This window comes from Sinorhizobium americanum (assembly GCF_001651855.1).
Lineage (GTDB): Bacteria > Pseudomonadota > Alphaproteobacteria > Rhizobiales > Rhizobiaceae > Sinorhizobium > Sinorhizobium americanum.
In genome coordinates this window covers 1-57671 of sequence record NZ_LNQC01000044.1, presented here as the reverse complement: position 1 = coordinate 57671, position 57671 = coordinate 1, and the positions used below count along the sequence as shown (strand labels likewise).

General features: G+C 60.1%; 47 protein-coding genes, 1 tRNA gene and 1 pseudogene (1 of these 49 running past the window's edge). 14 read left to right on the top strand and 35 right to left on the bottom strand.

Going from position 1 to position 57671, the window contains the following annotated elements:
• A protein-coding gene (locus tag ATC00_RS07475) for a methyl-accepting chemotaxis protein (RefSeq protein ID WP_037387192.1) crosses the window boundary here: on the bottom strand, nt 1–283 show its start. Its footprint begins 1511 nt before the window's first position; only the first 283 of its 1794 coding nucleotides appear in the window; its start codon is at nt 281–283; its stop codon lies beyond the left edge, outside the window.
• 472 nt (nt 284–755) lie between these two features.
• On the opposite strand from ATC00_RS07475, the gene ATC00_RS07470 reads away from it, so the two are divergent.
• Nucleotides 756–1478 carry a LuxR family transcriptional regulator gene (locus ATC00_RS07470; RefSeq protein ID WP_037387194.1) on the top strand — a complete coding sequence of 241 codons (723 nt, stop codon included), beginning with the start codon at nt 756–758 and terminating at the stop codon, nt 1476–1478.
• A 70-nt stretch (nt 1479–1548) separates the two neighbouring features.
• Here the strand turns inward: ATC00_RS07470 and ATC00_RS07465 are convergent, their stop codons facing one another.
• The 9 genes from ATC00_RS07465 to ATC00_RS07425 form a co-directional block, all read right to left on the bottom strand.
• Nucleotides 1549–2982: an NADH-quinone oxidoreductase subunit N gene (locus ATC00_RS07465; protein ID WP_064252421.1), complete on the bottom strand. Its 1434-nt coding sequence runs from the start codon at nt 2980–2982 to the stop codon at nt 1549–1551.
• A complete protein-coding gene (locus ATC00_RS07460; RefSeq protein ID WP_064252420.1) occupies nt 2979–4454 on the bottom strand; it encodes an NADH-quinone oxidoreductase subunit M in 1476 nt (491 codons plus the stop codon). The genes ATC00_RS07465 and ATC00_RS07460 overlap by 4 nt, the downstream gene beginning before the upstream one ends.
• Before the next feature lie 8 nt (nt 4455–4462).
• Nucleotides 4463–6223 (bottom strand): Na(+)/H(+) antiporter subunit D, encoded by a 1761-nt coding sequence (locus tag ATC00_RS07455; protein WP_064252419.1) that lies wholly within the window; start codon nt 6221–6223, stop codon nt 4463–4465.
• A complete protein-coding gene (locus ATC00_RS07450) occupies nt 6216–6470 on the bottom strand; it encodes a hypothetical protein (RefSeq protein WP_064252418.1) in 255 nt (84 codons plus the stop codon). Before ATC00_RS07450 ends, ATC00_RS07455 begins: the two co-directional genes overlap by 8 nt.
• Complete coding sequence (locus ATC00_RS07445) at nt 6467–7930, bottom strand: monovalent cation/H+ antiporter subunit D family protein (protein ID WP_064252417.1); 1464 nt, start codon at nt 7928–7930, stop codon at nt 6467–6469. Before ATC00_RS07445 ends, ATC00_RS07450 begins: the two co-directional genes overlap by 4 nt.
• A 4-nt stretch (nt 7931–7934) precedes the next feature.
• Nucleotides 7935–8237, bottom strand: coding sequence for an NADH-quinone oxidoreductase subunit NuoK (gene nuoK, locus ATC00_RS07440; RefSeq protein WP_037387207.1), 303 nt, complete (start codon nt 8235–8237; stop codon nt 7935–7937).
• Nucleotides 8237–8737 carry an NADH-quinone oxidoreductase subunit J gene (locus tag ATC00_RS07435; protein ID WP_064252416.1) on the bottom strand — a complete coding sequence of 167 codons (501 nt, stop codon included), beginning with the start codon at nt 8735–8737 and terminating at the stop codon, nt 8237–8239. Before ATC00_RS07435 ends, nuoK begins: the two co-directional genes overlap by 1 nt.
• Before the next feature lie 216 nt (nt 8738–8953).
• Nucleotides 8954–9838 (bottom strand): hypothetical protein, encoded by an 885-nt coding sequence (locus ATC00_RS07430; protein ID WP_037387211.1) that lies wholly within the window; start codon nt 9836–9838, stop codon nt 8954–8956.
• 138 nt (nt 9839–9976) lie between these two features.
• Entirely contained in the window at nt 9977–11980 is a 2004-nt protein-coding gene (locus ATC00_RS07425; protein WP_064252415.1) for an aldo/keto reductase, read from the bottom strand.
• A 287-nt stretch (nt 11981–12267) separates the two neighbouring features.
• Between ATC00_RS07425 and ATC00_RS07420 the strand changes: the two are divergent.
• A pseudogene (locus ATC00_RS07420) lies at nt 12268–13146 on the top strand (helix-turn-helix domain-containing protein); the annotation flags it as partial.
• A 227-nt stretch (nt 13147–13373) separates the two neighbouring features.
• On the opposite strand, the gene ATC00_RS07415 reads toward ATC00_RS07420, so the two are convergent.
• Nucleotides 13374–14669 carry a reverse transcriptase domain-containing protein gene (locus ATC00_RS07415; RefSeq protein WP_064252414.1) on the bottom strand — a complete coding sequence of 432 codons (1296 nt, stop codon included), beginning with the start codon at nt 14667–14669 and terminating at the stop codon, nt 13374–13376.
• Nucleotides 14670–14908: 239 nt separating this feature from the next.
• Here ATC00_RS07415 and ATC00_RS31980 point away from each other — a divergent pair, with 239 nt between their 5' ends.
• From ATC00_RS31980 to ATC00_RS07385, 5 genes are all read left to right on the top strand, one after another.
• The gene (locus ATC00_RS31980) at nt 14909–15139 is read left to right on the top strand and encodes a ribbon-helix-helix domain-containing protein (RefSeq protein ID WP_153045182.1); all 231 of its coding nucleotides are present in this window, start codon (nt 14909–14911) and stop codon (nt 15137–15139) included.
• Nucleotides 15140–15181: 42 nt separating this feature from the next.
• On the top strand, nt 15182–15685 hold the full coding sequence (locus tag ATC00_RS07405; protein ID WP_064252412.1) for a hypothetical protein: 504 nt from the start codon (nt 15182–15184) through the stop codon (nt 15683–15685).
• Nucleotides 15686–15879: 194 nt separating this feature from the next.
• Nucleotides 15880–16296, top strand: coding sequence for a hypothetical protein (locus tag ATC00_RS07400; RefSeq protein ID WP_064252411.1), 417 nt, complete (start codon nt 15880–15882; stop codon nt 16294–16296).
• 819 nt (nt 16297–17115) lie between these two features.
• Nucleotides 17116–17889, top strand: coding sequence for a terminase large subunit domain-containing protein (locus ATC00_RS07390; RefSeq protein WP_064252409.1), 774 nt, complete (start codon nt 17116–17118; stop codon nt 17887–17889).
• Nucleotides 17879–18607, top strand: coding sequence for a hypothetical protein (locus ATC00_RS07385; protein WP_153045181.1), 729 nt, complete (start codon nt 17879–17881; stop codon nt 18605–18607). Before ATC00_RS07390 ends, ATC00_RS07385 begins: the two co-directional genes overlap by 11 nt.
• Nucleotides 18608–18612: 5 nt before the next feature.
• Here ATC00_RS07385 and ATC00_RS30830 read toward each other — a convergent pair whose 3' ends face one another.
• A complete protein-coding gene (locus ATC00_RS30830) occupies nt 18613–18876 on the bottom strand; it encodes a helix-turn-helix domain-containing protein (protein ID WP_082912128.1) in 264 nt (87 codons plus the stop codon).
• A 92-nt stretch (nt 18877–18968) separates the two neighbouring features.
• Here ATC00_RS30830 and ATC00_RS07380 point away from each other — a divergent pair, with 92 nt between their 5' ends.
• Entirely contained in the window at nt 18969–19412 is a 444-nt protein-coding gene (locus ATC00_RS07380; RefSeq protein ID WP_064252512.1) for a hypothetical protein, read from the top strand.
• Nucleotides 19413–19424: 12 nt separating this feature from the next.
• Here the strand turns inward: ATC00_RS07380 and ATC00_RS07375 are convergent, their stop codons facing one another.
• Nucleotides 19425–20717, bottom strand: a complete 1293-nt coding sequence (locus tag ATC00_RS07375) for a deoxyguanosinetriphosphate triphosphohydrolase family protein (RefSeq protein WP_064252408.1) — start codon at nt 20715–20717, stop codon at nt 19425–19427.
• A gap of 505 nt (nt 20718–21222) precedes the next feature.
• On the opposite strand from ATC00_RS07375, the gene ATC00_RS07365 reads away from it, so the two are divergent.
• On the top strand, nt 21223–21855 hold the full coding sequence (locus tag ATC00_RS07365; RefSeq protein WP_064252406.1) for a recombinase family protein: 633 nt from the start codon (nt 21223–21225) through the stop codon (nt 21853–21855).
• 156 nt (nt 21856–22011) lie between these two features.
• Here ATC00_RS07365 and ATC00_RS07360 read toward each other — a convergent pair whose 3' ends face one another.
• From ATC00_RS07360 to ATC00_RS07345, 4 genes are all read right to left on the bottom strand, one after another.
• Nucleotides 22012–25341, bottom strand: a complete 3330-nt coding sequence (locus tag ATC00_RS07360; RefSeq protein WP_064252405.1) for a DUF499 domain-containing protein — start codon at nt 25339–25341, stop codon at nt 22012–22014.
• A gap of 11 nt (nt 25342–25352) precedes the next feature.
• Nucleotides 25353–28277 carry a DUF1156 domain-containing protein gene (locus tag ATC00_RS07355; RefSeq protein ID WP_064252404.1) on the bottom strand — a complete coding sequence of 975 codons (2925 nt, stop codon included), beginning with the start codon at nt 28275–28277 and terminating at the stop codon, nt 25353–25355.
• Nucleotides 28274–31813 carry a helicase-related protein gene (locus ATC00_RS07350; protein ID WP_064252403.1) on the bottom strand — a complete coding sequence of 1180 codons (3540 nt, stop codon included), beginning with the start codon at nt 31811–31813 and terminating at the stop codon, nt 28274–28276. The genes ATC00_RS07355 and ATC00_RS07350 overlap by 4 nt, the downstream gene beginning before the upstream one ends.
• Nucleotides 31814–32112: 299 nt before the next feature.
• The gene (locus ATC00_RS07345; RefSeq protein WP_082912126.1) at nt 32113–33045 is read right to left on the bottom strand and encodes a hypothetical protein; all 933 of its coding nucleotides are present in this window, start codon (nt 33043–33045) and stop codon (nt 32113–32115) included.
• A 227-nt stretch (nt 33046–33272) separates the two neighbouring features.
• Between ATC00_RS07345 and ATC00_RS07340 the strand changes: the two genes are divergently transcribed.
• On the top strand, nt 33273–34157 hold the full coding sequence (locus ATC00_RS07340; RefSeq protein WP_064252401.1) for a 3'-5' exonuclease: 885 nt from the start codon (nt 33273–33275) through the stop codon (nt 34155–34157).
• Here the strand turns inward: ATC00_RS07340 and ATC00_RS31975 are convergent.
• The 4 genes from ATC00_RS31975 to ATC00_RS07320 all read right to left on the bottom strand — a co-directional run bounded on the left by ATC00_RS31975 (nt 34154) and on the right by ATC00_RS07320 (nt 38410).
• The gene (locus ATC00_RS31975; RefSeq protein ID WP_153045180.1) at nt 34154–34774 is read right to left on the bottom strand and encodes an SLATT domain-containing protein; all 621 of its coding nucleotides are present in this window, start codon (nt 34772–34774) and stop codon (nt 34154–34156) included. The two genes, ATC00_RS07340 and ATC00_RS31975, sit on opposite strands and share 4 nt — an antisense overlap.
• Nucleotides 34771–36279, bottom strand: a complete 1509-nt coding sequence (locus ATC00_RS07330) for a reverse transcriptase domain-containing protein (protein WP_064252399.1) — start codon at nt 36277–36279, stop codon at nt 34771–34773. Before ATC00_RS07330 ends, ATC00_RS31975 begins: the two co-directional genes overlap by 4 nt.
• Nucleotides 36280–36538: 259 nt before the next feature.
• Nucleotides 36539–38311 carry a site-specific integrase gene (locus ATC00_RS07325; RefSeq protein WP_153045178.1) on the bottom strand — a complete coding sequence of 591 codons (1773 nt, stop codon included), beginning with the start codon at nt 38309–38311 and terminating at the stop codon, nt 36539–36541.
• A gap of 23 nt (nt 38312–38334) precedes the next feature.
• Nucleotides 38335–38410: transfer RNA gene (locus tag ATC00_RS07320), tRNA-Ile, on the bottom strand.
• A 149-nt stretch (nt 38411–38559) separates the two neighbouring features.
• Here ATC00_RS07320 and ATC00_RS07315 point away from each other — a divergent pair.
• The gene (locus tag ATC00_RS07315; protein WP_064252397.1) at nt 38560–39345 is read left to right on the top strand and encodes an SIMPL domain-containing protein; all 786 of its coding nucleotides are present in this window, start codon (nt 38560–38562) and stop codon (nt 39343–39345) included.
• Nucleotides 39346–39557: 212 nt separating this feature from the next.
• On the opposite strand, the gene ATC00_RS07310 is transcribed toward ATC00_RS07315, so the two are convergent.
• From ATC00_RS07310 to ATC00_RS07250, 13 genes are all read right to left on the bottom strand, one after another.
• The gene (locus tag ATC00_RS07310; RefSeq protein WP_064252396.1) at nt 39558–39926 is read right to left on the bottom strand and encodes a hypothetical protein; all 369 of its coding nucleotides are present in this window, start codon (nt 39924–39926) and stop codon (nt 39558–39560) included.
• Nucleotides 39927–40237: 311 nt separating this feature from the next.
• Entirely contained in the window at nt 40238–40642 is a 405-nt protein-coding gene (locus ATC00_RS07305; RefSeq protein ID WP_064252395.1) for a ketosteroid isomerase-related protein, read from the bottom strand.
• Nucleotides 40643–40657: 15 nt separating this feature from the next.
• Nucleotides 40658–41080 carry a secondary thiamine-phosphate synthase enzyme YjbQ gene (locus ATC00_RS07300; protein ID WP_037387232.1) on the bottom strand — a complete coding sequence of 141 codons (423 nt, stop codon included), beginning with the start codon at nt 41078–41080 and terminating at the stop codon, nt 40658–40660.
• Between the two features lie 147 nt (nt 41081–41227).
• Complete coding sequence (locus ATC00_RS07295) at nt 41228–41581, bottom strand: DUF1428 domain-containing protein (RefSeq protein WP_037387235.1); 354 nt, start codon at nt 41579–41581, stop codon at nt 41228–41230.
• A gap of 114 nt (nt 41582–41695) precedes the next feature.
• A complete protein-coding gene (locus ATC00_RS07290) occupies nt 41696–42265 on the bottom strand; it encodes a transglycosylase SLT domain-containing protein (RefSeq protein WP_037387238.1) in 570 nt (189 codons plus the stop codon).
• Nucleotides 42266–42444: 179 nt separating this feature from the next.
• Nucleotides 42445–42738: a GYD domain-containing protein gene (locus ATC00_RS07285; protein ID WP_037387241.1), complete on the bottom strand. Its 294-nt coding sequence runs from the start codon at nt 42736–42738 to the stop codon at nt 42445–42447.
• 313 nt (nt 42739–43051) lie between these two features.
• The gene (gene rpoD, locus ATC00_RS07280) at nt 43052–45106 is read right to left on the bottom strand and encodes an RNA polymerase sigma factor RpoD (RefSeq protein WP_037387243.1); all 2055 of its coding nucleotides are present in this window, start codon (nt 45104–45106) and stop codon (nt 43052–43054) included.
• A 445-nt stretch (nt 45107–45551) separates the two neighbouring features.
• Nucleotides 45552–46589: an L-threonine 3-dehydrogenase gene (gene tdh / locus ATC00_RS07275; protein ID WP_037387246.1), complete on the bottom strand. Its 1038-nt coding sequence runs from the start codon at nt 46587–46589 to the stop codon at nt 45552–45554.
• 42 nt (nt 46590–46631) lie between these two features.
• Nucleotides 46632–47819 carry a glycine C-acetyltransferase gene (locus ATC00_RS07270; protein ID WP_064252394.1) on the bottom strand — a complete coding sequence of 396 codons (1188 nt, stop codon included), beginning with the start codon at nt 47817–47819 and terminating at the stop codon, nt 46632–46634.
• Nucleotides 47820–48167: 348 nt separating this feature from the next.
• The gene (locus ATC00_RS07265; protein ID WP_064252393.1) at nt 48168–48458 is read right to left on the bottom strand and encodes a GIY-YIG nuclease family protein; all 291 of its coding nucleotides are present in this window, start codon (nt 48456–48458) and stop codon (nt 48168–48170) included.
• Nucleotides 48459–48571: 113 nt separating this feature from the next.
• Nucleotides 48572–50440 carry a DNA helicase RecQ gene (recQ, locus tag ATC00_RS07260; RefSeq protein WP_064252392.1) on the bottom strand — a complete coding sequence of 623 codons (1869 nt, stop codon included), beginning with the start codon at nt 50438–50440 and terminating at the stop codon, nt 48572–48574.
• A 237-nt stretch (nt 50441–50677) separates the two neighbouring features.
• A complete protein-coding gene (gene dnaG / locus ATC00_RS07255) occupies nt 50678–52666 on the bottom strand; it encodes a DNA primase (RefSeq protein ID WP_064252391.1) in 1989 nt (662 codons plus the stop codon).
• A 146-nt stretch (nt 52667–52812) separates the two neighbouring features.
• Nucleotides 52813–53262, bottom strand: coding sequence for a GatB/YqeY domain-containing protein (locus ATC00_RS07250; protein ID WP_037387257.1), 450 nt, complete (start codon nt 53260–53262; stop codon nt 52813–52815).
• Nucleotides 53263–53587: 325 nt separating this feature from the next.
• Between ATC00_RS07250 and carA the strand changes: the two genes are divergently transcribed.
• Nucleotides 53588–54793, top strand: a complete 1206-nt coding sequence (gene carA, locus ATC00_RS07245) for a glutamine-hydrolyzing carbamoyl-phosphate synthase small subunit (protein ID WP_064252390.1) — start codon at nt 53588–53590, stop codon at nt 54791–54793.
• 48 nt (nt 54794–54841) lie between these two features.
• Here the strand turns inward: carA and ATC00_RS07240 are convergent, their stop codons facing one another.
• A complete protein-coding gene (locus tag ATC00_RS07240) occupies nt 54842–55732 on the bottom strand; it encodes a LysR substrate-binding domain-containing protein (protein WP_064252511.1) in 891 nt (296 codons plus the stop codon).
• Between the two features lie 114 nt (nt 55733–55846).
• On the opposite strand from ATC00_RS07240, the gene ATC00_RS07235 reads away from it, so the two are divergent.
• Nucleotides 55847–56608, top strand: a complete 762-nt coding sequence (locus ATC00_RS07235; protein ID WP_064252389.1) for an SDR family oxidoreductase — start codon at nt 55847–55849, stop codon at nt 56606–56608.
• A 23-nt stretch (nt 56609–56631) separates the two neighbouring features.
• Nucleotides 56632–57498, top strand: a complete 867-nt coding sequence (locus ATC00_RS07230) for an NAD(P)-dependent oxidoreductase (RefSeq protein WP_064252388.1) — start codon at nt 56632–56634, stop codon at nt 57496–57498.
• The last annotated feature ends 173 nt before the right edge of the window (nt 57499–57671 follow it).

Genomic DNA, 57671 nt, shown 5'->3' with positions numbered 1-57671 from the left:
CCCCTTTGCCGATGCGTTTGTATTGGCGCTGATCGAACTCACCTCGCCCGAGCTTTGCCCAAAACTCTTGATAGTCACGAGAGGATGCTTCGGCCGGATCGACAAACATGCGGTGATGCCGGCCGATGATCTCCGATGCGTCGTAACCAAGAGCGCGGCAAAAGTTGGCATTGGCTGCCAGGATTGTACCGGTAAGATCGAATTCGATGATGGCCTGTGATTTGCTCATCGCAGACAGGGTCGCCCTGGCATCGAAACCGAGCCCGAATGCTACTCCCTTCATGCCGTTCCCCTTTACTCATACTGTTACTGTGATTGCCGCCTCATCCCCATGAATAAGCAATCTGAAATATAAAATCCGTGAAATTGTTTAAGTAGCTGTTAACCGCAACGATGTCCGGATTGCCGGCCTCTGCTCGATAGACATCTTCGGAAATTATTTCGATACATCAGTAAGTTAATTAAAGGTGCCTATGGCGGACTTCTGGCGCGCAATGGTCCGCAAGGATGGTTGGGGGGGGCGCCGGCGGCGGGAGTTTTTCTGCGATTTTGAAGGAGGAAATCGGAGATTACGTTTACCCGTTGTTAAGCTTTGGCTATCGCACGGACGGAGCCTGAAATACCTTGCGTCTCACCTCCTCCGATTGCATGTTGCGCGGGAGCCTGAGAAAGCGGACGTCCGCTCCGGAAGGAGCGTCCCCGGCAGGATATACTCGTCGCAAGCACCCTGGTGATCGTTACGGGATCGTAGAGAGATGAAGCTCGAAGCCGAGTTCAACCGAATTGAAGGCGTCGCTGCAGCCTTCAATACGCACTACGAAATCTTCAAGTATATGAAGGGCCTGACACAGGACCTTGGAATGAACGCCTTTCTCATAATGACGCTGCCAACCGTCGACATCGTGGAAATCGGGGCGACAAAGATCATTACGAATTGGCCCGCCGAGATGGTCGAATATTATGATACTCACAACTTGCTGATAGATAGCCCTGTCATCCGGCGGATGCTGAGCTCGACAAGCCCATTCAACTACGATGTCGAAGCGATCAATGCCGATCGCGGGCAAGGCAAGAAATCCACGGTCATTGAGCTTTTCAACCGGTACGGAATGGGAAAGGGCGCCTATTTCCCTGTTCACGACGCTGCGGGCGGCCGCGGCGCCATGTCAATTTCGGGACCCCGAAATTTCAGCATGATCGAAATGGCGAAACTCCTGTTCATCGCCACGCTCATTTATGATCGATTGTCGCAACTCACATTGAAAGAAAGACAACGCCCCATCGAGTTCACGCACAGCGAACTGGACTGTTTAAGACTTACCGCCGGCGGAAAGAAGGGCAACGAGATCGCCAAGCTTCTTGATCTGTCGGAACACGCTGTAAACAACCACATCAGCAGTGTGATCAAGAAACTTGGATGTACTTCGAGAACGCAAGCCGTCGTCAGCGCCTTGCGCTTGAACATTATTCGCGCATAGGCCGGATGAGCTGGCATGACGTGGACTTGCAAGAGGGCAAAGCGCGCCACGAGTCCCGATTACTCTGAGGCTACCCGCCAAACACGGACTGTTGGGCAAGCCTCAGGAACCACTCCGGAAAGAGGCCGATGCCGATGGTGCCGGCGGCAGTGCAGGCGAGCGTGGCGCGGACAAAGGGTGTCAGTGCCGGTTCGAAGGCCCTCTCCGGCTCGCGCATGTAGATCACCATGACGATGCGGATGTAGAAGTAGGCGGCAACGGCACTCAACAGCACCGCGACGACTGCCAAGAAGACGAAACCGCGCTCAACGAGCGCGGTGAGCACGTAGAACTTGGCGAAAAACCCGGCGGTCGGCGGAATGCCGGCAAGCGAAAACAGATAGATCAGCATGAGAAGCGCCAGCCCCGGATGCGACTTGGCGAAACCGGCATAGTCTTCGATGACTTCGCCGGAGAAATCGCCGCTCCGCATCATGATGACGGCGCCGAAAATGCCGAGATTCATGAAGGCGTAGATCAGCAGATAGAGCATCACGCTGGCGACGCCGTCCGCCCCGCCGGCCACTACGCCAAACGTGGCGAACCCCGCATGGGCGATGCTCGAATAGGCGAGCAGCCGCTTGAAATTATCCTGCACCAGGGCCACGAAACTGCCGAGCGCCGCCGTCACCACCGCAATGACCGCGACGATGATCCAGACGTCCGAGGCTGCGACCAGCGGATTGAGGAACACCCGAAGGATCACCGCGAACCCCGCCGCCTTCGGCCCCACCGACATGAAGGCGGTGACCGTCGTCGGCGCCCCTTCATAGACGTCCGGCACCCACATATGGAACGGCACGGCCCCGACCTTGAAGACCAGCCCCGCGACGATGAAGACCACCGCCAGCAGCAACCCCGGATCGAGCGGATCGCCGCTCACCGCAGCGGTCATCGCGTCCAATTGTGTCGTGCCGGTGAGCCCATAGACCAGCGAAACGCCATAAAGGAAAATGCCGGTCGAAACGGCGCCGAGGATCACATATTTCAGCGCCGCCTCGTTCGACCGCCGCTCATGCCGGAGGAAGCCGGTCAGCACATAGGTGCAGAGCACCATCAGTTCGAGGCCCACATAGATCGACAGGAGATCGGTCGACGAGGCCATGATCATCATGCCCGACAGCGCGAAGAGCAGCATGACATAGTACTCGCTGCTGCCGATCCCTTCGATATCGGCATATTTCCGCGAAAGCAGGAACGTCAGGACCGTGGCGAGGTAGAAGACAAACTTGAAGAAGACGGCGAAGCGATCGGCAACGAACATGCCCGAATAGGCCGGCCGCACCTCGCCCGCCAGCATAAGCGTCGCGAGAGCGGCGATGAGTACGACTGCGACCGACGCCCAGAAGAGCAGCTGTTCCTCCCGTACCAACTGCCCCAGGATCAACAGGATGCAAGCGCCGGTGATCACGATGATCTCCGGCAGGCTTGCCAGCATCCATTGGAAAAGCACGGCGGCGGTCATGGTCCGCTCTCCTTGCCGTGCACCTCGGTCAGCAAATGGCTCACCGAGGCGTCGATGACGTTCAGGAAGGGTTTCGGATAGAGACCGACCCAAAGCACGAAAACTGCGAGCGGCAATATCGCCGCCATCTCGCGGACGTTCACGTCGCGGATCTGGTATCGGGCGCCGACGCTTGCCGGGCCAAGCGCGACCTTGCGGTACATGCCAAGGAGGTAAGCGGCGCTGAGCAATGCCCCTAGAACTGCGGCGGTACCGACGGCCATATTCGCGGCAAAGCCGCCCGACAGCACCAGCAGCTCGCCGACGAAGGAATTGGTGCCTGGCAGCGCCATCGACGACAGGGTGAACAGCGCAAGAAACCCGGTATAGACCGGCGCAACCTTCATCAGCCCGCCATATTCGGCGATGCTGCGCGTATGGGTCCGCTCGTAGATCACGCCGACGAACAGGAACAGCGCGCCCGTCGTCACGCCATGATTGAACATCTGCAGGATGCCGCCTTCGACCCCGCGTAGATTGAGGGCGAAGATCCCCATCGTCACGAAGCCCATGTGGCTGATGCTGGAATAGGCGACCAGCTTCTTCAGGTCGTCCTGCGCCAGCGCAAGCAGACCGCCATAAACGATGGCGAGCGCTGAAAGTGCCAGCATCAGCGTCGAATAATAGACCGACGCCTCCGGCAGCATCGGCAGCGAGAAGCGCAGGAAGCCATAGGCGCCCATCTTCAGAAGCACGCCGGCGAGAATGATGCTGCCCGCCGTCGGCGCCTGGACATGCGCGTCCGGCAGCCAGGTGTGAACCGGAACCATCGGCACCTTGACGGCGAAGGCGATCAGGAAGGCGAAGAAGAGCCAGGACTGGACATCGAACGGCAGATCCTGGGCGCTCAAAGCAAGAATATCGAAGGTCCGGCCGCCGTGGAAATAGAGCACGATGATGCCGATCAGGAACAGCAGGCTGCCGGCCAGCGTGTAGAGGAAGAACTTGAACGCCGCATAGACCCGGCCGTCACCGCCCCAGACACCGATCATCAGATACATCGGGATCAGCATCGCCTCCCAGCAGACGTAGAACAGGAACAGATCGAGCGCTGAGAACACTCCGAGCATCAGCGTCTGCATCGATAGCAGGGCGACCATGTATTCCTTGACCTTGCGGTCGATCGCGACCCACGAGGCGAGCACACAGATCCCGCCGAGCAGTGCGGTCAGGAACACGAACAGCGCGCTGATACCGTCGACGCCGAGCGCATAGGTGATGCCGATCGCCGGCACCCAGGGGTGCCTTTCGGTGAACTGCATCTCGTGGGTCGTGGTGTCGAACGCGGCCAGCATCGCCACCGCGAGCGCGAAGTCGACTGCCGTGAAACCGAGCGCCGTCCAGCGCACCGCATCGTCGTTGCGCAGACACAGCAACACCGCTGCCCCGGCGGCGGGCAGGAAGACGATGAGGCTGAGCAGCGGGAACGTCATCGCACCCCCTATCGCCACACGACGGCGAAGACGGCAATGGCCGCTATCAGACCGGCAATCATCGCCAGCGCATAATGCGTCACGACGCCGGTCTGCAGCCGCCGCAACACCCCGCCGCCGTCAAGGATCGCATGCGCCACGCCATTGACGATCGCATCGATGCCGTTGAGGTCAACCCGAAGCCCGGCCCGTGCCGAGCCGTGCAGCAAGGGCAGCGCCGTCGTCTCGGAGACGTCGCTCACCGCCTTCTCGTAACGGGCCAGCGGCCGCTCGGCGAACCACATGAAGGCCCGCGCCCCCTTGCGGTAGAACCAGTCGGTGTCGATGCTGATGGTGTTTTCTGGGTCGAGCGCCTTGAGGAACAGCACGAATCCGAGAGCCGTGAACATCAGTACGCCGAGGCTCTCGGTGACGTGGGCGCCGGTATAGGGTTCGAAGTCGACCGGATAAGGAAGAAGCGCGTAAAGCGGCCCTGGAAAAATCCCGATCGCAACGCAGAGCGTCGCCGCCATGGCCATCGCTGCCAGCATGTTGCCGGGCGGCTCCCGCGCCTCAAGCCCGCGATCGGTGCCGAAGAACATGTAGTAGGGCAGCTTGAGCCCCGTATGCAGGAACGTCCCCGACGAGGCCATCGTCAGCGCCAGCATGACGAGCGCACGGTGATCCTCTCCGGCGGCAGCCACCACCATCGACTTGGTGACGAAGCCCGAGAAGAACGGAAATGCGGAGATCGCAAAGGCGCCAATCATGTAGAGCGCCACGGTCAACGGCATGGTCCGGTAGAGACCGCCGAGTTCGGTGAGCTTGCGTCGTCCGGTGACGTAGATCACTGCCCCTGCCCCCATGAACAGCAGGGCCTTGTAGAGGATGTGCGCGAAGGCGTGGCTGGTAGCACCGTTCACGGCCAGCTCGGTGCCGATGCCGACGCCCGCCACCATGTAGCCCACCTGGCTGACGATGTGATAGGCGAGCAGCCGCCGGCAGTCATTCTCCAGCACCGCGTAGATGACTCCGTAGAGCGCCATCGCGGTGCCGAGCCAGACCAGAAGCTCGGTCCCCGGAAAGGCCCGCGCCAGCACATAAACGGCGGTCTTGGTTGTGAACGCGCTCATGAACACCGCCCCGGTGACGGTCGCCTCCGGATAGGCGTCGGTCAGCCAGGCATTGAGCGGCGGCACGGCGGCATTAAGGAGGAAGCCGGCAAGGATCAGATAGGCGCCGGCACCGATATTGCCCTCGATCGGCCCGAATAGCAGCGACCCCGAGGCAAGCGCGTGCAGGACGATACCGCCGAGCAGCACGACGCCGCCGGTGACATGGACCATGAGGTAGCGGAAAGCGGCGCGGATCGCCTTCTCACCTCCCTGGGCGAACACCAGATAGGCCGAGGCAAAAGCCATGCCCTCCCAGAAGAGATAGAGCGTCAGGTAGTCGCCGGCGAACACCACGCCGAGCGCGCTGCCGACATAGACGAAGGCCGCCACATGCTGGCCGGCCTCGGTCAGATGCAGCGCATAGACCATGCCGATCAGCGCCAAGATGGTGAAGACCGTGGCAAAGACGATGCTCAGCTTGTCGACCTTGGCGACGAGGACGTCCTGGCCAAGAAACTGCGCCGCGCCATAGCTTCCCGGCTGCAGGGCGAGCACGGCGAGGAGCGCCAGCACCGGGATCAGCAGCAGATAGACCTTTCGGGCCGCCCCTCGCAGGAAGGGAATCGGGACCGCACCGAGAATGAACAGCAGGGCGGGATGGACGAATTCAATCATAATAGTCCTCGCGCCGCATGAGCCCGCCCTGATGGCCGAGGAACTTGGAAACGAAAATCAGAAGCACGCAGGAGACGAAGCCGTAGACGGCCGACCAACCAGGCAGCCGCTCCCACAAATATTCGACGTGGGCGCGCGGAACGACGAAGTCGGCGACGACGATCAGGACGAGCACCAGATAGAACAGCCGGTGCCGGTATCGCGCATAGGCTTCATCACCAAACAAATCGACGATGCACTTGATCATCGAACCACTCCTTCCGCCAGAGCGACGAAATAGCCGGGGAAGATGCCCATCAGCACCGACAGGAGCGCCGTCGCGACCAGCGGGACGGTCACCAGCGGAATTTCGCGGACCTTCGATAGCCCCTCGGGCCGCTCTCCGCCGAAGAAGGCGACATAGCTGACCGGCAGGAAATAGGCGGCGTTCAGCACCGAGCTTGCCAGAAGCACGACCAGGAACGCGATCTCCCCTGCCTGGACGGAGCCCAGCGTCAGATACCATTTGCTGACGAAGCCCGCGGTCGGCGGCACGCCGATCATGCTGAGCGAGGCGACGAAGAACGCCCCCATCGTCCAGGGCAGCCTCCGGCCGATGCCGGCCATGTCGCTGATGTTGCGTTTTCCCGAAGCGCAATAGATCGACCCGGCGCAGAAGAAGAGGGTGATCTTGGAGAAGGCGTGCGCCGCGATGTGGATGATGCCGCCGACCATCGCGACCGGCGAGAGCAGAACGGCGCCCAGCACCACATAGGAGAGCTGGCTGACCGTCGAATAGGCGAGCCGCGCCTTCAGGTCGTCGCGCGTCAGCGCATAGATCGACGCCATCAGGATCGTGAAGGAGACGAGGTAGGCGGTCGCGATGCCGAGACCCAAGCCGCCGATCAGCCCCGTGCCGAAGACGTGGAACACCACGCGCAGCACGCAGAACACCCCCATCTTGACGACGGCCACCGCATGCAGGAGCGCGCTGACCGGCGTCGGCGCCACCATTGCGGCAGGCAGCCAGGCATGCATCGGCATCACCGCCGCCTTGGCGAAGCCGAACAGATAACAGAAATAGACGACCGTCAGCAGCGCCGCCGAGGCATTGGCCTTCGCCAGCAGCCCGCCGGGCACAAAGTCGAGCGACCCGGCAATGTGATAGGTCAGCGCCAGCGCCGCCAGCAGCACGCTCTTCGAGGCGCCCATCAGATAGACGAGATACTTGCGGCTGCCCGCCCAGCCCGCTTCGTCCTCGTGGTGGTAGACGAGCGGATAGGTGACGAGGCTCAGCACCTCATAGAAGATCACCAGCGTGAACAGATTGGCGGCGAAGGCGCCGCCGACGGCGGCTGCGAGACTGGTGGCGAAGCAGGCGAAGAAGCGGGTCTGCGCGTGCTCGTGCAAATGCCGCATGTAGCCGATGGAATAGATTGCCGCCAGGATCCACAGCAGCGACGAGACGGTGGCAAACACCATGCCGAGCGCATCGACCCGGAACGCAAAATCGATGCCTGGCAGGACCTCGAACAGCCGCAACTCGACCGTGCCGCCCGAAAGCACCGTCGGCGCCATCGAAGCGACGATCGCGAACATGACGACCGCGGCGAGCGGCGAGACGAGATCGCGGACATTTTCACGCTTGTGGAGAAAGAGAACTGCCAGGGCCGCCAGGCCTGCGACGGCGACGGCAAGAAGGGGCCGGATGGAGATCACCGGATCCAAGCGGCTATCCTTTCATCACGGAGACGTCGTCGACCTTGAGGGTCGACTTGTTCCGCACGAGGGCAACCAGGATACCGAGGGCGACGGCCACCTCCGCGGCCGTGATGGCGATGACGAAGATCGCGAAGATCTGGCCGCGGAAATCGGCGTAGTAACGCCCGAAAGCGATGAAGTTGATATTGACCGAGTTGAGCAGCAGCTCCAGCGACATCAGCACGACGAGAATATTGCGCCTCAAGAGCACACCCGCCGCCCCGATCACGAAGAGGACCACGCCGAGCGAAATGTGCCACCAGAGCGGAACCATCACCCCGACTCCTTCCGTGCCAGCACGATCGCGCCGACGAGCGCCGCCAGCAGGATGACGGAGGCAGCTTCAAACGGCAGGAGATAATCGGCAAATAGCGTCGTGCTGAGCGCTCTGATCTGATCGCCCTCCGCCATGGCGGCGGGTTCCGTGACCGAAAAGCGGTCGCTCGACAGCACCAGCACGAGCATCTCGGCCCCGAGCAGCACGAGCAGCGCCAGGGCCGGCAGGTTTCCGCCCGGCAGGAACCGTTGCAACACCGCTTCGCGCACGTCGATCATCATGATTACGAAGAGGAACAGCACCATGATCGCGCCGACATAGACGAAGATCTGGACGACCGCGAGCAAGGGTGCCTCGAGCAGCACAAAGACGGCCGAAATCTGCAGGAAACAGGCCATCAGGGCCAGGGCGCTGTGAACCGGATTGCGGGCCAGCACCACAATCAGGGCGGTGATCACAGCTACAGTGGCGAACAGAAGAAAGAAGCCCTGATCCATCGACGCCGACCCCTCACACGCGAACTGTCACTCGGCGCGAGATGGCCAGATTTGAGGTAGCGCCGCATTTCAGATGCGTTCACAAATTGTGCCCTAGTCTCGGATTTTTCACAAGAATATTGTCGGCGAAGAAGTAAGCCCCCGCGCCGCAGTGACGTGCCGTCCCGGAACGTCACTGCGTTTTTGAACTCGATCCTGGGAGGCGACGACAGCTTATCAAGGCAGCAGGGTGGTGGTCGTCCAGGCCGGACCGCTGCGCTCTTCCTGCTTGAGCGTTGAAGAGCCGAAGTTGTAGCGCAATCCCGTTGTCAGCGTGTGGCTATTTTCCGGTTCGAGATCGACGCCACCGCTTTCCAGGCTTGCACGGTCGAAACGGTATCCCGCGAAGACCGTGAAGGGCATGAACTCCGGACGGTAATTGCCGATGATCGAGGCCGTCGTCAGATCAAGCTGCGCATCGGCATCGTCGAAGTCGAAGTTGTGCAGCCCCAGTTCACCGTCGATCCGCATGTTGTCGGTAAAATAGAGTCGAGCGCCGATCTTTCCGAAATAATGGTCGGCATCGAGGCCGACGATGTCGGACTTGCCATAACCCAGTTGAGTATAGGCGGTGCCGACCGCATCGAAATAGGCAGCTTCGATGCCACCGGAATTGTCGGTGACATCGTCGCTTCCTCCCGCCAGCCCAGACGCAAAACCAGTCCCGAGCCGCGAACTTTGAAAGAACGCGCCCAACGCATAGTCCTGGGTTGGGCGATAATAGACATGCGCTGCCCCGAAGGCGTTGTCATAGTCGGCGTCATCTATGTCCGTCTGGCCATACCCGCCGTCAGCCTGGAGGTTGAGGCCGGAGCCGGCGTCGAAATTGACTGCGCCGCGCAGAGCCCAGCCCTTGCTGTCCAGATCGGAGTCCGAGGTCTTTCCGGCATGAACCTCGCCCTCGACATAGCCGACCACGGGACTTGTTACAGCAGGCGAGGCTTCTTCATACGATGCGCCACTGTCGGCAAAACCACCAGCCAGCGGCCCATCCATGTCGGCAGCTTCAGCACTCATTGCTGAAATCAAGATCGCAGTCGTTGCGAACAGGGTTTGTTTCATGACGATATTCCTAGAACGAGAATATCGTCACCCTATCCACTATTGGTTAACCATAACTTTAGTCTGCAGGCTGTACTGAACCACACAACCACGGATAAGCATCCTCTAAATCACCGACGGGTCCCGAAACCCCTGCGATCAGCCTTCCAGCCAACGCAACTCTTCCGGAGCAAGCGTGATCTGTAGGGCCGAGAGGCTGTCTTCGAGCTCCGCCACGGTCCGCGGGCCGATCAGCGGGATGACGGGGAACGGCTGGGCGATAACATAGGCAAGCGCGATGTGGATCGGGCTGCAGCCGCGCTTCCTCGCGAGTTCGATCGCGCGGTCGCGGCGTTTGAAATTGCGCTCGGAATACCAGACCCGGACGATTTCCTCGTCCTCCTGCTTGTCGCGCCCTGCCCTGTCGGTGAAAAAGCCACGCCCCTGGCTCGACCAGGCGAAATTCGGAATCTGCCGCTTCGCCAGCCAGTCTTTCCAGCCGTCGTCGGAAGCTGCGACGCAACCGGGCCAGATGGAATCGAGCATCTCGGCCAGCGAGAAATTGTTCGAAAGAGCGGCCGGGGCCGCCTTGCCGTTTCTCTCGGCGTAGGCGATCGCTTCGTCCATGCGCTCGCGTGTCCAGTTTGATCCACCGAAGATACCCCGTATCCGCCCGCGCCGGACCTCGGCGTCCATGGCATCGACGAATTCGCCGACCGGGATGTCCGGATTGTCGCGGTGCATGAAATAGACATCGACATAGTCGGTCTTCAGCCGCTCCAGCGACTGATCCAATTGCCTGGCGATCACATCCGGGTAGCAGAGCGGCGAATGGGCGCCCTTGCCGATCAGGATGATGTCCTCACGATCGACCTTTCGGCTCGTGTGCCAGTCGCCGAAAATGCTCTCGGTCTTGCCGGCACGGTAGACGAATGCGGTGTCAAAGACATTTCCTCCGGCCTCGTAGAAAGCGTCGAGCGTCAGCGAGGCGGAGGCGAAACTCGGAAAAAACTCGAAACCCAGCACAACATTTGAGGCCGGCTTGGCGACGCCCGGGATCTGCCGTTTGGGCACATTGCTCCCGGCGACGACGGCCGCACCTGCGAGATTGGTGGTCCGTTTGGCGGCCGTCTCGATCGCATATTCGAGGCCGACGGATGCGCGCCAGCGATCGAGAACGCGTAGATTGGCGCGGGTATCTTCTGCGCTCATACCGGGGAAAGAGAACTCGGCGCGGCCGGCACGGATCGCCTCGCCCACCGCATCGACCTCGAACGAATAGAGATGGCGCTTCTCCTCGACCTCGATCGTCCGCTGTCCGTCGCCCCTGATGATCTCGATGCGCCCTATCCCGCCCTCGGTGCCGGAGGCGAACCAGAAGTCCTTCACTTCGATGCGGCCTTTCGAACCGATGATGCGCAACACGTTGTCCTGCTCAGCCATGATCGAGCAGGACACTTCCGCGACAATGTCGTTCGGAAACTTGAGGACCGCCGAGGCCCACTCGTCGACCCCGGACGGCCCCAGACGCGCCGCGCCGGACACCGTCTGCGGTTCGAGGAAGGTCTTTTCCTCCGCTGCACCGGCGAGCATGCAGACCACTGAGACGGGATAGCCGCCGACATCGAGAATACCGCCGCCGGCGAGATCATTGGCAAAGAGACGATGCTCCGGGCGATAGCTGCCCATGTCGAAGCCGAAACTCGAGCGGATGATCCGCACGTCGCCGATCGCTCCTTCCCGCACCAGCTCGACCAGCCGGGCCGTCTGCGGATGGAACCGGTACATATAGGCTTCGCCGGCGAAGACACCGGCCTTTTTCGCCTCGTGGAAGATCGACTGCGCCTCGAAGGCGGAAAGCGCCATCGGCTTTTCGACCAGCAAATGCTTGCCGGCGCGCACCGTCTTGATCGCCCATTCGGCATGGCCGGGGTGCGGCGTGGCGATATAGACCGCGTCGATCTCCGGATCCTTAAGCAGCGCTTCATAACCCTCGACAATCCGCGCCCCTGGAAAGCCGTCGGGGAGCCCGGGCCTGCCCGGATTGCGGGTGGCGATGGCCACAAGGTGGCCCGTCCTGGACCGGGCAATCCCGGCGGCGAATGTCCGCGCGATGGTGCCGGGGCCGATGATACCCCAACGGATCAGCTGTTCTGAGCGCATGGAACTTCCTTTTGGTCAGCCTTTGGGAGGGTGATGGGTTGATCAGTCGCCGTCGCTTGCCTTCGGCATCAAACGGGACGCGGGTGTCTGGCGGAGGATCAGGCGCTTGCCGCAGGCGATTGTGCAGGACAGCCATACGGATGGAAGATCGATGGAACCGAGGTAAATGCCAGAGCCCTGAAATGCTTGAAACACCTTGAAAACCTCCCTTTTCAAGTGCAGTCCTCAGCAAACAAGGGCACATTAACGCCGCGCGGAAATCTGTCTCGTACGAAGGGAATGCGGATTTGGAGGATAGTAAGATTGTCGAGCGAGCGGTCTACCAGCCCGGTGCCTGCGGCATCGAGGGCATGCCGACCCGGCTGCATTTCTTCCACGCCCACCCCCCGATCATGCTGCGCGCCCACTGGCATGCGCAGGTCGAGGTAAACTACGTGATGCGGGGCTCGGTGCATTATTGCATGGCTGGCCATGACCTGAGGCTCGGCCCCGGACAGATGTGCCTCTTCTGGGGCGGACAGCCGCACCGAATGGACGAATCCTCCGACGATTCCATCTATGCCGGCGCGCATCTGCCGCTCGTGCACTTCTTCCGCATGCGGCTGCCGCCGGAAATCTCGGCCATGCTCATGGGCGGCGCCACGATGCTGACCTCAGAGACGGACGGCGCCGACGACCGCAACTTTCCGCGCTGGCGCAACTGGGCAAATTCCGGCGACGAGGTGAAGGCCCAGCACGCCGTCGAAGAACTGCTGCTGCGCGTCGAACGCATGTTCATGGAGCCCTACACCATCGTTGCACCCGGCAAGGAACGCCAGACCGAGACCGCCTCGGCCCCACCCTCGCCCGGCGTCGTGCGCATGTGCGATTTCATCGCCGCCAATTTTCTCGAGGAGATCGACGCGGTCGACATCGCCGCCGCAGCCGGATTGCACCCCAAATACGCCATGAACCTGTTTCGCAAGTCGACGGGCATGACGCTGATCAAATACGTGACGCTGCTGCGTCTTTCGCGGGCGCAAGCGATGCTGATGAACGGCGCCGAAAGCATCCTGCAGGTGGCGATGGATAGCGGCTTCGGCTCGGTAAGCGCCTTCAACAAGGCCTTCCGCCAGATCGCCGGCATGCCGCCATCGGATTTCCGCCGCGAGGTTCGAGCTGCGGCTAGACGAGGTGAGAAGAAGGAGGAAGGGGACAATGGTGGGCCCGGAGGGAAACCCCCCAAGCTTAAAATTATCCAATCAAAACAACCGCATTCGCCCCTACTCGTGTAGCAATGTGTAGCAGATGCGTGGGCGGGTCAAGCTGTGGAGCTAGACAAACCCGCATCAGACATCTTTAGGCATCCTGCCTCCTTGGAAGGAGCTCGTTGCAATTCTGAACGAGGACCGGCTCAGTGCAACGCGTTGCAGGCGCGCTCCTTCAGCAAGTTCCCGAAGGCCACGCGTCCGATAATTTGACCGAGCTGTCTTAATTGGTGATGCATCCACAAGAGGGATGAAGCCCATGCTCGATTGGCATTCAACCAACCGTACACGGCAGTTTTCAGCCCTCGTATGCATCCAGTCTCCGAAGCAGAGAGGGCTAGCTTTAGCAGTTTCCTCTGAGCAGCCTTTCTAGCGCCGACTTTGGTAACGACGCGCTCGTATCCCTTCCGACGTCTGAATGTCATGCCGATAAAATCAAAACCGTCTGCGATCTTTCTGGGTCTTTTTGCCTTGAGAGCGAGTGGACCGACGGGTAACTCACGAAAGTGAGCGCCCAGGGCTTCAGTGGCTGCTGCGACCTCATCCTTGCTGTCGCCGAGGATGCATACATCGTCAGCGTAAAAGACGATTATCACACCTGAGGGTAGGACAATCGTTGCCAGCGCATAGCCGATTACGAGATCAGCAATGAATGAAGAAGCAGCGCCGCCCGGAGTAATTCCCCGTCGGCTGTAGGCGTACAGTCCCATATCAGTGATCGGCATCGTAAGATCACCATGGCATGCATAACCCCACGTCCTGATGAGCGTGCGGTCTTCTCGTTCTGCGCAGCCCGCGCTTCTGAGAACTTTTCCCGGGACAATGCGCCTAATCAGGTTCGCAAGCATGTCCCGATCGATGGACGAATAGCAATTTGCTACATCTGCTGTAGCGACCCATTTTTTGCGCGGGTCGTTCATTACGCTTTCTATGCGCTTAATGGCAGCTTGCCTCCCGCCATTCACCGTGCCGAACTGATCGGAAGCGCAGAAAGCTTTGTTTACCGGGCGAAGCGTGTTTGCCAGCATTCTCTGGCGCGCCTTCTCTACAGGGCCGAAGGCGCAAATTATGCGCCGCTGCCATGGCTTTGAGGCTTTTGGCACTAGCTTCACCTTGTAGGGCTCGGACGTTTCTTGCGACAGACTTACGGAAGAAGCAATTGTTTTGAGCTCTACGAGACTTTTCCGCCGACCCATCTCACGATGGGCACGGTCCAGTTCAGTGAGCTTATGGTCGAAACTCGTCCGTAGGCGGTACGCGAGCTTCGCAGCACGCCGCCGCTGGCCAGCAATGAGTGCAGCTTCGATCTGACGGTGAAGCTTTCTGACGCGAGCGCCGGCCGCTTCCACCCTTTTCCGGTCCGCATGCCTCTGTCGTGCGTCAACCACTGCACTATCCCCGCAGGTCAGCAACCCGGTCCCATTGTCAGTGACGAAGGCCATACGAAACTTTCCTTAACGGCGACCGAACGCGACGCCTGTAAAATCTGTTGCAAGTATACTTTGCAGAGAAGTAATCCAATATTACCCACTGTAGCAAGCTATAATTTTTCCGTTGCCGCATAATATCTTTTGACAAACAGTCATACATAGGGGTGTATTAAAGATTACCGTAAACATATCTTGTATTTATTTTACAATTACTATATCTCGATAATCATCGCGACGTTGAGGAGCCAAAGATGAAGACGGAAACAAAGTTGATCGGCGTACATGTCGATGCGGCATTTGCGGAAGAAGTGGATGCCGTTGTCGGCAAAGGCCAACCGGGCGATCCAGGGTACTTCGCCAATCGTAGCGACGTCGTGAAGTGTGCCATTCGACGCTTCCTGGTGGACATTAACAACTCTCAGGAAGTTCACCCGAATATCCGAAAACGCGCCCGGTCAGTGCAACCCGTTGCATCGGCGTAGCCCTACCCCGGTCCCCACCCGTATTCAAAAGGACGTGACACAATGGCTGCTCCCCTCGTTCCCGAAAGCTCAACCAAGAAGGCGGAAAATTTGCTCTCCCGCTCCGAACTGGAGCATCGTGAGCGCGTCGCGAAGGTAAAGTCCCTCGATGCCGCGCTTGCTGCGTTTAATCGTTCCTCCGCAACGCACGCGTTGGAGGCCGTTACCCACTCCTCCAACGGTATTGGACAGATGCTTTTCGTTCCGCAAAGCGCTCCGGCTGAGAAAGTCGAGGCAAGCTCTCCGGCGAACTTCCACCCCAAAGTGAAGCCGCTCGTTGGCAGTCTTTCGGCAGATGCAGCCTCCCTCCTTAACCTGGTCATCAAGGCCGATGAGGTATATCGCGGTGCGCAACTCCTTGACCTGTCGAGCTTCTCGGTGAAGTCAGCGCTCCAAATTTCGGAGGGTGAGGCAATCGAGGCCCGCTCCGAACTGGAGCGGCGCGGCCTCATAGTCTTCCATGACAACGGCAGCGGATATCGCGGCTTCTATCCGCGTCTCCCTTAACCTCTCCCCGTCCCTGCCTGGAAGTATCTCGCCGGGCAGGAATGACGCGGTGCCGGTGGGTTACCTTCGCCCTCTTCGTCAGACCGGCACCGCACTCTTCCATCGAAGCCGGTGATTAAGGCGTCCAGATCGAGCCCAGCCCGTCACCGGCATTTGAAATAACCAATCTCCACCAGGACCGTACAGGATCACGAATGAGCCCCTATTTTGCTGAAACTGCCGAAGCGATCACCAATCCCGAGCCCTTCGCTCTGGTGTCACTTCGCGATCTAATGCAGTCATCGCCGGAGTTCCTCCTGTCCCTGACTGCAATCGAACTTTTCCGCAGCCCTAATGCCGGCGCCATCCCGCCCGAGCTGGAATGCGTGATCGAAGACCTGGACGAGCAAGTCAACTTCACCACCGAGATGGTGCGCGCCGGTCTTGCCACGATTGCTCGCCTCATGAGTGACAAGGCGGAGGACCGCTCCGTGGGCAGAAAGGAAGTACTGGAGGCAGCCTGCCAGAAGTTCACCCAGGACAGCGTGCGCCTCTCCACCCTGCTGATCCTCCGAGACACACTCACCGTCCCGGCCGAGCAGATTGCTCCCACGACCGCCATTAATTCCTAGCAATCGAGACAGGCCACCAGCGCAATACCGCTGCAAACGAGACAATCGAGACGGCGGACTAGAAGAAGAAACGAGACACGCGAAGGAATGAATTGAGATGGCCCGAGTATGTGTGTGCTGCGAACACCCCCAAAGGACAGCGATCGAAGCACAGCTCGTCTCGGGCCGTTCACTTAGAGCCGTTGCGGCTGACTTCGGCCTGAGACCGGCAGCCCTTCACCGGCACGCTCATAACCATCTTTCGGCAAGTCTAAGGGCTTCAGCCCAGGCGCACCATTTCGCGGCCCAGTTTCCAGCTACACCGGCAACACCGAATGCCCCCCCGCCCAACACGCTGCTCGAATTGCAACCCGTTGCAGGGGATGAGGCATCATTCTCGCACTTGCAAGCTGTAAGGCGCGCGCTTCAGCTCGGAGAGGCGGGCCCCCTTCGAGCCAACCCTCTCCCTTCCTCCGGGGAAGAGCAAGGGAGCGTAGCACAGTCAAACGAGACGATACCGGCCACCGAGCACCTCTCTGTCGCACCGCTAGACCCGTACGCCTTAGCGTGTGAGCTGAGGGACAGCGCAGTCACCATCTTGCGGAGCGCCTCCGCATCAGGTGACGCGAAGCTGGCTCTGGACGCAAACCGAGCTGCCGTGAACGTACTCGACAGGCTCGCCCGCCTCATGCCGCGCAACGGCAACGACGCAGCATCGCCACCGCTCCAGCTGTCGCCCGAGTGGGCTCGCCTCCGTTCCACTGTCATGGTAGCGCTGGAGCCCTTTCCAGAGGCGCGTATCGCCGTTGCTGAAGCGTTGGCTGAGGCGGGAGAACCGCAATGATCTCCCGCGATCTCTCGATGGCGCTCGACCCAGCTCTGTTCATGACGGAAGCGGGCTACCCGCCGGACCCCTGGCAGCGCGCATTTCTGCGCTCGACGTCCGCGAGAACCCTTCTGCTAAGTTCCCGCCAACTCGGGAAGAGCACGGTGACGGGAGCGCTCGCTTCACACGCCGCGATTTATCTGCCCGGCAGCCTCGTTCTTCTCCTAGCACCGTCTCAGCAACAGAGCCGCGAGCTATTCCGTAAAGTATGCGCTTTTCACCGGGAGGCTGCCGACACTAATCCTGAGGCAGAAAGCGCCCAGCGCATCGAGTTGCCGAACGGCTCTCGCATCGTCTCCCTTTCCGGCAATCCGACCACGGTGCGCGGCTTTTCCGGTCCCAGGCTCGTCATTCTCGATGAGGCGGCTTGGATTGAGGACGAGCTTTTCCATGCGGTGACCCCGATGCTTGCTGCCGGTGGCCGCCTCATAGCCATGACGACACCGAACGGGCGGCGCGGATGGTTCTATGATGCGTGGGCCGGGAATGATCTCGCGTGGTCGCGCACTCGGGTGACCGCGCTGGAAAGCCCACGCATCACCCCCGAGTTCCTCGCTCTGGAACGGGCTGCCAAACCTGAGTGGCGTTATCGGCAAGAGTACCTCTGCGAGTTTGTCGACACCGACGAGCAGCTCTTCCCCACCGACATGATTGCTCGGGCGATCTCGCGAGAGGTGGCGCCACTTTTCCCTTCGCCGCTGCATTTAGGTGGACACCATGCCGCTTAGGATTGTTCGTGACTTCTCCGATCCGAACCACACCCGAAGGGTGATCTATGAGCCCGATCGCGCGGACGTGCCACAAGGCCGCCCGCGTGGAAGTCTTTATGTTGACCCCGATACAGGCCGGTGGCGCTCTCGCCGCGATGAAGTGAGCCCCGTCAAATATTTTGTTGGCCTCGATCTCGGACAGGCTGCCGACTTCACGGCGTTGGCCGTGGTTGAGAAGGGAGAGGCGGGCCTTGCCGTGCCTCACTTAGACCGAGTTCGGGGTCTGCCTTATCCCGAACTCGTCAAGATGACAGCCGATCTCATGGCCAGACCTCCACTCGCTGGAGCCTCTCAGCTTATTGTCGACGCTACAGGCGTGGGCCGCGCAGTCTTGGACATGCTTCGTAGCGCTGATTTGCAACCTGTTGCAGTGACCATTCACGGCGGGGACAAGGTCACCGGCGCGCGCCGCGCCCCGCGTGTACCGAAGCGCGACCTCATCAACACACTCCTCGTGGTGCTCCAGGCAGGCGCCCTTAAGATTTCAAGTGAACTCCAGCATGCGGGAACCCTCGCGCGCGAACTGTCCGAAATGCGTCGGAAGCTTTCCGCCGCTGGACACGACAGCTATGGAGTATGGCGGGATGGCGAGCACGATGATTTGGTGCTTGCCCTCGCGCTTGCGGTTTGGCGCGCTGAGCGGGCGGGCGGGGCATCCCTCACCGCCTCATCATGAGAAAGCTAACTCGCTTTCTTCCGCCCCCCCGGCAAAGTAGTCGGAGGCGCAGCCCCTTCCGGCGGCCTCACGAAAAACTCCGACAATTCCACTGAAAGTGCTCGCGCGAGTTTGTCGAGGACATCAACTCCGGCGTTCGCGGCTTCACGCTCAAGCTTTGCAAAATAGGCGCGGTCCACACCTGCGTCAGCGGCAAGCTTTTCCTGGGAAAGCCCCTTCGACACTCTGATCCGACGTAAATTCCAGGCGAGAAGCGCGCGACCGTTCATTCGCGCAATGAAGCGGCCCTAAGCCCATTAACCCACTGGCGATAGCCACAGGATTTCGCTATCTAGGAGTTGCATGTGGCTGAGGGGTGATGATGGAAAAGAAAAACTACGCTGCCGAGAACCTTGCGTGGGGGGCGATACTTCTGGCCGGGGCTTACTGGTATTTCTCCTCGGAGAAAGACCACAGCCCGGCCGACAAGCCGTCGGCCGCGGTCGCGATCGAAAGAGAGGAAGCTGAGTGTGCAGCAAACTTGGACTGCTGGGCTAGTAAATGGCAAATCCGAGCCGGTAGCGACTGCCAGGAACCCATCCAGCGTCTGGCAAAAAACAACTTTGAATGGACGGACAGTTGGGCGGAACCCAAACTGCCCCGAGCGCTGTGGCTTAATCAAAGTCAGAAGACAGTCACTTACGTGGGCGACAAGATCAAATTTCAGAATGGCTTTGGAGCGTGGAGTATTCACACATACGAATGTGATTATGATCCGACCACGCGCACGGTCCTGAGCGTCCGTGTAAAGCCTGGGCAGCTTTAGGGTGCGACTTGACTACCGCACAATCGGGTCCAGCACCGAACCCGTCACGGAACCGGTCAAGCGTGAATGAAGCGCTATTGCTTCTGCCTCAGACAGGCTCGCGATACAATCAGCGACGAACCGTGCGGGGCTTGTTCCCGCCATGGGCCGAAGATAGCGAAGCCTAACAGGCAAGAAAGTGGGATACCCAGTTGAACTGTCAGGATTTGAAGTCAAAGCGTCAAACAGATCACGTATTATCTTCTTCTGTCCGTACTGCTGGGCAGCCAAGGTCGGGCTTCCAATGATGTAATCACGAGTGATCTGTTTCAGTATTTTGACTTCGTCTACGCGATCCGGATCGAACTCAACTGCAACGTTCGATGACCGGTCAGTATTAATACGCACCGCTTGTATGTAAGTTCCGATGAGTTGAGATGTCATTCGCCGGAGTTGCTCGCGTTGCTCCCGCGCACCCTCGTAAGGCTCGGACAACAACTCGGAATACGTGCCTTCCAGGAATTCTCTCAAGCGATCGTACGCCGCAGTGACACGTTCTTTGGCTTTCAGGTCTCCGGCACCGGCGCCAAGAGCGTGACCTATAATCCGATCTTTTTCTGCGAATACCTTGCGCCACGGCAATGCATTGCACCGATGGAAGTCCTCTAAATCATGAACCGAATAAGCGACATCATCCGCCCAGTCCATCAATTCAGCTTCGAGCGTCTTTTCGTTGTGCTCGTGACGTTCGCGGGCGAATTCAAAGTCCACCCTCTCGGACCGATAGACCGACCACTTCTTTGCCCCCTTACCCGTTTTGGCCCGATACCACGGGTATTTTAGACACGCTGCGAGGGTTGCGCGTGTCATATCAAGTCCGTCGGCGTCGGCAAAGCGGACGGCTAGCTTGGTCATGATACGAAACGACTGAGCGTTGCCTTCAAAGCCGTCGTCATCGTTTTTGAGGACAAGTTCGTTGAGCGTGTGCTCCCCGACGTGGCCAAACGGCGGGTGCCCAAGATCATGAGCGATACAAGCGGCCTCAACAACCTCGGGATCAAGTCCTCGAAACTCAGCCTCTTCAGGCTGCTCTTTTTGCAGCAATTGGGCTAGGCGGCGGCCCACTTGCGCCACCTTGATGGTGTGTTGTTGACGGGTGTGAAAAACGTTCGCTTCACCGGCGCGAACAATTTGCGTGATCCCGGCTAATCGATGAAACGCAGAGGAGTAAAGCAGGCGATCACGGTCGCGTTCGAACTCCGAGCGCTGGTCCCCACTCGTTCGTTCATATCGCCGCGCTTGGCGGTGGCCAATATCCCAAAGCACTGTGGTCAGGCAGCCACAGCCTCTGCAACGACGGTCAGCATCCAGTCGTGGCCTACGGAAATTCGGCCTCGCTCCGAAGCCCGCTGGATTGCCAGTTGGCTATCTCTGCGGGGACGGTTCGTTTTAACCAATTCCTCGCAGAGCTCCCGGGCGGTAGCGCGGCCCCCGAGTTTCTTCAACGCATCAACGACTGCATCGTCAGATGGAATTTCAGCGTACGGCATGTCTCTCCCTCCGCTGTCTAACTGCTGGAAGAACGGGCCATAACGCAACCGGTTCCCACCAGCAATAGAAAACAGCATCTTCCGCACAGTGAAGCAAATCAGATAACAGCACCTTAATGCACAACCTGAGCGCCTGTCTAGGAGCACATACTTTCGAAAATGCAGCTGACGTCTGCGTCTCGTCGCCACAACGACCGCGAGACGCGCATGCCCGCGCATGGCTCCTACAGCTCTGAAGTCTTTTGCGGTCTATAGGGACTAAGCAATACGTCGAGGGGTAGTTGACAACGGACAAGCAGGGCCGCTCAGGCCTCGGTCTTGAAGCTCAACGTGAGGCCGTGCGCCGCTTCATGACTGACGATTATCCGCCCGTCCGGGAGTTCACCGAAGTGGAGAGCGGCAAGCTCTCGTCGCGCCCCGAGCTTGCCAAGGCGCTCGCTGCCGCCAAGATGCTCCGCCTTCCCCTCGTAGTGGCCAAGGTAGACCGCCTCGCGCGGAACGTCGCGTTCCTCGAAGCCATCCTTGCCAGCGGTGTGGAAGTGATCTTCTGCGACATCCCCCAAGTTCATGGTGCAATGGGCCGCTTTATCCTTCAGCAGATGGCCGCGGTGGCCCAGCTCGAAGCCGGTCTCATCTCAGAGCGCACGAAAGCAGCGCTGAAGGCTGCCAAAGATCGCGGCAAGGTCCTCGGTGGCTTCCGCGGCGCGAAGGTGAACCCCGAACTCGGGCGCGCTGCCAGGGCCGCCAAGGCTTTCGAATTTGCTTCCCAAGTCGCTCCGATTGCCCGTGAACTTCAAGCCGGTGGCGCTTCCCTCCGCACCATCGCCGCAGAGCTGACCTCACGCGGGATACCGACGCCGCGTGGTGGTAACTGGAGCGCCGCACAGGTCAAGCGCGTCTTGCAACGAGCCTAAGGTTCTTGCCCCCGAAACGCCGCCGCTAGGACAGCCTGCTTGTACTTCTCGATGAGGCGGGGATATGGCCGATCGAAGGCGCCTTTCCATTTGCCAATTGCGATGTCGATCTTCGCCAGGATCAACCACTGCTCGGGGAGCGGGCGCCAGCAGCATTCAATCTCGGTCGAACTGTTTCCGCAGAAAGCCGAGCGCTCCCGCATTGGCCGTCACGTCGCCCTCGACATCACTCGGGAAGCCTCCGCTGCATTCCGCCTGAACTTCGAGGACGATACGGAATGTTGTGCCCTCCGCGCGGTCGAGTTCGGCAATGACGCTCTCAAAAACTTGTGAAACCTTCATCGCGCCGCGAATGGGGTCCAGTTCGATGATCCCGGAGAACCTCTTCGGCCGCACGTGTTGGCTTACGGTATCTGTCGATCCCGACGCCCCCTGTGTGGTGGAGCCGCCGGCTGTCGCCGTGCTGGTATCTCCTCCTTCACCCGCCTGATCCTGTTTCTTGGCTGCCTCGGCAACATCTCGCAGCACGATGAGCATGTTCTGACCGAAGCGCACTGGCACGCTCTTGGAGAACTGGAGTTCCTGATACGCCTCGGCCGATTTGCCGCCCGCCAGTGCGAATTTGGCGCTCGCCGGGTCCATATCAGCCACGGCGTCAGAAATCGCGCCCGCCAGCACAACCTCGTCCCGCAGCCGCTCCATATGGAGGAACTCGAAATACCAATCGCGGACCTGATCGACCGGCAGGTCCGACTTGCCTTGCGGCCAAAGCTCCAGCATGCGCTCGGTGAAGCTCTCCCGCCCAAGAGTAGTGGCGATCACCGCCGCTTCGGATGCCTTATCCCACGCCGCTTCCGCTGGCGCCCGCTGCGCGCCAAGGCGCATGCCGAAATGCTCAAGCACGACGACGCTCTGGTCCGATGGCGATGGCGTCGGCACCAATAGATGCGACCATGCCTTGCGCACGGTATCCTTCGCTGCCTTTTCCGCCTGCGCCAAACGGTTCTGCGCATCCGATTTCTGGCTGTCGGTCAGATCAAGGCTACGGTCATCAACGATGCTTTTCCACGCCATCATGCGCTTGACCGTGCGCCGTGCATCTTCAAGCCCACGTTCGTCGGCCGCGAGGAAAACAAGCGCGTTGCGATACTTGCGCTGTCCGCCGGCGCGGCGATCCAGACCGTCCAGTGCTTCCACTTCCGCCAGCGATCCGCCGCCAGCCTGATAAACATGGCTCGGGCCAAGGATGACCAGACCGGAAGTCGGGCGATCCTCCACCTCGGAAGCTCGGTCGGGTGCGGTATGAACGCGGCCCCAATTGCCACGCGACCGCTCGTCGGTTTTCAGGAACTTGATGATCTCGGCGTCGGCCGCATCGTCGTCCACGTCAAGTTGCCGGTTGTCGGCGAGCTTGTTGAGCGTGGCCCGCGGGCCGTACCAGTAGCGGCCCTCCGCTTCATAGAGATGCGCTGACCGTTCCGCGATTTCGCGCAGAGCATCGCCGAAAATGGAAATCTGTTCGCCGGGCTTGACGCAGGCGAGCCTGAGTTCCGGGCCGGTGATGCCGCCACGGGCATCGCCCGCCGGAGCGGTGCTGACAAACACGGCACGCGCCGCGCGCCGTGCTACCTGATCGTTACGGTAACGCTGCCGTCGCGCCTCCATTTCGGCCGGGAGCGACGTGTCACCATCGACTTCGCCTTCGATGATAGAACCCCATACGGGACCGGAAAGCGGTTCTAGAAGCGCGCCGCGCACGGCTGGATCATCTACGCGCAAGGAACTCGGCAGGATCAGCGGTTCGTCGCTGCGCTCGCGGTAGCTAGCGAAGATCGTTCGCGCCAGAAGCGCCAACGCGCCGCGTGTGCGCTGGAACTTTTCGAGCGCTCCCCATTCCGTCGAGAGCTTGTCGAACAGCATCGGATGGATCGGATAGGCTTCCATGATCTTGTCGGCATAGTCGCGCTCGCCCGTGCCCGATGGGAAGTCCGATTTGTGGTCGCGATAGAGCTTGATGAAGCGCTCCACCGTTCGCCTACGCTGCTTCTCGCCCTCGGTGTCGAGTTCCTGAAACAGCCGTCGCCTGACTACCGAATAGGTTTCGGACCCTTGCGCCGGCTGCCATGCCGACTGCGTGCGGCCGAACAGCTTTTCCAGCGTATGCAGCGTCTCACGGCCCTTGTCGGTGCCGCCCGCCTCAAGATCGCTTTCCGGTAGCGAGCCTACGATCAGCGCATTGGGGATTTGCGCCGCCGCCTCCGTTAGCGATTGCAGGAACGAGATATGCGCGTTGTAACGCTCGCCGACAAGCTGACGCACGAACACGACCAACTCATCAAGCAGGATCAGCGAGGGCTTGCCGTTCAGCGCCAGAACCTTCTGGAAAACTTCGCCGCCGGGGCTGGTCCCGGCATTCTCGGAAGATTGCACGAGCGCCAACCCATCGCGACCGGCGATCCGCCACGCGAGGTAACCCCAAAGCGTGCGTATGGCATGGCCATCGGCCATTGCGAGTGGCACGTCCGGCCCCTTGTCGCTGCCGCTGAAGACGGCAAGGTTGACTTCCCCAAGGCTGGAGGCGCCGACAGCAGCGGCGATGGACGAAAGATTGCCGGCTCTGCTCAAGTCCTGAAGTCGCGCCATGTGCAGGAGCGACAAGAGCGTGTGCGTCTTGCCTCCGCCGAAATTGGTTTGCAGCCCAATTGTAGAAGGTCCGCCACCGCCCGTCAGCCGCTTGGCGGCGTTTTCAAGCGTCATGCGCAGTCCGGCAGTCAGATAGGTGGCATTGAAGAACTCAATCGGGTCGGCATAGGTTTCCTCACCTTCTTCACGGTCGGCGGCAGCGAGATTGGCGGCAAACTTATCCTTGTCGAGCCTGCCGGTCAGCACGTCCTCGCGCGGCGGCGATACCACGCGCCAAGGCTTCAGTCCCTCGACCTCGCCGCCGCCGAAGAAATCCTCCTGTCGTGGCTCTTCAGTTCTGGCGCGCGTTGAAGTCAGCGTGAGTGTCGGGCGGCGAGCTGGTTCCGTGCCAGCAGCCAATGAGGCCGTGGGCTTCGCATCTGCCGTGGCGGCTCCGGTCATTGTCGTAAGAAGCCCGTTCAGAAGCACAGAAGCCTTGCCGGCCTCGTCCTTCGCGCCGACTGCATTGAGCAAATCCGCGCCACCAGACAGCGCACGCAAGGTCAACTGATTGTCAATCTCGTTTGACGAATGGGAATGTTTGTTGCGGCCCGCAAGCGCAGCTGATGCCGCATCGCGCATTTCCGGCTTTAGCGAATTCTCAAAGACATCGCGCCAATTATGAATGATCGCATAGAGCAGCGAATAGGCATCGAGGTCCGCCATCGGTGATAGCGATTTCGGTAGCCGTGCCGTCTGCCGCCATTGCGCGCCGAAGCCGGATTTCAGCGCTCTCTCGACGAAAGGCAGACAGCCGTGCTCGATCAGCCCCAGCAATTGTGCGATACGGTCGCGATTGTTCATTGCTCTCAACCCTACAATAACTTGCCCTGCACCATATGCAGCCCGACGCCCGCCTCCTCGGCGCGGTCGGCGGCGCGCTCGATCTCAGGCCACGCCGTCTGAAGCTGGTTCCAGACCAGCGCCTCGTCATTGTCGCCCTTGTTGGTGGCGATCTCGAAAAGGCGTTCGGCGACGAGGAGGACATCCGGCCCGGAGCGGCGGTTCTCGGCGAGAATGTGCCCGGCCTTGTCGATGCCGCCGTCCTCTGCATGGAAGACGCGGGCGAGGTGCTGAGCCAATTCCCAGACGGTAAAGATGCCGTCGTTCATAGGCCGCCACTTAGGGTCCGCCTCGTGCATTTCGGCGCGGGTCAACAGCTTGGCGTCACCACCGCGCGAGCGGAACAGGCCGGACGCGTTCATGCGGCCTTCAGCGAGGTCGAAGCCCTGCAACATACTGATAGCGGTGCCCGCACCACCGGGAACGAGCCTGTAGCCGCTGATTTGATACCATTCGAGCGCGAAGCGGCTTTCGGGGTCCAGCGCTTCTGTACCCTCGCTCAGCGCCTCATCGATCTCGCGATTGATCAGTACCAGTGCAGCGGCAACGCTCATTTCGCTGTCGTCAGCCTCGCGCACCGCCGCATATTTAGTGAAGACCCCTATGCCGGGGCCAATCGCAGCTTGCCGCCGGTCGGGCAGTGGCACGCCAGCCTTCTGATGATCCTCAATGGCCTGTTTCATCACCGGCTTCAGTTCGCGCAGGAAGTCGCGACGGCGGACCGTTCTGGCATCTTCAGCACGCGCGCGGCAGACAAGCACGACGGATGAGGCGAGAGCATTGGCATTGTTCCCAATACTCCTATTCGAAGCCTCGGTGTGAACCGGCCATGTTGCGTCCACTTGAAGGCCACTGTCCGCGACCGCCTGCAAGAAGGCAGCCCAGCCCGGCGACAAAATTCCGTCAGTACGCGTTTCGGATTGCTTAAACGCGTAATAGATCGCAAGCGGCGCTTCCGTTGAAGCTCGACGCATTGCTGCCAAGGCCTCGCTCATTCCGGACATAAAGTGCTGCTCTGCAGCTTCAGTCCCTCGGTTGTCCAGATAGGGTGTCGCCACCAGTTCCTCTTTCTTCGGAGTAACTAGCCGGCGGAAGAGATCAGGGTGAACGTTTTTAAGGCTCCGACGCAGCCAAACATAGAAAAAGTCCGATAGATCGGCATAACCGATGTTGTCATAGTAGGGCGGGTCGGTGGAAATTAGGGCCGGCCTAATCGGATAGGAGTTCTCTGGGGCGTTGATGACAAAACATTTGGCTTCAGAGCCTGCATCACACATCATCAGATACTCAGATGATGTTTCGACTGCAGACAACCATCCGCCGCTCGATTTCGCAAAAGGGTTGGCCTCTGAAAAGTCCCAGATCATTGGAAGCGCCTGTCTGGAAAATGTGGACCTTATGGCACTGTCTTTAGGAAGCCATGTTGAAATTGAGCTATTGTATTCGCAGGCTCGGCTGAGGGCACAAGCCAGATATGTCGCCACGGTATCGGCATAGGCAGCCGGACCGGTGCCGCCTTCGGTAAGCGACTTATCCGGATCAGGATGATCGGCGAAGACACGCGCATCTTTAGCGTCCACAAGCACCTTTTGCCGTGCCTCACCGATTAACGTGGATACGGTCGCCAGTGCGGTTAGCTGGCGCGCGGTGAAAAGGTCACTATATTGCGGCATGCCGTAGTCTGGCGGCGAGAACCACCTCGGGTTCTTTGGCAAATCTTGGTCGAGTTCAGGCGTATCGGGCGCATTAACTATTGCTGCCGCTTCATGTTCGGCGCTTGGCTCCAAATATATTCGTCCGCGCGCGCCTTCCGCCACAAGAGCCATGAGCCGTACGCCCATTCGGCGAGCCTTGCCTTCGGCCTTGACGTACTCGCTATCAATAGCAGCGCCGCTCAACAGGCAGGTGAAGTTCGACCCGCGCGCGGTTTTCGTCCCACTTACCGCAGCAGCTAGTTCTTCCTTGGTCACGCCGTTCGACTTGACCGTGAAGCGCCAGCCGTCTTGCGCTGTTACGTCTTTAACCGGGACGACGATCGCTTCCTTTCCTGCCTTGGATGACAACACGAAGGAGGAGGCGAGCGGCACATGTGCACTTTTTTGCGCCGGATCGGGCGAAGCGACCGTGCGTGCCCATAGCCACGCGATCACCGTTGCCTTGGAGCTATCGGGCAAGTTAACCTGTGGATACAGGTTGCCGATTTTCTTTTCCGCCTCGTCGTGTATCCACCGGCCATAGCGGCGCACATCCTCCGCCAGCCCTTGCGCGCCCTTCCAATCGCGACCGACAAGATCGCGCTCCCCATTCACGGTCGCATGGATCGGCGGCAGATTGGTGAATTTCGGCGGGAACTCGATCAACGCTTTGGTAACAAGGACGGCAACCGGGTTCAGGTCTGAGCCATAGGCGCGAAGTCCAAGCCGCTGCGCCTCCAGTGGGATCGACCCACCGCCGCAGAAGGGATCGTATACGGGCGGTCCCTTCTCTTGAAGATAGGCAATCACGGCCTTCGGCTTGGTAGGCGGCTCCTCGCCAAGCCCCCACGCTACCGACCGCGCGATTTCATAACGCGCGGCTTCAATCGCCTGCTCGAACCGCTTCTGGTCTTTTGCATCGGGTTTCGGCCACTCGACCATTTCCTCAATGATTTTGTGCAAGCGACGTCGTTCCCGCGCTTGATCCTCCTCACTCGGAAATTTGTCTTTCCATGCCGATGGATCATCGACAAGTTGGCCAAACAGAACGGCTCGGCTCGTCGCCAGTGGCCGGTGAGCCCAGTATTTGTGAAGCTTTGTCGGGTAGTATTTTGGAGCTTTGTTCTTGGTCTTGTTCGCCAGATTGATGGCTTCAAGGGGAAGGGAATGCTCGATGAGCTTGATACGTGCACGATCTGTCATTGTTCGGCAAACCCCGAGACTTTCGGGGCTGTCGCTGCCAGCGCCACAATGTCCTTGACCGCATAGTGGCGGCAGATGTCACGGAACTCCCCCTCGTCCCACAAATGCCGGGCAGGATCGCTTAGATATAGTGGCTGACCGGCAAAACCTGCCTCGATGGGTACATAGACCAGATGGTAGCGGTCGCCGGCATTGCGGGCCTTTAGCATTTCGTTCTTCGTCACAATAATTTCGCGCCCGCCAACAACGCGGCCCTTTACTTCCAGAAACAGCAATTCGCCCTCAATTGTTACGCTCTCGATGTCCCAGCCGCGATTGTGCATAGAAACGTCGACCGGCGTGCGACCGGCCGCCTGCTCGGCCTGCATAACAGCATCCATCGACAAGCGCTCGGTTTCTTCCGTCTCTTTGGCAAATCCGCCGTGGAAAACTGTCTCACCTTTCAATCTGGCGAGCAGTCCGGCGGGAATGACCAGTGCGCCACCTCGAACAGAGGGAGACGCGGCCGAGATGTCGCGTTCCTTCTTCAGTTCGATCAGGCGAAGCTCCAGCCGGTCGGCGAGACGCGCTGCCCGCTCCTCGGCCTGCGCGAGGGCAAGGCGCTCATCCTTGCCCGCCTTCATGTTGAGGCGATGCTGGTCGGCGCGACGGCTCCAATAGGCAATTTCCTTCCTGAGCCGGACGCGGACCTCCTCTTCGACCTTGCGGATATGATCGAGACGGCGATGCCGCACTCCTTCCAGATGTTCCGTCGCAAGGTGTTGGCTAGCGTAAGCGCGCGCCCGCGCCAGAAGGTCCTGTTTCAGCCAGTCGGCTTCCAGCGCGTCCCCGCACAGTTCGCGCTCATCGGCCGTTAACGGGCGCAGATCGAGATAGGGCGCGGCTCCTTCGTCGCGCTCATTTCCATCCTTGCCGAGGCTGACGAATTGGAGGCGCTTGGAGATTACGCGCGGCTGGCCATTCAGCGCGGTGACGCCATCCTTGACCTCATGATCAGTCATGACGAGAAGGCGCGGTTCCTCGCCGCCATCCGCGTCCGCCACGAGCACCGTTCCTTCTCTCAGCGCAGCCTCGTAATGCTCGATTGTCAGGTCCACCACCGCATCCAGCAATGGATGGCCGGGCGCGACCAGCGCCGCGTTTGGCTGCCCGTCGGCGCTGTGCATGTGCGCCTTGTCGAAGCAGACACGGGAATAGCGCTCCAGCACTGGGTCGCCATGACCTGTCAGATGATCGCGGCTGCGGATTAGCGCCGGTACTCGCAGGATTTCCCAGCGGCCTTCCTCGCGCGCGGCCATGTGTCCGCCCAGCCGCTTGAACGCTTCCTCAAAAAACATGCGGATGTAGTAAGGCTGCAAGCGGCGCGCATGCGCCCGCTCCATCTCGAATTTCAGTTCCCTGACGCGCTCGGGATCGAGCGTTTCCTGCGAAAGTTGGGCACGCTTGGTCAGCGCATTGAGATGCGACTGATCAACTGCACCGTCGATGCTCTGGTTGAGGCGTGCACGGACGTCTTCACGGTCACCATAGCGCACTGCTTCCATGAGCAGGTCTTTGAGGCTCTTGTCCTCGAAGGCTTCGCCGAGGACGTCATAGACCTTGCCACCGAGCGCCTTGCGCGCCTCTTCGAGCTTTTCCAGCAAGCGCTGGTAGACCGCGCCTTCGCGGGTCTCGCCGGCGACCAAATTCCACAGATGGCACACTTCGGTCTGGCCGATGCGGTGAATACGTCCAAAGCGCTGTTCGAGCCGGTTCGGGTTCCACGGCAGATCGTAATTGACCATGAGATGTGCGCCGCGCTGGAGGTTAACGCCCTCGCCGGCTGCATCATTGGCGATCAGGACGCGCACCTTTGGATCGTCGTTGAAGGCAGCAACGGCGGCGCGGCGTTGCTGGCGCGGCACGCCGCCATGAATGACCTTCACCGCCTCTGGGTCGCCCAGCCGGACAATGATTTTTTCTTCAAGATAGTCGAGCGTATCGCGCGGCTCGGTGAAGAGGAGAATTTTCCTCTGGCGGCCTGTCCCCGGATCGTAGACGGGAGGCTGGTCGAGGATGGACGCAAGCTGGGTCCATTTCGCATCCTCACCGGAGCGGCAAAGCACGTATGCCTTTTCCTCGAGAACCTTGAGGCTTTCGATCTCGATTTTCAGTTCATCGAGCGTGCGGGCGCTGGAGGCGGTATCGATAGCCTCGTTTTCGAGGGCCTCTAGTTCCTCTTCCGGCATTTCCTCCAGATCATCGTCATCCGGCACGTTGATGGGCGAGGGCAACGACATGGAGGAGGGATGCGCGCCCTTGAGCTTGAGTTCCTCTTCCTCAAGTCGCTTTTGCAAACGCTCGCGGCGCCGTTTCAGAGACTTCCATATCGCGCGCGGCGAGGAGGCAAGTCGGCGTTGCAGTGATTGCAGGGCGAAGCCGACATTGTTGCGCTTTTTCTCGTCTGTCTTGGCGAAACGTTCGGCGCGGTTCATCTCCTCGCGCACATACTCGGTGACGGACGCATAGAGGTCAGCCTCGGCAGCGGAAAGCGGATAGTCGACAGTGTAAGCGCGGCGCTCGGGAAAGAGCGGCCGGCCATCGAACCAGTAAAGCTCCTCCTTAACGAGGCGGCGCATCAAATCCTTCGCATTGGACGTGCGTACACCCTCGCGATACGCGCCCTCGAAGCGGTCGTTGTCGAGCAGTGACAGGAAAAGCTGGAAATCGTCATCCTTGCCGTTATGCGGCGTGGCGGTCATCAGCAGGAGGTGACGCGCGTTGCGCCCCAGCATGCGGCCAAGCTGAAAGCGCTTGGTATATTTGACCTCACCCCCGGTATAGCTGGCCGACATGCGATGCGCCTCGTCGCAGATCACGAGGTCGAAGTCACGAGAGGCTTCGATCAGCGTCTGCACCTCCTCTGACCGGGCGGCCATGTCGAGGCGCAGGATGAGGCGGTCCTCGTCGTTGAACGGATTGCCGCTGTAGCTCGCGCTGAACATCTCGCGGCCGACGATCTTGAAGTCAAGATCGAACTTCTCCTTCAATTCGTCCTGCCATTGCTCAACCAGAGAGCCGGGCGCAACGATCATGCAGCGCTTGAGATCGCCACGGATCATCAATTCCTTGATGAACAAACCGGCCATGATGGTCTTGCCAGCACCGGGATCGTCTGCAAGCAGGAAACGGAGAGGATGACGTTCCAGCATCTCACCATAGACGGCGGTTATCTGGTGAGGCAGCGCCTCGATGTCGGAACTGGTCAGGGCGAGATAGGGATCGAACAGATGAGCCAGCGCTATGCGATGCGCTTCCGCCGCGAGACGGAAATTTTCGGCGTTTCCCTCAAACGAAAACGGCGTCGAGGCCGTTGCCGAAAAAAGCCGATCCTGATCTTCGCGGATGAGTATACGCTGGTCGAGGCCTTTTGAGGTCCGGTAAGTGACTTCCAGTTGCTGGTCGCTCAACCAATCAACTGAGATGATCTCGGCTGTTCCGGCTGGCGAAAGCCCGTCGACAAGCGACCCACGTTTAAGTTCTTCCAGCCGAAGCACAATGCAAATTCCCCCGGTTCCTCGCCCCAATACGCGCCCATCTTGCGAATTTCGGCGGCGTGTTCAACACCCATTGCACAGAAAGTGGATTTCAGGTCACCGCCTTCACGTGATTAAGCGGCTCTATTTGCCGGTGTGGCGCAGGGCTGCCCTGCCACCCTTCACCGCAATCGACCGACGCCTATCGACGGTGTTGCCATTGAAGGCATTAGGACGCCAGCCTCGATGAGGAAATGTCGCTTATCTTCCGACACATACTAGCGCTTTTGGTGCAACGGGTTGCAACTGTGAGCCTCACCTTATGAAACTTTCTCCCGCAGCCATGAGGAGAGCCCGGTATCAAGGATCATCCGGGATAGTTTCTGCGGTCCCAGCAGGGTGACACCGTCCACTTTGCGGTCTTCAGGAATATCACCGGTATGCCAGACGAAGAACATCCTGTCATAGGTCTCCGCTTGGCGGTGGAGACCTACGTACTGTTCGAGCGAAGAGAGGCTCGCTTGTGACTTAACCTGGACGAACGCCCGCTCACCGGTCGTCGGCAACATCAACTCAAGATCGATAGTCTTCTGGGTCTTACCGACAGCACTGACCCGTCGCCACCCGCTTGAGGAGAACACCAGATCAATCAGCAGTTCGAAATCCTGCCACGTCAACAGCCGCATTAAATTGACGATGGCCTCCATTAAAACGCGCTCTGCTTCCTCGGCTGCAGCGACTTCGGGGGAAAGCTCATCATTGATGCGCCGGAGAACGTAATCTTTTGCTCCAACATCGCAGATCGTACCTCGGAACATCTGCACTTTGAGTAACCGGCCGGACAACCTGTCCGATCGCAATTCAACGCCTTTCAAAGTCCTGCAGCTCCATCCCGAGACAGTCTTTCGACTGTGGCTGCCGTCCGGAAGCGCATGGACAGGACCGGAAGGTTGGCACCAATACATTCGATTATGGGCAAACGTGACAAAAATCGTCGCCGCGTCCGCTTCATAGAAAGCTCTGATCTGCTTCATGTCCCTCGTGGCAGCACCTGGATCGCTCCGCTTGGCATTCCAATGCGCCCAGACGCCCTGCCAATCTCCCTGAACACAGAGTGCCTGGGGCGTGCCGTGGTACCCAAAACGGAGCTCGCCGTCTTTGAGGCTGGCGTTTTCCCATTCGCCGTTACGTCCCAGCTTTATGTAAAGCACGTTCGTTGCACTTACCGTCATTTCATCCTTGCGATTTACCATTGATAAAGTACCCGGGTTATACGGAAGCCGGCGCTGCACTCAACTGTCGCAGACATCGCCAGCTACCAGGAAATCTTTCAAACAGGCGGATAAACTCTCCGAGTAGGAGTAATTTGCGTAGGAGGCTGTTATGCCGAGCAGGCTAAAGCACGCCGACAACAACCATTCAATTGCGATGCACGCTAAGACTGCCTAGATATAATATCTGTATCAAGAAGGGACCGATCATGTCTGCGAGGGAGATCACCGCAGAGCAGCAGCAGATGATAGATCGTCTTGAAGCTACGGGCGCCTTCCGAGTGCTTCGCGCTATCGACACCCCAGGTATTGCGCCGGGAGCTTTGAAACCCAACGAGCGAGTTGCGCTCATAGTGGACACAGAGACAACCGGATTAGATCTCCGCGACGATGAGGTTGTCGAGGTTGGCATTCTAGCGTTCACCTACGATGAAGTAGATAGATTTCATCGGGTAATTGGGATGTTCGAGGGACTACAAGAGCCCGACAACCCTCTCTCTGCCGACGCGATGAACATTACTGGAATTACACCCGATATGCTGAAGGGAAAGGCGATCGATCGGGTGGCGTTGGAACAAATCATCAACAAAGCGAACCTCATTATTGCCCATAATGCTGCCTTTGACAGACCTATGTGTGAAAAGCTCTGCCAGGCGTTCGCGGACAAAGCATGGGCATGCTCCGCGACGGAAGTTCCATGGAGGAGGCTGGGTTTTGAAGGGGCTAAGCTAGGCTACCTCCTATATCAAAGCGGATTATTTCACAGGGGCCATCGCGCTTTGGAGGACTGCTACGCGCTGCTCAACGTCCTTACGCTTCCTCAAAAGGTGGCGGACAAAAGCGGCCTTCAACTGCTGTTGTCATCCGCTAGACAAACTACCGCGATCGTTGAGGTTGCAGCCCCATACGAGTTGCGAGCATTTTTTAAGAGCAAAGGCTTTCGATGGAGAAGCGAGCCTCGTAGGTGGGTCAAGGAGGTGGTGGAGACCGACGCAGGAGCAATAGTGAGCGAAATCAATGATTTTCGTTCATCTGAGATACATGTGCAGGTCAAATCCCGAACGGCCTTTGATCGCTACAAGCTCTCCAACTAAAGACCAAATGCACACCAAGTCGTAGCAACAACAATAAGAATGCACAATCCGATGTAAATAAACATGGATGAGATGAAAATCCACACCCGATATATGTTATATCTAACAAATAGGATCGGCATCATCCACCATTCTTTAGAACTCGCCACGCTGTACTGCCAACGTTTGTAGTCCTGTGCCGTATGGTTTACCTGTGTTTCTAGGTTAAGCTGCTCGTATTGAGACGCAAGCTGCTTAAGTTTATCAAGCTCAGGCACAGCCTTTGCTAGTTCCCTTTCCAAATCTCGCATTATCACAGAGATAGACAGCGCATTCTGATGCAAGATTTGCGCCTTCAAAGAGCGCCCAAAAGCAAACTCCATCAGCGTTATCGCCAATAATGCTACGGAGGATACAATCGAAACGATGTTCAGAACACTTCCGCGAACGGAGGTAAAAAAATCCGGAAAAGCCAACGAGGCAACTGACCAACCAATCATATATGTAGAAAGGAATGCTGCAGTTCCAATACCCACTCTATCTTTGAAGGATAGAGAGGCAGCCGCGCCGAAACGTGCTCCTCTAGTTTTCCACATGACTGTAGTTAGATCTCGATAATACTTAAGTTCGTCGCTCATTCGTAAGCGTATCCTTCGCCCGTAGGGTCCACGCCCCCAAGGCCATGTTTAGCAAAATTCTTCCGTGCTGCGCGCCAACCAGTAAAGAAACTGGGTAGTGAAGTTTCCATTGAGATGGCGGGAAAGTCATACCATTCTCCAGAAAGCAGTTTCTCATCAGAGATTTGCTTGGCGGAGCTTTTTAGCTTCTTCGGCAGTAATTGGAGACGCCTTGAGTACATTGCCTGAAGAACATGGAGCAGCCATCCATCAAGCTGCCGAAATTTCGCGCTGTCTTCGAGCAAACAAAAATACCCAACTGCGCCCGTCGAGCGACCTATCCTGCCTACACCGTTTAGGAAATCATCAATCTCATCCTGCCGTCTTGCACCATATATGTATCGGCGCAATTCGTTGACGCATGTTACCAAGTCCCAATCCACAAAGCCCGCACCTCGGCGTCCCGCGGCGAGCTTCTTAGTTCGGCGCAGGTGCAGCAGCAGGTTATTGTACATTATCTTTGCACACCGGCGCTTAATGTTGGCCTCTGCCTTGGCGCTCATTCCCAGTCCATGCCTGGTGAATTTATAGCTTAAAAAACTGAACTCATCGATGTGCGCCATCTCACATGGAACGTCTGAGAAGATGCGGATACCCGTCGACTTGACCTTGTTGATCTTCACACCGCTGATCTTCGAGAAGCGTGCATAGGCTTCCGAGGACTTTAATGCGTCTTCATAACTCAAATTAACCACGACGCTGTCGTCAGCAAATCGAGCAAAAGACCCGCTCAGGCTTCCCAAATCCTTATCTAACGAATGCGCAGCGACGTTGGCCAAAAAAAGTGAAATGCTATTACCCTGCGGTATTCCTTCGTCTCTAACACCAACATTTCCATCGAGGTCGCGCCATGTGTGCGTCATCACTGCCGACAAAACGCCGCGTTCCATCGTGGTGGTCAAGAAGTCGCCACCCTTGGATAAGCAATTCCTCAGGTATACATGGGAAATGCTGTCGAAGAACTTGGTAAAGTCATATTGAGAGACAAAAACCGTTTCGCCCTGGATCATCGTCCGAAGGCGCAGAACAGCGTCGAGATTTGTCTTCCCTTCTTGATACGCGTAACTGGCATCAGAAAAGGCCTTGGCGTTGCGGCGGATTAAGTTCTTCGCAAAAATTTTAGCGATTGCTGCATCAGGAATACTGAATGCATCGATTATGCGCACTCCCCCTGTTGGTTTGGGAAATGAACGCCGCAGCGCTTCCAACGGGATGTAGTTGCCTACCTGTAGGCTGCGCCAGAGGCCCCGAGATAAGAATTTTGAGTGGTTCAAACAGTATCTAGGATCAAACTGCCTATGGAAATCCCAAGCAGCCGGCAAACTGTGCGGCTTTAGCTTGGCCTTCGAGCCAGTTCTCTTACTGAAGACTGAAGCGTATTTATGTTTGTAATATTGAGCCTGAGAATAGCGCGCCAGTCGCTTCTTTGCCTCATCTTCAATTGCCTTCTCAATTACAGAAAGCATAAACAGCCTCATTAGTGCCAGCAGGCAGCCGTAGTCAGTAGGTCGTTGCGAAGTTGGAAAACGGTTGGCACCATCATCCCGCAAGGTGAAGTTGCTGCCCGCTGGCTAGTGCTTCGCGCACATGAATGAACGCTAGCTTGCGCACCGCGGCCGGTCAACTACCGGTAGATGATCTCCCTCGGGGAAATTGAGTGGCTTTGGGTTGTCTCGGATACGCCCTACAATTCCTTTCCTTCGCTGCGAAACAGGACGTATCGCCTCAAACAGGCGGCGGCAAAATCAAGTCGGGGTACTCGACCTCGGTCAACCAACGGGCCAGAGTTGCGGGCCTTGTGCCCTGACCGTAGCGCTCTTCCACACCTCCCGATCTTGCCCAGCCACCCAGCGCACGGGTTGCGTCGATAGGCACTCCCGCCTCTCGTAAAGCATCTCTGAAGCCGTGGCGGAACGAATGGAAGGAAACACCCCTTTCATTGATTGCGAGAACCGTTTTCAGCCAATAGCTGAACCTTTTTTGGAAAAGGTCAGAGAGTTCATCCTGTGTTCCGCCCCGGAGGTCGGGAAATAGACGCGTTACGCCTTGTTCTCGCAATGTTGCAACGCGTTGCAACAATCCCAATTGTTTAAGTTGCGGATGGAGGGGAACGACGCGCTCGCTGCCAGCAGTTTTTAGGCTCTTGTCCTGCGTCTTGCGGAGCACAAAGCATTCGACTTGGTCTCGTACCGCCACTTCGTCTACTGTTAAGCTGACGATCTCGCCCAACCGCATGCCGGAGAAAATCGCTATCAGCGGCACCCAATAACGCCCCGGCAGCCTACCGTCATCAGACCATTCCGGAAGACCGCTCGCGATCTTGTTCAACTCATCCACAGTGAATGGGCGGCGGGACACTTCCGCCGAACCTTTAGCCGGCGCCAGCCGCGTCGCCGGATTGATAACAAGCAGCCCCTTTCGAATGGCCCAGTTAAAAAACGCACTTAGTGTATGAGTGTAGACCCGAACCGTTCCGGGAGACATGAGCCTGTCTTGTCGCTCGGCGGCCTTCGTAACGATGGCGCGCATTGTTTTGCAATTCGCGTAGGGCTTGAGCTTGGAAACGTTTGCAGGCAATCCGGCGATGACCTCTTGAACTGCCGCACATTCTGCTCTCGTTATCGACGCAAGGTGCCGTTCAGCCCCGATGACTTCTTTCATCGTTCGAAATGTTACGACATATTTGGCATCGGCTGTATCCCCAAGATGCGCGCGTGTGGGGTCAGTCTCAAACCGTTTGATCGCGTCGCCCAGGGTGATGCCCTCGGTTGCGGAGGGTGCTCGTGAAATCGAGCTTACTCCGGCGAATAATGGATCGAAGGCGTTGTCGCCGTGGCCACCTTCGAAGCGGTCTATGAGCCGCTTAATTTTCTCCACATCGGAACGCCGTAGCAATTCCAGAAGTCTCGTCAGTTCAGGCGACGCCTCGAATGCTCCAAGGTGCTCGCCGATTTTCCAATCAGGCGGGAGGTTGATCGGTAACTTTCCTTCCAGAATTAGCGTCTTCGCGTGTGCAAACACGCCAGCGAGGGAAGACGGGTCGCCGGTTTCGAGCCCGCCCAGTTCCGCTTCGAGGCTTTCAAGATTGGTTAGGCCGTCGTCCGTCTCCACCCTCACGATTGACGTAACCTGCTGACTTGACCAGAAGTCGGAAAGAACTAGGCGGCGGAGTTCCGCCTCTGATACCGTACTGGCGAGAGCATGGGTTTGCCCCCTCTTCAATGCGTCACGCTGGTTGTCCCATTCGACATCAAGTCTTACGGTTTCAAGCCGCGCTCGCTTCGCTGCCGCTTTGTAGTCCGAAGTTCCCAGTGAGATCGTGATTTCGCGCTTGCCCACAGCTTCGACCAAATCAGTCGGAACTCTCCGACGAAGACTGTAGGTGCTCCCTCGCCGTACTAAACCAACAACTTTTGTCACCTCTTCCGACCCCTCTGTGTAGCACTCTTGTGTAGCAGAGGTGTCTTGGACTGGTTTGATTTTTCTTTTGTTTTTCAATTTTCAAACCCTTACGCAGGGAATGGTGGGCCCGGAGGGACTCGAACCCCCAACCAAGCGGTTATGAGCCGCCGGCTCTAACCATTGAGCTACAGGCCCTGCCGGGTCGTCCGGCCGCCGCGAACCAATGGCAGTTCGAGGCTGCAAATGGCTCTAGCGGAAAACCTTTTTGCCGACAAGCCATTGCCGCAATGCCTACACAATCGATAAGCATGGATTTGACCGATAACAACCGGAGAGTAACATCCATGATTTCCACACGCATTGCCCGCTCGGTCCATGTCGCGGCGATGGCCGCCGCCTTTGCCGGTGCGTTTGCGGCAGCCGCGGCAGCGCAGGACAGCGGTGCCGGCAAGGCAGACGGCAGGGGGCGCCCGGATGGCCCGAGAGGCCGCCAGGCGCTGATCAAGGTTTCCGGCGAAGGCCGAGCGACGACGGCACCCGACATGGCGATCGTGCAGCTGAGCGTCGTCAAGGACGCCAAGACCGCGCGCGAGGCGCTCGACGCCAATAACAAGGCGATGGCCGAGGTGCTTTCGGCGCTGAAACAGTCCGGCATTGCCGAGCGCGACCTGCAGACAAGCGGCTTCTCGATCATGCCGCAATACAACTATCCCCAGAACAGCGACGGCAGCGCCCGCCCGCCGGAGCTCGTCGGCTACCAGGTCGGCAACGGCGTCAGCGTGCGCGTGCGCGATCTGGCGAAGCTCGGCCAAGTCCTCGACCAATCCGTGACGCTCGGCGTCAATCAGGGCGGCGGCATCGAATTTACCAACGACAAGCCGGAGACGGTGATTACCGAGGCCCGCAAGGCCGCTGTCGCCGATGCGATCAACAAGGCAAGAGTGCTGGCGGAAGCGGCCGGAGTCTCGCTCGGCCGGCTGATCGAGCTTTCCGAACAACCGGCCCGCGACGAGCCGCCGGTGCCGATGCGCAGCATGGCCAAGGAATTCGCCGCCGATCAGGTGCCGATCGCAACCGGCGAGCAGGCCTATAGCGTCACCGTCAACGTCACCTTCGCGGTCGATCAGTAGCAGCGACCGCCTGCAGTCCCAGGCTGCCCTCATTGAACGTCAAAAAAGAAGAGCCCCGGCGCCTAGGCGCGGGGCTCTTTTTGTCAGCCTTGCTGCATGTTCCTTAAATCGAAGCCGATTTAGGATAAAAACATACAGCGCTTCAACGTCTGACAGCGACCTCTGCGCGTCTGAAAAGACGCGCGGCACTGTCGGGAGACAAAGACCCGTCCTTACCAGCGACCGATGATCGGGCAGCCGCGGACATTGGCGAAGATGATGGCCTGGCGATCGCCGTGACGGCGGCCCTGGACGACGACTTGGCGGCGCGAAACGTCGGCGATATGGGCGCGGCGCAGACCACGATCACGTGCCTTGTCGACGGCGAGCCACGGTTCACAACGGCCACGGCGTTCCCAGCGGTCGCGGCGCCAGTCGCGACGGTCGTCCCAGCGGTCATAGTCGCGTTCGCGGTATTGTACGCCGCCACCCTGGCCGAATTCGAAGACCAGCGCATCGGCCGAAGCCGTGGTGGTGGTGCCGACAAGGCCGGTCAGTCCGACAACGGCGGCGACGGCTGCATTGACAAGAAACTTCCTCATGACATTTTCTCCGTTTAGCGAAGGGTTGGCGGATCACTCTCTTCGATGATCCAAATCTAGTCCTGACAAGCTGAACGGCACCGGAACCCTTCGTTCATGCGGCGTTCAGGATGAGGCCTACCCCACCGCGCGCATCTCAGGCGATTCGGCCGGATTTGCGGCAGGTGGTCAGCGGGGGACGTGAACGGACGACCGCTCGCGCTTTCCTCTTCCCGTTCGAGGGGAAACGAAGAATGAACGGAATCGTTCCTTCCAGCTGTGCAGGGGGTGTGCTAACGCATTGAAACGCGACGCGTTTCATTCTGCTCCATTCAGCCGCCGAGTTCCCGTTCGAACAAGCGCAGGTTGCGATAGTGGCTGAGCCGGGTGATGACACCCTCCTCGACCTCGAAGATGAAGACGCTCGGGACGGCATAGCTCTGACCCGATGCCTGCGGAAAGCCGGCCATCGTTTCGCGGTACGTGCCGCGCGCGGTCGTGTCGGCCGCCACGCGTTGCCCGAAGGCATCGCGCATCAGCACGACGTCGCCGAAGCTCTCGTCGAAATGGCGCAGATAGCTCATCACCCAGGTTCTGAGGGGCCCGATCCCGAGCGTGCGCTGCCCGGTCAGCGAATCGAAGGCGACATCGTCGTCGAGGAGGCGGGCGAGCGTTTCGAAATCCCGATCGTTCACGGCCTCGATGAAGCGTCCGGCAATAGTCTGGGCGTCCGTCATCGTTTCCTCCTTGGGTCAGCTGGCGAGATGCAGGATAATTTCGCGGCGATGCGGCCGGTCGCGGTGCTCGAAGAGGTAAATTCCCTGCCACGTGCCGAGCGCCATGCGCCCGTCCATGACGGGAATGCCGACCGAGACCTGGGTCAACGCTGCCTTGATATGGGCGGGCATGTCGTCCGGCCCTTCCTGGGTGTGGACGATCCAGCCCATCGAAGGCGCGGACGATGGCGGCACGAGGCGATGGAAGAATTCGTGCAGATCGCGCCGAACGTCCAGATCGGCATTTTCCTGAATGATGAGCGAGGCGGAGGTGTGGCGCACGAAAACGGTCAGAAGCCCCTCCGAGGCCGCGCACCCCCGCACGAAATTGGCCGCCTCGCCGGTGAACTCGTAGAGCCCCTGCCCCTTGGTGGCGATGGTAATGACGGTCTGCGGCATGGCTGTCGTCCCTAGACTAAGTGCCCGGGCGCCGCGCCGTCGCCGGCACCCGTTACCAAAGGACTGTACTGCGAAGCCCTTCCGAATTGAAAGAACCGCTTAGCATCTCGGCGTTGCGCAGCGCCGGCCCCGACGCCCGGCGGCTGGTCAAAGTTCCAGAAAGGCCTGGAAGCCGCCATAGATCATCCGCTTGCCGTCGAAAATGGATTTCCATTCGTCGCCCTGCAGCCGCGGATCGGCCATCACCTTGGCGATGATCGCATCGCGGTCCTGGCGCGACCGATAAACGACCCATGAGAAGACCACGGTCTCGTCCTCCTTGGCCTGCACCGCCCGCGGAAAGGAGGTAAGCTCGCCATAGGGCACGTCGTCGCCCAGGCATTCGACGTAGTTCAGGGCACCGTGTTCCTTCCAGACCTCGCCGGCCTTGCGGGCCAGATCCTTGTAGGCCTCGACGTTCTGCTTCGGCAGCGCAATCAGAAAACCATCCACATAGGCCATGTCCGTCTCCTCCGTTGAAAGTCAACAAAGGACGGCCGGAGCGGAAAGGTTCCGACAGCGAAAGGCAATTTTTTCGCGGAGGGATGACTGATCCTCGAAAGAGACTGGACGGCCTCAGCCGCCGCAGCCCTGCAGCTGCCGCGCATAAAGCGCGGCGACGTTGCTGGCGCGCTTGGCGCCGGTCTTCGCCGTCTCGCTCCAGTTGCCGCGCGCATAGCCGCCCTGGCCGTGATAATAGGCGACGTAGAGCCGATAGGGGTCGTTGAGCGCAATGCCGTTCTGCTGGTGGCTTTGATTGTGGTACCAGGCGATGAAGCGGATGGCATCGGCAAAATCCGTCCGGCGTGCCATCCAGCGCCCGGTTTCGGCCTGGTAGCGCGCCCAGGTGCCGTCGAGCGCCTGCGAATAGCCGTAAGCCGTTGAGACCCGCGTCCAGGGAATGAAGCCGAGGAGCTTGGTGCGCGGCGGCCGTGCATTGTGGCGATAGCCGGATTCCGTGTAGATCGTCGCCATCAGCACGGGTACGGGCACGCCATATTCGCGCTCCGCCGCATAGGCGGCCCGGCGCCAATTGTTGAAAAGGCCATCTCGCTGCTCGAAAACCGCGCAGGCGTTCCGGGTATCTCTCGGCACCGTTCCGCAGCCGGCCAGTAACAGGAGGACGACGACAAAAACGCAACGCATCGCGGAACCTCTCATATGCGAGAGATTGATAAAGCGTAAATGTTAAGGAACGGTTTTGAAGCGAAGTTGAATGGCTTCTGCGGCGCCGCGCGTTTCGGGCGGACACACATCCGCGGCGCAGCGCAAATCTTCTTCGGAAACGGTGCGCCGCGGCGATAACCGGTCGGTTACAACTTAAGTTAACCGAGCGTGCCGATCAGTTCGCGATAGGCCGCCTCTGGAAAGGCCTTCAATGTCCGGGTGCGCACGTTGCCGTAGGTGCCCAGCGTCAGCGAGAATCGCGCGGCCACCGCATCGTCCGGTGCCTCGCAGATCGCCACCATGTCGTATTCGCCCATGGTGAGATAGAAATCCTTGAACGATCCGCCCATTTCTTCAAGGACCTTCCTCGCTGCATCGAGCCGCTTCGGGGATTCCCGCACGCTTCTGATACCCTGATCGGTCCAATTGAGGAGCACGACGTAAGTGGTCATCTCACACCTCCCGCAGAGCATCCCGCCTTCGACGGAAAGCGCCTAAAGATGCTCCGATTTTAGAAGGGGCAGAGCGCTTCTTACGGGTTCAAGTGCCGGCGCTCCAATGCACGGGCGGACGCCTGCGGTGCAACTACTTCTCTCGCACTGCAAACCAGTGCCCCCTTTCGCTGCAAGCTCGGAAGTATAATCCTGCGGTTCAGTCCGAACAAGCTCAGCGCTACAGGCCCATGGCTTGCAGGCCTTGCCAAAAATGAAAAAGCCGGACGCTTGTTCCGGCTTTTTCAAATTCGTTCAGGTCGTCGATCTCTGCTCAGCTGTCCAGGAACGAGCGCAGCTTGCGCGAACGGCTCGGGTGCTTGAGCTTGCGCAAGGCCTTCGCCTCGATCTGGCGAATGCGCTCGCGGGTAACCGAGAACTGCTGGCCGACTTCCTCGAGCGTGTGGTCGGTGTTCATGCCGATGCCGAAGCGCATGCGCAAGACGCGTTCTTCGCGCGGCGTCAGCGAGGCGAGGACGCGGGTCGTCGTTTCGCGCAGGTTCGCCTGGATAGCCGCGTCGATCGGCAGCAGCGCGTTCTTGTCCTCGATAAAGTCGCCGAGATGCGAATCCTCTTCGTCACCGACGGGGGTTTCGAGCGAGATCGGCTCCTTGGCGATCTTCAGGACCTTGCGCACCTTCTCGAGCGGCATGGCGAGCTTTTCCGCCAGTTCTTCCGGCGTCGGCTCGCGGCCGATCTCGTGCAGCATCTGGCGCGAGGTGCGGACGATCTTGTTGATCGTCTCGATCATGTGCACCGGAATGCGGATGGTGCGGGCCTGGTCGGCGATCGAGCGGGTGATCGCCTGCCGGATCCACCAGGTTGCATAGGTCGAGAACTTGTAGCCGCGGCGGTACTCGAACTTGTCCACCGCCTTCATCAGGCCGATATTGCCTTCCTGGATGAGGTCCAGGAACTGCAGGCCGCGGTTCGTGTACTTCTTGGCGATCGAGATCACCAGCCGCAGGTTCGCCTCGACCATTTCCTTCTTGGCAATCCGCGCCTCGCGCTCGCCCTTCTGCACCATCGAGACGATGCGGCGGAACTCGGCAATCGAAATGCCGGTCTCGGTCGCAAGATTCTGGATCTCCTGGCGGATGTCGCGGATCGTCTGGTTCTCGGCCTTGGCAAATTCCTTCCAGCCCTTGCCGGCGAGATTGCTGATCGACTTCATCCAGTTCGGATCGAGCTCGGCGCCGGAATATTGCTCGAGGAAGGAGTCGCGCTTGACGCCGTAGGATTCGGCAAGGCGCAGCAGCCGGCCCTCGTTCTGCATCAGGCGCTTGGAAATGTCGTAGAGCTGCTCGACCAGCGCATCGATGCGGTTCTGGTTGAGCGACAGCGACTTCACCGCCTTGATCAGCTCGTCCTTCAGTTCCTTGTAGCGGCGCTCCTGCGCCGGCGACAGCGTACCGGTCGCGGCGAGCCGCGCTTCCACCTGCTGGTCCTGCAGCTTGCGGAGCTTCTTGTAGGTCTCGGCGATGATGTCGAGCGTTTCCATCACCTGCGGGCGAAGTTCCGCTTCCATCGCTGCGAGTGAGAGGTTCGACTCGTCGTCGTCCTCTTCTTCTTCCTCGACCGGCTGGCCTTCGCCGCCGACATTGGTGATGTCGTCATCATTGGCCGCAACGCGCGACTTGCGGGTCTTTTCCTTCTCCTCGGCAGCCTTGCGGTCGGCTTCGATCTTTTCCGGGCTCTGGAACTGCGGAGCAGCCTTGGCCTCGGGTCCGGAATAGGTGGTTTCGAGATCGATGATCTCGCGCAGCAGCGTCTGGCCCTCGTTCAGCTCGTCGCGCCAGATGATCAGCGCCTGGAAGGTGAGTGGGCTTTCGCAAAGACCGGCGATCATCGTTTCGCGGCCGGCCTCGATGCGCTTGGCGATGGCGATTTCGCCTTCGCGGGAGAGCAGTTCCACCGAGCCCATCTCGCGCAGATACATGCGCACCGGGTCGTCGGTGCGGTCTGTCGGCTCCTTCTTCTTGCCGGTGGCAAGCGCCGTGCCGCTGACCGTCGCCAGCTCGCCGCCTTCGCTCTCGCTGTCGTCGCCAGCGTCCTCGTCGTCGCCGCCGGCGGCCTCCTCGGCTTCCTCGTCCTCGATGACGTTGATGCCCATGTCGGAGAGCATCGCCATCGTGTCTTCGATCTGCTCGGAGGTGACTTCCTCGGAAGGCAGGACGGAATTCAATTCGTCCATCGTCACATAGCCGCGCTTCTTGGCGGCTTTGATCATCTTCTTGACAGCGTCGTCGGAAAGATCGAGAAGCGGACCGTCCGGAGTGCCTTCGCGTTCAACGTCTGCTTCTTCGTTTTCTTTGACTTTTGTTGCCATTTATTTCGTCGCTTTCCTTGTCGCAACCGGCCTGCGCCCGGTGCCCAATGCCGCTCGGGGGTTCGGGCGCGCCGCGCACCCGCCACCGATTCATTTCCCCTGACGTAACGGGATGATGTTTAATTCCTGATTAACCACGATAGCGATCGCGGTTGAGCGGGCAAGCTTCGACAGTCCTGCCACTGAATCGTCTCTGGCATGATTCCCTATCCGCCGTACCATGTCGCCATTTCTGCTTGAAATGGTGATTCCCAGAATTTTTCATCCCGTCAAGCTTTTCCGGTGAAAAACCGCGCAAATCGGCAAAAAACGCATATCGACGGGACTATCTCGCCGTTCACCAGGGTTGCTCAAGATGTAGGAGCGCCCTCTTAAAAGACAAGAGGCGCAGGCTTTTTCCGCGATCGGCGCTTTGTTCCATTTCGGGATGCAACCCGCAGTCACATCACAGCCAATCCATCACCACCTTGCCGGAATTGCCGGAGCGCATCGCCTCGAAGCCATCGCAAAAGGCGTCGATGCCGATGCGGTGGGTGATGACCGGCGAAAGGTCGAGCCCGCCCTGAACGAAGGCGATCATCTTGTACCAGGTCTCGAACATTTCGCGGCCATAGATGCCCTTCAGGTTGAGCATCTTGAAGATCACCTTGTTCCAGTCGATCTCGAACCCGGCGGGCGCAATGCCGAGAATGGCGATCTTGCCGCCATTGTTCATCTTGTCGATCATGTCGCGAAAGGCGGGTGCCGCGCCCGACATTTCGAGCCCGACGTCGAAGCCTTCGGTCATGCCGATCGAGCGCATCACATCGGCAAGGTTCTCTTTCGAGGCGTCGACGACGTAGTCGATCCCGAGCTTGCGGGCGAGGTCGAGGCGCACCGGATTGATGTCGGTGATCACCACCTTGCGGGCGCCTGAGCGTTTGGCGACCAACGCGCCCATGATGCCGATCGGTCCGGCGCCGGTGACGAGCACGTCCTCGCCGACCAGATCAAAGGAAAGCGCCGTGTGCACGGCATTGCCGAAGGGATCGAAGATCGCGGCGATCTCGTCCGGCACGTCGTCCGGGATCGTCACGACATTGTATTCCGGCAGGCAGACGAACTCGGCGAAGGAGCCCGGCCGGTTGACGCCGACGCCGAGCGTGTTGCGGCAGAGATGCCCCCGGCCCGCCCGGCAGTTGCGGCACTTGCCGCAGACGATATGGCCTTCGCCGGAGACGCGCTCGCCGACGTGATGCTTGGTGACCGCCGAGCCGACCTCGGCGATTTCGCCCATGAACTCATGGCCGACGACCATCGGCACGGGGATGGTCTTCTGCGCCCACTGGTCCCAGTTCCATATATGGACGTCGGTGCCGCAGATCGCCGATTTCTTGACGCGGATCAGCACATCGTTCGGCCCGACCTCCGGCACCGGCACGCGTTCCATCCACAGCCCCACCTCGGGCTTCGTCTTGACCAGCGCCTTCATCATGTTGGTCATTGCAAACTCCTCACCTCTGCCACGCGCCCCAACGCTTGCCCCTCAGATCACGCCCAGCTCCCGGCCAACCTCTTCAAAAACAGCAATTGCACGCCGCACGTCCGCTTCGCTATGCGCCGCCGACATCTGCGTGCGGATGCGTGCCTGTCCCCTCGGCACGACCGGGAAGGAGAAGCCGATGACGTAGACGCCCTTCGCCAGCATGCGCGCCGCCATTTCCTGCGCCAGTGCCGCATCGCCAAGCATGACGGGAATGATCGGGTGCCCCTCGCCGGCGAGCCGGAAGCCGAGCTTCGACATCTCGGCCCGGAAGAGTGCCGAGTTGGCATAGAGCCGCGCGCGAAGCGCATCACCGTTGTCGATCAGCTCGAAGACCTTGAGCGAGGCCGCGGCGATCACCGGAGCAAGGGTATTGGAGAAGAGATAGGGCCGCGACCGCTGCCGCAGCCAGTCGACGACCTCGGCCTTTGCCGAGGTGTAACCGCCCGAGGCACCGCCAAGCGCCTTGCCGAGCGTCCCGGTGATGATGTCGACCCGCCCTTCGACACCGCAATGTTCGGCCGAGCCGCGGCCATGCTTGCCGACGAAGCCGACGGCATGGCTGTCGTCGACCATGACCATCGCACCGTATTTCTCCGCAAGGTCGCAGACGCCCCTCAAGTTGGCGATGATGCCGTCCATGGAGAAGACGCCATCGGTAGCAATCAGCTTGAAGCGGCTGCCATCCGCCTTCTTCAACTCCTCCTCCAGCGCCGCCATGTCATTATTGGCGTAGCGGAACCGCTTCGCCTTGGAAAGGCGCACGCCGTCGATGATCGAGGCGTGGTTCAGGGCGTCCGAGATGATCGCGTCGTCCTCGCCGAGCAGCGTCTCGAACAGCCCGCCATTGGCATCGAAGCAGGAGGAATAGAGGATCGTGTCCTCCATGCGAAGAAAGGAGGAAATGCGCGCCTCGAGTTGCTTGTGCTCCTCCTGCGTCCCGCAGATGAAGCGCACCGAGGCCATGCCATAGCCGTAACGGTCGAGCGCCTTCTTGCCGGCATCGGCAAGTTCCTCGTTGTCTGCGAGGCCCAGATAGTTGTTGGCGCAAAAGTTCAGGACCCTTTCGCCGGAAGCGACTTCGATCTCGCCCGCTTGCTTGGAGGTGATGACGCGTTCGGACTTGTAGAGCCCGGCCTGCTTCAGGCCGTCGAGTTCCGAACGGAGGTGAGAAAGGAAGGCAGAGGTCATGGCAGCCGCTTTCGAACAGGGAAAGGAATTTCACGTCTAGACAAATAGCATGACAACTTTCGATGTGCAGCACATTCTCAGCGCATTGTTGAGGTGAAACGCGCGGGTTTCAAGCAACTTCCGCGCCGCCGACGCGGCGTCGCCACAGTACACTCAGGCAGCGTGCAGCCTCATCGGCTACGGTACGGCAAAGGCTTCACCTCCCGCCTCATTCCTGTGCTTGTCACAGGAATCCAGTCAGCCCAAGTCCTTGGGCTGAAAGACTCTTCCGCGCCGTGGACACGGCGCTGCTGGATCCCTGTGACAAGCACAGGGATGAGGGGGCGTGGGCCTTACTGTCAATGCACACTATATGCCGTGGAGGTAGTGGGAAATATCCTCCCACTCCGGGTTCATCTGCTCTATGAGGTTCAGCTTCCACTGCCTCGGCCACTTCTTAATCGTCTTTTCCCGCGTGATGGCAGACGTCAGCAGGTCGTACTCCTCGAACCAGACAAGCGTTTTCACGCCGTATCTGGAAGTGAAGCCCGGGGTTAGGTCGTTCTGGTGTTCAAAGAGGCGGCGAGGCAAATCACGGGTGACGCCAGTATAGAGCGTCCCGTTTCGCTTGGATGCGAGAATATAGACATAGCCTTTCATGAATTTGAGCGTGGATAATCACGGCAAAGCACGCAAGCGAAAGTTGTCGGACCTTAGGGATCGCCGCCTTCCGGCCCGAACCGCCTCTGCTTCGTGGGGAACACCTGCCCTTCTCAGCCGCCCTCCTCGAACGCATCGATGACCGCCAGAAAAGCCTCGCCATATCTCTCCCGCTTGCTCTCGCCGATACCGGGAATGTCGATGAGATCGTCGAAATCGCGCGGGCGCTCTTTGGCGAGCGCGATCAAGGTCGTGTCCGGGAAAACGACATAGGGCGGGACGTTCAATTCCCTGGCGATCGAAAACCGCTCCGCCCGCAGCTTCTCGAAAAGCTCGAGATCGGAGCCGGCCAGATCCGAACGCTCGCGAGCCGATGCCGATTTCTGCCCGCGAGTCGCCTTGCCGGAACTCGGTCGATCCTTGCGGAAGAGCACCTGCCGCTCGCGCTTGAACACGGCGCGCGCTTCCGGCTCGAGTTTCAGGGCGCCGAAGGCAGCGTGATCGACGGTGATCAGTCCCATTGCGAGCAATTGCCGGAAAACCGATTGCCAGGTTCGTGCCGGCAGGTCCTTGCCGGCGCCGAAGACCGGTATGTCCACATGGCCGAAGCGCTCGGTCTTCTCGTTGACGGTCCCGATCAACACGTCGATGACATGGCCGGTGCCGAACCGTTCGCCGGTCCGGTAGACGCCGGCGAGTGCCTTGATCGCCGCCTCCGTGCCGTCCCAGGTCTCGACCGGCTTCAGGCAGGTGTCGCAGTGGCCGCAACGGCCGGGATGCGCCTCGCCGAAATGCGCGAGGATCGCTTGCCTCCGGCAGCCTGCCGTCTCGCAGATCGCGAGCAGGGAGTTGAGCTTTGACCGTTCGATGCGCTTGATCTCGTCCGGCGCGCCGCCCTCGTCGATCATGCGCCGGCGCTGGATGACATCGGCCATGCCGTAGGCCATCCACACTTCCGACGGCAGTCCGTCACGACCGGCCCTCCCCGTCTCCTGGTAATAGGCCTCGGCCGAGCCCGGCAAATCGAGATGCGCGACATAGCGCACATCCGGCTTGTCGATCCCCATGCCAAAGGCGACGGTCGCCACCAGGCAGAGGTTCTCCTCCTTCAGGAAGGCGTCCTGATGCCGATCGCGCAGAGTCCGATCCATGCCGGCGTGATAGGGGAGCGCGCGGATGCCCTGTCCGTTCAGCCACTCTGCCGTGTCCTCGACCTTGGCGCGCGACAGGCAATAGACGATGCCGCTCGAGTCCTTGAAACGCGACAGGAAGCGCAAGAGCTGCTGGCGCGGCTGATCGCGTTCGACGATCTCGTAGGCGATGTTCGGCCGGTCGAAGCTGGAGGAAAACACCCGCGCGCTCCGGAGCGCCAGCCGCTCGATGATGTCGCCGCGCGTGTGCGGATCGGCTGTGGCCGTCAGCGCGATGCGCGGCACGCCCGGGAAGCGCGACGCAAGGCAATCGAGACCGCGATATTCGGGTCGGAAATCGTGCCCCCATTGCGAGACGCAGTGCGCCTCGTCGATCGCGAAGAGGGCGATGTCCATGTCGCCGATCATTTCGGCGAATCCGTCGGTGACCGCGCGCTCCGGCGTGACGTAGAGCAGGTCGAGCGCATCCGCCGAGAGAGCCCGGCGGACGGCGATCGCCTCATCGCGGCTGAGCGAGGAGTTGAGCGCCGCCGCGCGAATGCCGACCTGCTTCAGCGCCTCCACCTGGTCGCGCATCAAAGCGATCAGCGGCGAGACGACGATGCCGACACCCTTGCGGCAGAGCGCCGGAATCTGGAAGCAGAGCGACTTGCCGGCCCCGGTCGGGAAGAGCACCACCGCGTCTCCGCCCGCCACGACGTGCTCAACGACGGCCTGCTGCTGCCCGCGGAAGGCGGAATAGCCGTAGATGCGCTTGAGGACATCGAGTGGATTGCGCGCGCCATCGTTTCCGAAGAGGAGGATGGTGGAGTCGTCGTCACTGTATGGCATGAAATCGCTTTCGTCGGCGGGCAGTATGCGGCTCACGAAAATCGGACGCGAAGGGGCGTAGAGAGATGCCCCTCACCCTGCCCTCTCCCCGCAGGCGGGGCGAGGTTGCGTCGCATCTGAGGCTCGTGTCGTGCACCAACTGCAAGGACGTTGCTGAGCTGGCGCGGCATCCCCCTTCTCCCCGCCTGCGGGGAGAAGGTCGCGGCAGCGGGATCAGGGGCGGCCGGAAGCAGGACGTCACCTCGCCGCGGGCCCCTTGACGCGTCCGGAAAGCACCCCGAAGCCTTCGATGATTGCTTCCTGGTTCTCGAGCCGGGTGACTTCCAACTGAACCTCTTGAAGCGTCCGCAACAGCTGCGGCACGACTTCGAGATCGCCTTCTTCCGTAGCGTGTGCAAGTTCCCTTTCGAGCTCGCGGCGCTGCCAGTTGAGCGCTTTGGTGCGCTTGTGAAGCGCCAGCGCCTGCAGATAGCCCTCGCGCGCATCTTCTGGCGCAGCCACCGTCGTCGCGGTCCATAGCCGCGCATAGCGAATCTGCTGGTCGAGCGCGCCGATCAACGGGGCAAAACCTTCAGCCTCCAATTGCTCGACCAGCCCTTCCCGCGTCAGCCGCGGGCCGTTTGTCGCCGCGGCGTTCAGAACCGCCGCCCAGCAACGCTGCAGCTCACGATGGTCGAACTCGATCGTCGAGATCTCGTCATACTCTTCGAAAAGCAGTTGCGGGTGGTTGACGATCGTCAGCGCAAGCACGCTTTCGCGCAGCAATGGCGCCGCCTGCTGACCGCTGACGATCGACGAGCGCGCCAGCCGGTCGGAGATCGTGGTCGGCCCGGCGTTCCGTTCGCCGCCGGCTTGGCGAAAACCGCCTTGCCGCCCGCCGCGCTCGCGCCCACCCCGCTCGAACGGCCGCCGCTCGCCCCTGAACGGCGCGCTCCCCTGCAGAAAGGCGTTCAGCCGGTCGCGCATGTCCTGGCCGTAGTGGCGACGCACGCTCTCGTCGGCGATGACCGAGGTCACCTGCCTCAGCCGCGCCTCAAGCTCGGCGCGCTTTTCCGGCGTATCGAAGCCGCCGCCCTGCACCTCGCGCATCCAGACCATCTCGGCGAGCGAACGGGCATTGGCAAGCACCTTGTCGAAAGGCTCTCGCCCCTCGTGGCGGACGAGGTCGTCCGGGTCCTTACCGTCCGGCAGCATGGCGAAACGCACCGAACGGCCGGGCTTCAGATGCGGAAGCGCCAGGTCGACGGCGCGGTTGGCGGCGCGGATGCCGGCGCCGTCACCGTCGAAGCAAAGCACCGGCTGAGTCGTCATTTTCCAGAGGAGATCGAGCTGGTTCTCGGTGAGCGCCGTGCCGAGCGGCGCCACGGCATTTTCGATGCCTGTCTGGTGCAGCGCGATCACGTCCATATAGCCTTCGACGGCGATGATCGTGCCCGCGCCCTCGGCGCCCTGCGAAGCGCGCCGGGCGCGCGCGAAATTGAAAAGCACATTGCCCTTGTGGAAGAGCTCGGTCTCGTTGGAGTTCAGATATTTGGCCGGCGCATCGGCGGACATCGCCCGCCCGCCGAAGGCGATCACCTTTTCGCGCGCCGAGAGGATCGGAAACATGATCCGGTCGCGAAAGCGGTCGTAAGAGACCGGGACGTCCGGCCCATGGACGACGAGGCCGCATGCCTCGATCTGCTCCTTGCCGACCCCCTTGCCGGCGAGAAATTCCTTCAACGCATTGCGGCTATCCGGCGCATAGCCGAGCCGGAAGGTCTCGATTGTGCGGCCGGTGAGGCCCCGTTCGCGCAGATAGGCGCGCGCCTTGGCGCCGGCCGCGGTTTGAAGCTGGTCCTGAAAGAACTGCGTCGCCAGCTCCATGACGTCGAGCAGGCTGGTGCGCTCCTTCTCCCGCCGCTCGGCCTGCGGATCGGGCTGCGGCATGGGAACACCCGCCATATCGGCGATCTGCTGCACCGCTTCGGGGAAGCTCAGGCCCTCGAGATCGGTCAGGAAGCGGAAATGGTCGCCGGAAACGCCGCAGCCGAAACAATGATATCGGCCCTTGCGGTCCTCGCAGTGGAAGCTCGGCGACTTCTCGCCATGGAACGGGCAGCAGGCCCAGTAATCGCCGCGCGACACATTGGTCTTGCGCCGGTCCCAGGTGACGCGCTTGCCGACCACGTCCGAAATCGGAACGCGGTCTCGGATCTCGTCAAGGAAGGACGGTGAAAAGCGCATGGATACCTCTGGCCAGCTTCCATATAAGCGGCCTGGCCGGAGGAAGCCACAGTTCCTCTCGGTCTTGCCCGCTTTTCACAGGCGGCGGCCATCGAAGATGGCGGGAAACTGAGGCGGCGCCGGAGATCAGGCGCCGGCGCAGCGGCTTACTTCAACAGCTCCTTGACGATGCTGGAAGCCCTGGCGAAATCCATCTGGCCAGGATAGCGCTCCTTCAACGCATTCATGACCTTGCCCATGTCGCGCAGCCCCTGAGCGCCGAGTTCCGCGATGACTGCGGCGCAAAGCTCGCGCACCTTCTCCTCGGAGAACTGCTCGGGCAGGAACGCATTGATGATGACGATTTCCTGCCGCTCCTGCTCGGCGAGCTCCGGGCGGCCGCCCTCCTCGTAGATGCGCGCCGATTCCTCGCGTTGCTTGATCATCTTGGCGAGGATCTGCATGATTTCATCGTCGCCGGCCGGATCCTTGCCCTGGCCGCGATTGGCGATGTCGCGGTCCTTGATCGCCGCCTGGATCAGCCGAACGGTCGAAGTCCGCCGGGTATCCTTGGCTTTCAGCGCTTCCTTCAGGGCGTTTGCGAATTGCTCGCGCATCTCTTTCTCCATGCAGAAACGGCCCTGCTGCCTGCATCCGGACCGGCTCGTTTGCCTCATTGTTATCGCCGTCTTAAACCAGTGCGGCAGGTACAATCAAACCTATCGCGCAACCATTTGAATTATAAAGAACTTTATTTCCGGACAATTCACCGCCGCCGGTTGACCCCGGTAAAGCCTTTGTTTATTTTCCGGCACCTGCACGAACATCGGCATGAACCTCTTTCTCGCGGGGCTTCCGCGCGCCATGCCGCATGCAATTTTGAAATGGGGCTGAACCGACCGGCTTTAAAGCCGCGCCTTCCGCCGCAACGGGATAGGAACGATGACCGCGACACCCGCATGGACAACCCAGAAACCCACCGCCCTGCTCGTTCTGGCCGACGGCACGGTGATCGAAGGCAAGGGCATCGGCGCGACCGGCAAGGTGCAGGCCGAGGTCTGTTTCAACACGGCGCTGACCGGGTATCAGGAAATCCTCACGGACCCCTCCTATCTTGGCCAGATCGTCACCTTCACCTTCCCGCATATCGGCAATATCGGTGCCAATGACGAGGACATCGAGGACCTGACGCCGGCCGCCCGCCACGGTGCCGTCGGAGTGATCTTCAAGGCCGACATCACCGATCCCTCTAACTATCGCGCCGCCAAGCATCTCGATGCCTGGCTGAAGGCACGCGGCGTCATCGGGCTCTGCGGCATCGACACGCGGGCGCTGACCGCCTGGATCCGCGAAAACGGCATGCCGAACGCCGTTATCGCCCATGATCCGGCCGGCGTCTTCGACATCGACACGCTGAAGGCCGAGGCAAAGGCCTGGAGCGGTCTCGAAGGGCTCGATCTCGCCAAGGTCGCGACCTCCGGCCAGTCCTACCGCTGGAACGAGAAGCCCTGGGTTTGGAACGACGGCTACTCCACGCTCGGCGAGACCGAAGCCGCCTATCACGTCGTTGCGCTCGACTATGGCGTCAAGCGCAACATTCTGCGCCTCTTCGCCGGACTTGATTGCCGGGTCACGGTCGTCCCGGCTGACACGAGCGCCGAGGAAGTGCTGGCGCTCAAGCCGGACGGCATTTTCCTGTCGAACGGCCCGGGCGACCCGGCCGCCACCGGCGAATATGCCGTGCCGGTGATCAAGAACCTGCTGGAGAGCGACATCCCGGTCTTCGGCATCTGCCTCGGCCATCAGATGCTGGCGCTGGCACTCGGCGCCAGGACCGAGAAGATGCATCAGGGTCACCATGGCGCCAACCATCCGGTGAAGGACCACACCACCGGCAAGGTCGAGATCGTCTCGATGAATCACGGCTTCGCGGTCGATTCCAAGTCGTTGCCGGAAGGTGTTGAAGAGACTCACATTTCCCTCTTCGACGGCACCAATTGCGGCCTGCGCTTGAGCGGCAAGCCGGTCTTCTCGGTCCAGCACCACCCGGAAGCCTCCCCGGGCCCGCAGGACAGCCACTATCTCTTCCGCCGGTTCCTCAACCTGATCCGTGAGAAGAAGGGCGAAGCGGCACTCGCCGAACGCTGAGAAAGCCTAAGAGAACGAATAAAGGCCCGCTTACGCGGGCCTTTTACTTCAGCCGTCGCCGAGCCGCTCCGCTATGAAATCGATCGTCGCGCGCACCGAAGGCAATTGGCCGCGACGATGTGGCATCAGGATCGTCGTCGTCACCTTGCCTGCGGTCCACTCCGGAAGGATGTGGACGAGTGCACCGCTTGCAATTTCCTCCTGACAGAGCGTGCCAGGCAGCGCGGTTATCCCAAGTCCTGCCAGCGCGGCCGCCAGCAGGACCCGGGATTCGTCCGCCACAAAGCGCGGATTGGGTGAGACCTGCACGATCGTGCCGTCTTGGTGCTCGACCGTCCAGCCCTGCGAGGTAAGTGACGTCATCAGCCCATCGTGCTCCTGCAACGCCTCTGCTCGTGCAGGCACTCCCCGCTCTTGCAAATAAGCAGGCGCGGCGACGAGAAGTTTGCTCTGTGAGCCGACGCGACGCTGCACGAGACCAGAGTCCGGCAGGGGCGCGAAATGATCGCGCACCGCCATATCGAAGCCTTCCTGGACGATATCGACGAAGCGGTCAGTCGCGTGCAGGACGACGCGAAGCTTGGGATAGGCGAGCGCGAGTTCGGGCAGCAGCGGGGCTAGTGAAAGCTGCGCCGTCGGAACGGACGCCGTGATCCTGACAGCGCCGCTCGGTTCGGCAAGCCTGCCTCTGATGACATTTTCGGCCGCTTCCGCCACCACCAGCATCGCCGCCGCATGGCGGTAGAAATCTTCCCCCGTTTCAGTCACCGCGAAGCGGCGCGAGGTCCGGTTGATGAGGCGGACGCCGAGATTCTTCTCGAGCACCGCCACCCGCTTGCTGAGCGTCAATTTCGGCACGTTGAGCGCACGCGCCGCCGGCGCAAAACCGCCGTGGTCCACGACGTGGACAAAGAAAGTGAAGTCATTGAGATTCGCCATGGCCGTCATTGTCTGCAACTGTGGACGATATGTCCACGACAAGCCGCCTACCACAAGACCGTCCACGAATGCATCTCTTTCTCATCATTCAATCGAACCGAAGAGGAAGACATAATGGCGATTTATCAGGGTAAGAAGGCGATCGTGGTCGGCGGCACCCACGGTATGGGGCTGGCAACGGTCAGGCGGCTCGTCAATGGCGGCGCTGAAGTGCTGCTGACCGGACGCAACGAGGAGAATGTCGCCAAAGTCAAAGAGGAGTTCGGTCCGCGCGTGCACGCCGTGCGCTCGGATATCGCCGATCTCAACGATATAGCGGTCCTTGGCGCCTCCGCCGGCCAGAAGCTCGGGGCCATCGACCTCCTCCACGTCAATGCCGGCATTTCCGAACTTGAGCCCTTCGATCAGGTCAGCGAAGCATCCTACGATCGCCAGTTTGCGGTCAACACCAAGGGCGCCTTCTTCACCGTCCAGCGGCTGGCACCGCTGATCCGCGAAGGGGGCTCGATTGTGTTTACGTCATCAGTTGCCGATGAGGGCGGTCACCCCGGCATGAGCGTCTACAGCGCCACCAAGGCGGCGCTGGTCTCCTTCGCTTCGGTGCTAGCGGCCGAGCTCTTGCCGCGCGGTATCCGTGTCAACACCGTCAGTCCCGGGTTCGTCGACACTCCGACCAAGGGCGTGCCCGGTCTGACCGCCGCGGAAAGAGCCGAGTTCAAGGCGCTGGGCGATGCGGTGACGCCGATGAAACGCAATGGGACCGCCGATGAAGTGGCGCGCGCCGTGCTGTTCCTCGCCTTCGAAGCCACCTTCACCACTGGCGCAAAGCTCGCCGTCGACGGCGGCCTTGGCCAGAAGCTCGCAACGGCCGGCTGACGCGAAACAGGAAAGGACGACGCATGACCAGTATATCCGTCCTCGGCCTTGGTGCTATGGGTGCCGCACTCGCCGCAACCCTCATCCGCAAGGGCCATGCCGTAACCGTCTGGAATCGGACGCCATCGCGAGCGGAGCCGCTTGCCCGTGCGGGGGCAAGGATCGCCACGACTCCGGCCGAAGCCGTCGCCGCAAGCGAGCTCTCGATTCTGTGCGTCGTCGACTATGCTGCCGCAGGGTCGGTGCTGGCTGAGGCGCGGGGGGCGCTCAGCGGCCGCGATCTTGTCAATCTGACAAACGGCACGCCGCGTGAGGCGAAAAATCTCGCCGCGTGGGCCGAGATGGAGGGGGTCAATTATCTCGACGGCGGTATCATGGCAATCCCGCCAATGATCGGCGAGGCGGGCGCCCTGGTCCTCTACAGCGGCTCGACAGCGCTTTTCGAACGGCACAAGCCGGCGCTCGACGCACTGGCGGAGAGCCGCCACCTCGGCGACGACTCAGGCCTGGCGGCGCTTTACGACCTCGCACTGCTCGCCGGCATGTACGGCCTCTTCTCCGGCTTTCTTCATGCCAACGCCCTGGTGACAAGCGGAGGCGGCAAGGCGGTCGATTTCCTTCCGCTACTCCTGCCGTGGCTCAAAGCGATGACTGGCACCCTGCCCGACCTTGCTGGCAAGATCGACAGCGGCCGGCACAGTGACAACGTCGTCTCCAATCTTGCGATGCAGACGATCGCTCTCGAAAACATCGCCAAGGCCAGCGCGGAGCAAGCCGTCGCTCCAGACTTCGCCGAGCCGATGCTTAGGCTCGCCGCCCGTCGGATTGCCGAGGGTCACGGCAGCGACGACGTCTCGGGCGTCATTGAGACGGTCCGGGAGAAAAAATGAATCCGATTTCAACGGGATAGCGCCGCAACCAGAATGAGATTGGCAAACCGTTGAATCGCATTCTGAGCTGCAACAAAAAAGATCGGATGATTGGGCTCCGGCGGCCTCCCTGCATGGGAGTAGCGGGAGATCGGTCTTCCGGGCAGGCTCCAATGGTTCAACCGATTAGGAGG

What these genes read in the sequence shown, in the direction of transcription:
- ATC00_RS07435 (WP_064252416.1), bottom strand. Translation starts at nt 8,737, where the DNA reads ATGGATCAGGGCTTCTTTCTTCTGTTCGCCACTGTAGCTGTGATCACC.
- ATC00_RS07415 (WP_064252414.1), bottom strand. Translation starts at nt 14,669, where the DNA reads ATGGCCTTCGTCACTGACAATGGGACCGGGTTGCTGACCTGCGGGGAT.
- ATC00_RS07430 (WP_037387211.1), bottom strand. Translation starts at nt 9,838, where the DNA reads ATGAAACAAACCCTGTTCGCAACGACTGCGATCTTGATTTCAGCAATG.
- ATC00_RS07295 (WP_037387235.1), bottom strand. Translation starts at nt 41,581, where the DNA reads ATGGCCTATGTGGATGGTTTTCTGATTGCGCTGCCGAAGCAGAACGTC.
- rpoD (WP_037387243.1), bottom strand. Translation starts at nt 45,106, where the DNA reads ATGGCAACAAAAGTCAAAGAAAACGAAGAAGCAGACGTTGAACGCGAA.
- ATC00_RS07385 (WP_153045181.1), top strand. Translation starts at nt 17,879, where the DNA reads ATGCCGCTTAGGATTGTTCGTGACTTCTCCGATCCGAACCACACCCGA.
- ATC00_RS07300 (WP_037387232.1), bottom strand. Translation starts at nt 41,080, where the DNA reads ATGCCGCAGACCGTCATTACCATCGCCACCAAGGGGCAGGGGCTCTAC.
- ATC00_RS07400 (WP_064252411.1), top strand. Translation starts at nt 15,880, where the DNA reads ATGAGCCCCTATTTTGCTGAAACTGCCGAAGCGATCACCAATCCCGAG.
- ATC00_RS07405 (WP_064252412.1), top strand. Translation starts at nt 15,182, where the DNA reads ATGGCTGCTCCCCTCGTTCCCGAAAGCTCAACCAAGAAGGCGGAAAAT.
- ATC00_RS07460 (WP_064252420.1), bottom strand. Translation starts at nt 4,454, where the DNA reads ATGACGTTCCCGCTGCTCAGCCTCATCGTCTTCCTGCCCGCCGCCGGG.
- ATC00_RS07380 (WP_064252512.1), top strand. Translation starts at nt 18,969, where the DNA reads ATGGAAAAGAAAAACTACGCTGCCGAGAACCTTGCGTGGGGGGCGATA.
- tdh (WP_037387246.1), bottom strand. Translation starts at nt 46,589, where the DNA reads ATGACCAACATGATGAAGGCGCTGGTCAAGACGAAGCCCGAGGTGGGG.
- ATC00_RS07390 (WP_064252409.1), top strand. Translation starts at nt 17,116, where the DNA reads ATGATCTCCCGCGATCTCTCGATGGCGCTCGACCCAGCTCTGTTCATG.
- ATC00_RS31980 (WP_153045182.1), top strand. Translation starts at nt 14,909, where the DNA reads ATGAAGACGGAAACAAAGTTGATCGGCGTACATGTCGATGCGGCATTT.
- ATC00_RS07425 (WP_064252415.1), bottom strand. Translation starts at nt 11,980, where the DNA reads ATGCGCTCAGAACAGCTGATCCGTTGGGGTATCATCGGCCCCGGCACC.
- ATC00_RS07250 (WP_037387257.1), bottom strand. Translation starts at nt 53,262, where the DNA reads ATGCGCGAGCAATTCGCAAACGCCCTGAAGGAAGCGCTGAAAGCCAAG.
- nuoK (WP_037387207.1), bottom strand. Translation starts at nt 8,237, where the DNA reads ATGGTTCCGCTCTGGTGGCACATTTCGCTCGGCGTGGTCCTCTTCGTG.
- ATC00_RS07450 (WP_064252418.1), bottom strand. Translation starts at nt 6,470, where the DNA reads ATGATCAAGTGCATCGTCGATTTGTTTGGTGATGAAGCCTATGCGCGA.
- ATC00_RS07340 (WP_064252401.1), top strand. Translation starts at nt 33,273, where the DNA reads ATGTCTGCGAGGGAGATCACCGCAGAGCAGCAGCAGATGATAGATCGT.
- dnaG (WP_064252391.1), bottom strand. Translation starts at nt 52,666, where the DNA reads ATGCGCTTTTCACCGTCCTTCCTTGACGAGATCCGAGACCGCGTTCCG.
- ATC00_RS30830 (WP_082912128.1), bottom strand. Translation starts at nt 18,876, where the DNA reads ATGAACGGTCGCGCGCTTCTCGCCTGGAATTTACGTCGGATCAGAGTG.
- ATC00_RS07290 (WP_037387238.1), bottom strand. Translation starts at nt 42,265, where the DNA reads ATGCGTTGCGTTTTTGTCGTCGTCCTCCTGTTACTGGCCGGCTGCGGA.
- ATC00_RS07465 (WP_064252421.1), bottom strand. Translation starts at nt 2,982, where the DNA reads ATGACCGCCGCCGTGCTTTTCCAATGGATGCTGGCAAGCCTGCCGGAG.
- ATC00_RS07230 (WP_064252388.1), top strand. Translation starts at nt 56,632, where the DNA reads ATGACCAGTATATCCGTCCTCGGCCTTGGTGCTATGGGTGCCGCACTC.
- carA (WP_064252390.1), top strand. Translation starts at nt 53,588, where the DNA reads ATGACCGCGACACCCGCATGGACAACCCAGAAACCCACCGCCCTGCTC.
- ATC00_RS07305 (WP_064252395.1), bottom strand. Translation starts at nt 40,642, where the DNA reads ATGACGGACGCCCAGACTATTGCCGGACGCTTCATCGAGGCCGTGAAC.
- ATC00_RS07345 (WP_082912126.1), bottom strand. Translation starts at nt 33,045, where the DNA reads ATGGTAAATCGCAAGGATGAAATGACGGTAAGTGCAACGAACGTGCTT.
- ATC00_RS07470 (WP_037387194.1), top strand. Translation starts at nt 756, where the DNA reads ATGAAGCTCGAAGCCGAGTTCAACCGAATTGAAGGCGTCGCTGCAGCC.
- ATC00_RS07235 (WP_064252389.1), top strand. Translation starts at nt 55,847, where the DNA reads ATGGCGATTTATCAGGGTAAGAAGGCGATCGTGGTCGGCGGCACCCAC.
- recQ (WP_064252392.1), bottom strand. Translation starts at nt 50,440, where the DNA reads ATGCCATACAGTGACGACGACTCCACCATCCTCCTCTTCGGAAACGAT.
- ATC00_RS07270 (WP_064252394.1), bottom strand. Translation starts at nt 47,819, where the DNA reads ATGACCTCTGCCTTCCTTTCTCACCTCCGTTCGGAACTCGACGGCCTG.
- ATC00_RS07330 (WP_064252399.1), bottom strand. Translation starts at nt 36,279, where the DNA reads ATGCTTTCTGTAATTGAGAAGGCAATTGAAGATGAGGCAAAGAAGCGA.
- ATC00_RS07360 (WP_064252405.1), bottom strand. Translation starts at nt 25,341, where the DNA reads ATGAACAATCGCGACCGTATCGCACAATTGCTGGGGCTGATCGAGCAC.
- ATC00_RS07455 (WP_064252419.1), bottom strand. Translation starts at nt 6,223, where the DNA reads ATGATTGAATTCGTCCATCCCGCCCTGCTGTTCATTCTCGGTGCGGTC.
- ATC00_RS07240 (WP_064252511.1), bottom strand. Translation starts at nt 55,732, where the DNA reads ATGGCGAATCTCAATGACTTCACTTTCTTTGTCCACGTCGTGGACCAC.
- ATC00_RS07355 (WP_064252404.1), bottom strand. Translation starts at nt 28,277, where the DNA reads ATGACAGATCGTGCACGTATCAAGCTCATCGAGCATTCCCTTCCCCTT.
- ATC00_RS07285 (WP_037387241.1), bottom strand. Translation starts at nt 42,738, where the DNA reads ATGACCACTTACGTCGTGCTCCTCAATTGGACCGATCAGGGTATCAGA.
- ATC00_RS07265 (WP_064252393.1), bottom strand. Translation starts at nt 48,458, where the DNA reads ATGAAAGGCTATGTCTATATTCTCGCATCCAAGCGAAACGGGACGCTC.
- ATC00_RS07310 (WP_064252396.1), bottom strand. Translation starts at nt 39,926, where the DNA reads ATGAGGAAGTTTCTTGTCAATGCAGCCGTCGCCGCCGTTGTCGGACTG.
- ATC00_RS31975 (WP_153045180.1), bottom strand. Translation starts at nt 34,774, where the DNA reads ATGAGCGACGAACTTAAGTATTATCGAGATCTAACTACAGTCATGTGG.
- ATC00_RS07315 (WP_064252397.1), top strand. Translation starts at nt 38,560, where the DNA reads ATGATTTCCACACGCATTGCCCGCTCGGTCCATGTCGCGGCGATGGCC.